Origin of the sequence: Streptomyces sp. NPDC088915, assembly GCF_044749825.1 — a bacterium.
GTDB lineage: Bacteria > Actinomycetota > Actinomycetes > Streptomycetales > Streptomycetaceae > Streptomyces.
In genome coordinates, this window is the sequence record NZ_JBIVIR010000004.1 from 1 (window position 1) to 57,017 (window position 57,017).

Consider the following 57,017-nt stretch of genomic DNA (forward strand, 5'->3'; position numbering starts at 1 on the left):
AACCACTGCTGCGGACCGTGATGCGCGGAGGGCTCCGCACGGACCCGCCCGACACCCCGGCAGCCGCCCGCGAACACTTCGAGCAGGACCTCGCCGCCCTGCCGGAGGAGGCCCGACGCATCGAGCGGCCGGTGCCTCCCGCCCCCACCGCCTCGACCCGGCTGACGGTCCTGACGAGCCTGGTCCGGCACAGGATCGGGGCGGGGACGGCGTAGGGGTGAGAGACGGCCCGCCCGCCACGCCCCGGTGGCCCTTGTCCCCCACGGCTGAGGAACCCCACGGCTGGAGGCTCCCGGTCCGGACGCGCGTCGGCCCCGGTCCGGAAGGCGCACGCCCTCCGGGCCGGGGCCGACGGGACACGACGCGGGGATCTAGGGCAGGAGCTCGTCCATGGAGGCGCGCCCCTTCTCCGCCATCCGGCGTTCCGCCCAGGCGAGGTTCTTCGGGGTCACGTCACGGCCGGAGGCGAGGACCAGGTCCTCCGCCGTGAACTCCCCCTCCGATCCGGCGTGCAGCAGCCGGTCGGGCGTCGGGGAGTCCCCCGGGGACGTCTTGTCGGGCTCAGCGTTCATGCCGCCTCCTACGTGTTCGTCCGGCACTGGCCATTCTGGTGGCCGGGCGGCGAGAACGCATCCGGGACCGGAGGGGACCCGGTCCCGGCCCGTGTCGGTGCGGTGTCGGTCCCCTGTCGACGGCTCCCGGGAGCGTGGGTCCCCCCGCCCCGACGACCACGAGGAGCCACCGATGCCCCCGTCCCTGCCCCTGCGGCGCCCGCACGTCACCGCCGTCCGCCGGATCACGCCCCGCACTGTCCGGGTGACGCTGGGCGGCCCGTCGCTCGACGGGTTCGTCCTCGCCGGACCCGACCAGCAGGTGAAGCTGTTCTTCCCCCGGCCGGGGCAGGCGGAGCCGCTCCTGCCGGTCCCGGGGCCCGACGGGGACGCGATGCGCTGGTACGCGGCGTACGCGGCGCTCCCCGAGGCGGAGCGCCCGTGGATGCGGAGCTACACCCTCCGGGCGCACGACCCGGCCGCCGGGACCGTCGACGTCGACTTCTTCCTCCACGGAGGCGAAGGGGGTGAAGGGGGAGAAGGGGACGAGGGGCCCGCGACGCGCTGGGCGCGGACGGCGCGGCCCGGGGACGTGCTCGGCATGTTCGGCCCGTCGGAGGAGTTCGCGGTCCCCGTCGATCCGGGCGCCGGCGACTGGACCCTCCTCTACGCCGACGCCTGCGCGTTCCCCGCCCTGGCCACGGTCGTCGCCGCGCTCCCGCCGGGGCGGCGGGCCGTCGCCTACGTCCAGGTCCCGGACGCGGCCGAGGAGCAGCCCCTGCCGACGCCCGGCGACCTCACCGTGCGCTTCCTGCGCGACGGCGACTCCCCGGTCGACGCCGTACGCGCCGGCGACCTGCCGGAGGGGCGCCCGTACGCCTGGCTGGCGGGCGAGGCCTCGGCGGTGCGCGGGCTGCGGCGGCACCTCGTGGAGGAGCGGGGCGCCGACCGGCGCTCGGTGCACTTCACCGGGTACTGGCGCCGCCGCCTCACCCAGGACGACGCCCCCACCCCGGAGGACCTCGCGGAGGCGAGGGAGCGCCTCGCGGACGGCTGACCGGGACGCCTCCGGCGGCACGGAGCGACGATCAGGCGTCCGGAACCGTCCAGGGCTGTCGTACGAGGTCGGCGCCGGCCCGGAGGGACAGGGCGGCCCCCTCCTCGTAGTGGCGGGCGTACGCCTCCGGGGCGAGGGCCGCGCGCAGGACCTCCTCCGCGCGGGCGCGGATCAGGGCCTCCGTCCCGGGGGTGAAGGGCCGGAAGCTTCCGGTGCCGGCCCCGGCATGGGCGTCGTACGCGCCGAGGAACCGCGCCCCGGCCTCGGCGTCGCCCGGCCCGCCCCGCCCGCCCCGGGCCCACGCCGCGGTGCCGAACTGGGCGACGACGAGGTACGGGGCGACCAGGTGGGCCAGGGTCTCCACGTCCACGACGGCGCGGGCGAGGCGTTCGACGGCCCGGTCGTACGCGCCGTCCACACAGTCGAGCCACGCCCACGTCCCGCCGGCCAGGCCCCGGAAGAGCGCCGGGGTGACCTCTCCGAACTCGCCCTCCAAGAGGGTGAGCTGGGTGCGGGCGAGGCCGGTGCGTCCGGTGCGGGCGTAGTGCTGGACGAGCAGCATCCGGGCGGCCCCGGCGGCTTCGGCGCCCCCCTTCCCCGCCGCGTCGGCGGCCTCGATCAGAAGCCGTTCGGCCTCCGGGTCGCCCTCCGGCCGGAGCCGGAGCCGTACGGCGGCCAGGCGCGCGGTGAAGACCGGCACCTGGGAGCGCGCGCCGACGCGGGTGGCGGCGGCCGTGGCCCGTTCGAAGTCGGCGGCGGCCTCGGCGAGCCTGCCCTCCAGCTCGTAGGCCTCGCCCCGGGCGGCGAGGGACTCCGCGGTCCCCCAGGAGTCCCCGGCGGCCTCGAAGAGGGCGAGCGCCCCGTCGGCGTCGGCGCCGCGCCCGGCGAGCTTGGCGCGCATGAGGAGGGCGAAGCCCAGGTCCCAGCCGGGGGCCCGGTCGCGGCAGGCGTCGACGATCTCCGTGAGGGTCTCGTCGAGGGTGGTGAGTTCCCCGGTCATCAGGCGGGCGAAGTACCACATGGTGCCCGGCTGCCGGCAGGTCTGCGGCAGGCCGGGGCGGTACGCGGAGACGAGGGCGGAGAGGCGGGCGCGGGTCTCGGGGCGTTCGAGGGCGGTGGCGCCCGCGCCGCCCTCGGTGGCGAGCGCGTACAGCCGGCCGCCGCGCCGGGCCTCCCACAGGCGTGCGCCGGTCCACGGCGGCGGCACGTCCGCGCACCGCCCGTCGAGCGGCTCCGCGCGCCGGACGGGCTTCCGGAACGGGTCGGGTCCGAGGCGCCCGGCCTCGACGGCCCAGGTGCGGGCGTCGACCTGGTGGTTGCGAAGCTGCCAGAACCAGCCGAGGCAGTGGACGAGGCAGAGCACCTCCTGCTCGTCGCCGAGCGCCACGGCGGTCCGCAGGGCGCCGCGCAGGTTGTCGTGCTCCCGCTCGAAGCGGGCGATGGCGGCGACCTGCCCCGGCCCGCGCAGCTCCGGATCCGTACGCCGGGCCAGTTCGCGGTAGTACGTCAGGTGCCGCCGCTCCACCTCCGCCCGCTCCCCCGCCTCCGCCAGCCGCTCCCGCGCGTACTCCGCCACCGTCTCCAGGAGCCGGTACCGCATCCCCGCCCCACCCGGCGACGCCACCACCAACGACTTGTCCACCAACGCCCCGAGCACGTCCAGCACGTCCCCGGCCTCCCCGCCACCGCCGCACACCACCTCCGCCGCCGCCAGATCACACCCGCCCGTGAACACGGCCAGCCGCCGCAGCACCACCCGCTCCGGAGCCTCCAGCAGATCCCACGACCAGTCCACCACCGCCCGCAACGTCTGCTGACGCGGCAGCACCGTCCGAGCCCCCGCCGTCAACAACCGGAAACGATCGTCAAGCCGCTCCGCGATCTGCCGCACCGACAACATCCGCAACCGCGCCGCCGCCAGCTCGATCGCCAACGGCAACCCGTCCAGACGACGACACACCTCCTCCGCCGCCTCCCGATCGTCCCCCACCACGAACCCCGGCCGCGCCGCCGCCCCCCGCTCCCCCAGCAACCGCAACGCCATCCCCACCGGCAACGGACCCAACGGCCGCACCACCTCCCCCGGCACCCCCAACGGCTCCCGACTCGTCGCCAGGATCCGCAGCCCCGGACAGCGGGCCAGGAGGGTCTCGGCCAGCTCGGCGGCGGCGCCGACCACGTGCTCGCAGTTGTCCAGGAGCAGCAGCATCCGGCGCCCCGCGCAGTGCTCGACGAGGTCGGCGAAACGGTCCTTCGGTGCGGTGTCCGGGACGGTCGGGCGCTGCCAGAGCTGTGTCTCGCGGGCCCCGAGCGCGCTGAGGACGGCGGCGCCGACCGTCGACCCGTCCCGTACGGAGGCGAGTTCGGCGAGGTGGACGGGCCCGTCGTACGTCTCGGCGGCCTCCAGGGCGAGCCGTGTCTTGCCGACGCCGCCGGGGCCGGTGAGGGTGAGGAGCCGTCGGTCGCCCCAGGAGGCGACGAGGTCCCCGAGTTCGGCGTCGCGGCCGACGAAGGAGTTCAGGCGGGCGGGCAGGACGCCCGTCCGGCGCCCGGTGGTGGCGGGCCGGTCGTCCGCCAGGAGTTCGGCGTGCAGGGCGCGCAGTTCGGGCCCGGGGTCCGTGCCGAGCCGGTCCGCGAGGGCCGTGCGCACCTCCTCGTACGCCGTCAGGGCCTCGGCGGGCCGTCCGGCCGCCCGCAGGGCGCGGATCCGCAGGGCCTGGAGGGGTTCGTCGAGGGGCTGTCCGGCGGCGAGGGCGGCGAGCGGCGCGAGGACCTCCTCGGCCCGTCCCAGGGCCAGGTCGGCGGCGAACCGGTCGCGGCGCGCCCGCGCGTGCCGCTGCTCGACCCGTACGACCAGGGGGTCCGTGTCCCGTCCCGGGAGGTCGGCGAGGGCGGGGCCGTACCAGAGCCCGAGGGCCTCGTCGAGCAGGGCGGCGGCCCGCCCGGCGTCCCCGGCGGCCAGGGCGGCGGCCCCGTCGGCGGCGAGCCGTTCGAAGCGGTACAGGTCGACGTCGTCGCGGGCGGCGGCGAGGCGGTAGCCGCCGGGCTCCGAGGCGACGGCCTCCCGGCCCAGGGCCCGGCGCAGCCGGCCGACGAGGGCCTGGAGCGCGGCCGCTCGGTCCCGGTCGTCGGCCGGGTCCGCGTCGGCCCAGACCTGCTCGATCAGCGCGCCCGGGTCCACCGCGCGTCCGCCGGCCGCCGCGAGGGCGGCGAGCAGGGCCCGGAGCCTGCCGCCGCTCAGGACGGCCTCCGTCCCGTCGCCGGCACGCAGGGCCCGGCACGGACCGAGGACGCGGTAGGACGGCTGCACCGGCCCATTCTGCCCCGTCGGTCCCCCGGGCCGCTCCCGTCCCCCGCGGGGTCCGCCCGCCCCCGGTCCGTCCGCGTTCCTCCGCGGCGAACTCGCGCCACGCCGTGTCACCGCCATGGCGTCGCCGGGGTGCGGGTTCGACAATGGGGGGGATGACCGATGACGACCCGCGTACGCGCAGTGGCGAGATCGGGCCCGCCGAGTGGCTCGCCATGAACCGGACCGGCAGCTTCGACTGGGATCTCGACACGGGCAGCATCGATGCCGACGAGTCCGGGCTGCTGGTCTTCGGTGTGACCCCGGACGCCTTCGACGGGCGCCCCGAGTCGCTCGTCGCACGCCTCGCCCCCGAGGAGCGGGTCAAGCTCCGGGGCGTCGTGCGCGAGGCGGTCAAGAGCGGCGCGGCCTCGTACACCGCGCACTTCCCCATCCCCCAGGACGACGGCCCACCCCACTGGACGCACGTGCAGGCGCGGATCCTGCGCTCGCCGGACGGGCGGGCCCGGCGGATCGTCGGCGTCGTGCGGGACACGACCGCCGAGGTGATGCACTTCGCCTTCGTCCGGGACCTGGAGAAGCGGCGCGAGGTCCAGACGAACATCGTCGAGCGGACGACGAACGCGCTGTCGCGCGCGGTGACCGTGGACGACGTGACGGCGGCCCTGACCGGTCCGGGCGGGCTCGCGCGGCTCGGCGCGGACGGCCTCGCGCTGGGGCTCGTGGAGAACGGCTCGCTGAACATCATCGCGCTGAGCGGCGAGTCCCTCGACGTGCTCGACGGCCTGCGCAACCGGCGGCTCGACCGGCGGCTGCCGCTGGCCGAGGCGGTGCTGAGCGGCCGGCCCCGGTTCGTGTCGTCCTTCCCCTCGCTGGGGCGGGACTTCCCCGAACTCGCCCCGTATCTGCCCCGGCTCGACTTCCGGGCCGCCTGCTACCTGCCGCTGGTCGCGCAGGCGCGCTCGCTGGGCGGGATGGCCCTGTTCTACCGGGGCCGCACCTCGTTCAACCCCGACGAGCGGAACCTGGCCCTGGGGCTCGCGGCGATCGTCGCCCAGTCGCTCCAGCGGGCGATGCTCTTCGACGAGGAGCGGGAGCTCGCGACCGGGCTCCAGGCGGCGATGCTGCCGCGCCGGATCCCGGAGATCACCGGCGGGGAGATCGCCGTCCGCTACCACGCGGCGTGGAGCGGACGGCAGGTCGGCGGCGACTGGTACGACGTGATCCCGCTGCCGCGCAGCCGGGTCGGGATCGTCGTGGGCGACGTCCAGGGCCACGACACGCACGCGGCGGCCATCATGGGCCAGTTGCGGATCGCGCTGCGGGCGTACGCGGGTGAGGGGCACGCCCCTTCGACGGTGCTGGCCCGGGCCTCCCGTTTCCTCGCCGAGCTGGACACGAACCGCTTCGCGACCTGCACGTACGCGCAGGTGGACCTGGCGAGCGGCACCCTGCGCGCGGTGCGGGCCGGGCACCTGGATCCGCTGATCCGGCACAACGACGGCCGGGTGGGACAGCCCAAGTTGCGGGGCGGGCTCCCGCTGGGCCTGGCGACCGTGTTCGGGGACGAGGAGTTCCCGGAGACGCGGCTCGACCTGGTGCCCGGGGAGACCCTGGTGCTCTGCACGGACGGGCTCGTCGAGCAGCCCGACTCGGACATCTCGTCCGGCCTCGCCGCGCTCGCCGGGGCGATCGCCAGTGGTCCGCCGCAGGCCGAGGCGCTCGCCGACCACCTCTCCGACCGCCTGTGGGAGCGGTGGGGTTCGGGCGACGACGTGGCCCTCCTGGTGCTGCGGCGCAGCCCGGACCCGGGCACGCCCAAGGCGCCGCGCATCCACCAGTACATCCACCAGGCCGATCCGCAGGGCCTGTCGGACGCGCGGGCGGCGGTGGGGCAGGCGCTGCGCGACTGGGGCATGCGGGAACTGGCCGACGACGCCGAGCTGCTGACGGGCGAGCTGCTCGTCAACGTGCTGCTGCACACGGAGGGGGGCGCGGTGCTGACCCTGGAGGTGCTGCCGGAGCCGGTGCGGCGGGTGCGCCTGTCGGTGCAGGACCGGTCGAGCGCCTGGCCCCGGCGCCGCACCCCGGGCGAGGCGGCCACGTCGGGGCGCGGGCTGCTCCTGCTCGACGCGCTGGCCTCCCGGTGGGGGGTCGAGCCGCGCGGCGAGGGCAAGGCGGTGTGGTGCGAGATCGGCCCGGCGCAGGTGCCGGCGGACGCCGCTCCCGGCGGGTGAGCCCTCCGCGGGAGGAGGGCCCGGGCGGGGTCAGGCGCGCTGCCAGACCGTGGTCGCGTTGCAGAACTCGCGGATGCCGTGGCCGGCGAGCTCGCGGCCGTACCCGGAGCGCTTGACCCCGCCGAAGGGGAGCGCGGGGTGGGAGGCGGTCATGCCGTTGACGAAGACGCCGCCGGCCTCCAGGTCGCGGACGAAGAGGGCGACCTCCTCCTGGGAGCGGGTCCAGACGTTGGAACTGAGGCCGAACGGCGAGTCGTTGGCGACGGCCACGGCCTCCTCGACGTCACCGACCGGGTAGACGGTGGCGACGGGGCCGAAGGCCTCCTCGCGGTGGATCCGCATCTCGGGGGTGATGCCGGTGAGGACGGTGGGCCGGTAGTACCAGCCGTTCCGCAGCTCCTCGGCCTCGGGCCGGTGGCCGCCGCAGAGGGCGGTGGCGCCCCGCTCCACGGCGTCGTCGACGAGCTCCTCCAGGTCGGCGCGGCCCTGCTCGGTGGCGAGGGGGCCGACGTCGGTGGACTCGTCGAGGGGGTCGCCGACGGTGAGGGCGTTCATGGCGGCGGTGAAGCGCTCGGAGAAGTCGTCGTACACGTTCCGGTGGACGATGAACCGCTTGGCGGCGATGCAGGACTGGCCGTTGTTCTGGACGCGGGCGGTGACGGCGGTCTTCACGGCCGCGACGACGTCGGCGGAGGGCATCACGATGTACGGGTCGCTGCCGCCGAGCTCCAGGACGGTCTTCTTGATCTCGTCGCCCGCGACGGAGGCGACGGCCCGGCCGGCCGGTTCGCTGCCGGTGAGCGTGGCGGCCACCACGCGGGGGTCGCGCAGGACGCCCTCGACCTCGCGGGAGCCGATGAGGAGGGTCTGGAAGCAGCCCTCGGGGAATCCGGCGCGGCGGAAGAGGTCGCCCAGGTAGAGGGCGGTCTGCGGCACGTTGGAGGCGTGCTTGAGGAGGCCCGTGTTCCCCGCCATGAGGGCGGGCGCGGCGAAGCGGACCACCTGCCAGAGCGGGAAGTTCCACGGCATGACGGCGAGGACGGGGCCGAGGGGCCGGTAGTGGACGCGGGCCGTGTCCGCGCCGGAGTCCTGGACGTCGCTCTCCGCCGGGTGCTCGTCGGCGAGGAGCTCCTCGCCGTGGCGCGCGTACCAGCGCATGGCCTTGGCGCACTTGGCGGCCTCCGCGCGGGCGGCGGCGATCGGCTTGCCCATCTCGATCGTCATGGTGCGCGCGATGTCCTCGGTGTCCTCGTCGAGGAGGCTCGCGGCGGCGCGCAGGAGGCGGGCGCGTTCGGCGAAGGAGGTGGTGCGGTACCGGCGGAACGTCTCGTGCGCGGCGGCGACGCGGCGCTCGACCTCCTCGGGCCCGTGGGCCTCGTAGGTGCGCAGCGTCTCGCCGGTGGCGGGGTTCACGGTGGCGATGCCCATGGCCTCTGTCTCCTCCTGCGTCGGCCCCCGTCCGACACCAACCTCCCGTGAAGAGCGGCGCGGCGCAACAGGGGCGGGACGGCGGGGTGACCCGGGCGGGCCCCGGGCGGGCGGTCCCGGCCGTTCAGGCGGTCAGCCAGGTCAGGGCGCCGGCGAGGTGGGCCCGGAAGAGCGGGTCGCGGTACGTCTCCGGGGCGTGCCCGAGGGCGGTGAAGAGGACGCGCCCCCGGTCGACCTCCCGGCACCAGACGAGCGGGTGGTCGTCGCCGTGGGCGCCGCCGCGGTACGAGGTCTCGTCGGCCCGGGCCAGGACCCGCACGCCCCGGGGGGCGGAGGTGAAGTTGTACCACTCGTCCGTCCACTCCCAGCGGGCCGGGAGCGGGGCGGTCGCCGGGTGGTCCCCGGCGCCCACGAGGACGGTGCCGGGCTGGACCTCGGGGTGGCCGTCGAAGCGGGTGCCGAGCAGGTCCCCGTAGAAGGGCCAGTCGGGCTCGGCGTTGGCCGCCGCGTGCACGGCGAGGAGGGAGCCGCCGCCCCGCAGGTAGGCCTCGAAGGCGGTGCGCCCCTCGGGCGTCAGGACGTTCCCGGTCGTGGAGAGCAGGACGACGACGGCGCACCGGGCGAGCCGCTCGGGCGTGAAGGCGTCCGGGTCCTCGGTGGTCTCGGCCGTCCGCCCCAGCTCCCCCGCCAACTCCGCGAGCGCGGCGGCACCGTCGGGGACGGACTCGTGGCGGTACCCGGCGGTGCGGGTGTAGATCAGGACGTCTGCGGTGGGCACGCGGTGTACTCCGGAGGAGGAGGGCGGAAGGAGGGAAAGCGCTTTCCCCGTGTGTTCCGAACGTAGCCACCGGGGAGCGCGGTTCGCAAGGCACGGTCCGATCCGTTGCCGTATCGGATACGCGTCTGTATCTTTTGGCGCGCCGTCCCCGCCCGTCCCCTGTCACCCGTTTCCCGGAGGGCCCGCCATGAGCACCGTGCCGCCCGCGCTCGCCGCCGCCGTCGGACCGCTGCCCGACGGGGCCGTCCTGCCGCTGCCGCCCGCCTTCGAGAGCGTCGAGGAGGAGCGGCGGTACCGCAAGGAGCAACTGGCCGCCGGGTTCCGGATCTTCGGGCGGTTCGGCTTCTCCGAGGGGGTCGCCGGGCACATCACCGTCCGCGACCCCGGCGACCCGAACGCCTTCTGGGTCAACCCGTTCGGGATGAGCTTCACCCAGATCAAGGCCTCCGACCTGATCCTGGTCGACCACGAGGGGGTCGTCCTCGAAGGACGCCGGCCCGTGAACCGGGCCGCCTTCGTCATCCACTCGCGGGTCCACGCCGCCCGGCCCGACGCGGTCGCCGCCGCGCACTCCCACTCCCTGTACGGCAAGGCCTTCTCCAGCCTGGGCGTCCCGCTCGACCCGATCACCCAGGACGCCTGCGCGTTCTTCGAGGACCACGGGATCTACGACGACTACCGGGGCGTGGTGAACGAGACCGAGGAGGGCGAGCATGTCGCCAAGGCCCTCGGCGCGTACAAGGCGGTGATCCTCAAGAACCACGGTCTCCTCACGGTCGGGCACTCCGTCGCCGAGGCCGTCTGGTGGTTCGTCACCATGGAGCGCTCCTGCCAGGCCCAGCTCCTCGCGATGGCCGCGGGCACCCCTCAGTCCATCGACCGGGAGACCGCGCTGCTCACGCGCGGGCAGATCGGCGGGCACCTGGCCGGCTGGTTCCAGGCGCGCCCGCTGTGGGATCAGATCACCGCGTCCGACCCGGACCTCTTCGACTGACCCCCGGATTCCGGCACTTCGCGCGTCGAGGCCTCCAGAAGCGCGGGGAGGAACTGGCGCTCCAGACTGCCCGGCGGCAGCGCGTCCGGCTCCACGTAGCTCTGCGCCAGGCCGCCCTCGCGCAGGGCGATGAGCAGGCGCGCGAACCGGTCGGCGTCCACGGTCAGTTCGCGTCCGGCCCGCCGCAGGACGAGCGTGAGGCCGCGGGCCATCTCCGTCCGCAGCCGCTCGTCGTGGCGCGCGAGCACCCAGGCGGCCTGCGGGTCCCGGATGGCGTGCAGGGTGAACTCGGTGGTCACCAGGTACCAGTCCCGCTCGTCCGGCTCCACCCGGGAGGCCAGCTCCGCGAGCCGGGCCAGGGTGTACTCCTCGGCCGTCAGCGCGTCGATCGACGCGGCGAGCCGCCGCACCGTCCGGTCGCTGTGCTCGTCGAAGAGGGCGAGGAAGAGCTCCTCCTTGCTCGCGAAGTTCGAGTAGTACGCGCCCCGCGTGTAGCCGGCGCGCTCGCAGATCTGCTCGATCGTCGTCGCGTGGAAGCCGTGCTCGGCGAAGGTCTCCAGGGCGGCCCTCAGGAGCGCCGCGCGGGTGCGGGGCCGCCGCTTGGTGACGCCTTTCGGCACGGGGGTCCTCCAGTTCGTCCGGGCCGCTTCCCGCGGCGGACGCCCACCCTACCGGCGCCTCCCGGCCGGGCGGGGATCAGCTCCGGCGGATAAAATTCGAGACATGGGAGAGCGGCCGGCCGCGTCTGCGGCGTCCGACCTGGTCCTCGAGATCGACGGGGACGCGACGCTCATGGATCCGAGCCGCGTCTACCGCATCGGACGGGACCCCGCCAGCGACATCGTCCTCTCGGACGCCCGGGCGTCCTGGCACCACGCGGTGCTCAGCGCCTCGGCCGGCCGGTGGACCCTGACCGACGAGGACAGTACGAACGGCACCTTCACGGACGGCCGGAAGCTGGCCCGTTCGCGGGAGGTCGGCGCCGGGACCGTCGTGCGGTTCGGACACCCGGAGGACGGCCCGCGCGCCGTCCTCTCGACCGGCGCCCGCGCCCGCCCGGCACAGCCGCCGCCTCCGCCGGTACGGGAACCCGAGCCCGAGCACGTACGGGGACGGGAACCGGGTCCCGAAGCCGTACGGGAGCATGAGCCGGGTCCCGAAGCCGTACGGGAGCATGAGCCGGGTCCCGAAGCCGTACGGGAGCGGGGGGCCGCCCCGGGGCCGGAACCGGAGCGCGGACCGGAAGGCCGCGTCGTACCGGAAGACCGCGTGCGGGAGGAACCCGCACGGGAGCCCGAGCCCGCACCCCGGCCCGTACGGGAGCCCACGCCCGAGCCGGAAGCCGCCCCCGGACCCGTACGGGAACCGAGGACCGCGCCCGAGCGGGCGCCCGCACCGGCGCCCGGTCCCGAGCCGGCGCCCGCACCCGGTCCCGTACGGGAGCAGGAGCCCTTCCCCGGGCCCGCGCCGGGGCGGGAGGTCGGTCCTCCCCGGCCCCCCTCCGTCTCGCACCCCGCCGCCACCGGCACCTTCCGGCAGCCGACGTCCGTCCGGCCGCTGCCCACCCACGGCATCCGCATCGGCCGTGCCCCCGACAACGACGTCGTCGTCCCCGACCTCGTCGTCTCCCGGCACCACGCCGAACTGCGCGCCCACCCCGACGGCACCTACTGGATCCACGACCTGGACAGCCACAACGGCACCTTCCTCAACGGCCGGCCCGTCACCGACGCCCGGGTGACCCCGGAGGACATCGTCGGCATCGGCCGGTGCGCGTTCTGCCTGATCGGCGGGCAGCTCGTCGAGTTCACCGACACCGGCGAGGTCTCCCTCGACGTGCGGTCGCTCGCCGTCACCGTCGACCACGGGCACAAGACCCTCCTCGACGAGGTGTCGTTCCCGGTGGGCGAGAAGTGCCTGCTCGCGGTCGTCGGACCGTCCGGCGCCGGGAAGTCCACGCTCCTGAACGCCCTCACCGGCCAGCGCCCCGCCGACCGGGGCACGGTGCTCTACGACGGCCGCGACCTGTACCGGGACTACGCCGAGCTGCGCCAGCGCATCGGGCTCGTCCCGCAGGACGACATCCTGCACCTCCAGCTCACCGTCCGCCGGGCCCTCGGGTACGCCGCCGAGCTGCGGTTCCCCGAGGACACCGAGCGCGCGGAACGGCAGGCCCGGGTGGACGAGGTGATCCGGGAGCTCGGCCTCGTGGAGCGCGCGGACCAGCCGATCCACAGCCTCTCCGGCGGCCAGCGCAAGCGGGTGAGCGTGGCCCTGGAGCTGCTCACCAAGCCCTCCCTCCTCTTCCTCGACGAGCCCACCTCCGGCCTCGACCCCGGCATGGACCGGTCCGTGATGCACATGCTGCGCGGACTCGCCGACGACGGGCGCACGGTCGTCGTGGTGACGCACAGCGTGCTCAGCCTGGACGTCTGCGACCGGCTGCTCGTCCTCGCGCCCGGCGGCCGGGTCGCCTACTACGGCCCGCCCTCCGAGGCCCTCGAATTCTTCGGCTTCACGGAGTGGCCGGAGGCCTTCGAGGCGTTCGAGAGGGAACGGGACCGCGACTGGGCCGGCGGCTACCGCGCGTCCCGCTTCCAGCGCCGGTACATCACCGACGCCACGGCGGGCCCGGACCTGCCCCTGGGCGGGAGCGCCCCCGCGGACGAGGTGCCGGCGCCGCCGCCGAAGGCGCAGAGCTGGGGCTCCCAGCTCCGGACCCTGGTGCGCCGCTACGCGGCGGCGCTCTCCGCCGACCGCACCTTCATCGTCATCATGGTGGCGCTGCCGTTCGTGATGGGGGCGATGGCCCGCGCCCTGTCGGAGGGCCGCCTCAACCCCGAGTCGTCGCTGAACGTCCTGCTCATCCTCTGCGTGGGCGGGGTCCTCACGGGCGCGGCGAACGCCGTGCGCGAACTCGTCAAGGAACGCACGATCTACCGGCGCGAGAGAGCCGTCGGCCTGTCCCGCTCGGCGTACCTCGCCTCCAAGGTGGTGGTCCTCGGCCTCATCACGGTCGTGCAGGCGGTCGTCCTGACCCTGGTGGCCCTGATCGGCGTGCCGCTGAACGTGCCCGGCGGCAAGGGGGTCCTGATGCCCCCGCTGGTGGAGATCACCCTCGCCGTCGCGCTGCTCTCCTTCACGGCGATGATGCTCGGCCTGTTCGTCTCCGCCCTCGTCCGCAAGGAGGAGGTGACGATGCCGCTGCTGGTCCTGCTCGCCATCGTGCAGGTGGTCTTCTGCGGGGCCCTCCTGACCGTGCGGGGCACGCCCGTCCTGGAGCAGCTGGCGTGGCTCGTCCCCTCGCGGTGGGCGTTCGCGGCGATGGGCGCGACGATCGACATCGGGAAGGTGGCGCCGAGCGACAAGACCACCGATCCGCTGATGCGGCACACGGCGGAGGCCTGGCTGTTCGACATGGGCATGATGGTGGTGCTCTGTCTGGTCCTCGGCCTGGTCGTGGCCCGGCTGCTGCGCCGCCACGAGCCGGTCGTCATGCGGAGGTAGGTCCGTGAGCGTCCCCGTGTCCGAGTACGTGCCGGACTTCCGGCCCACGCACGTCGTGCCGCGCGACGGCCTGCCCGCCTGGGAGGCGCCCGACCCGGGGTTCCCCACGGCGCCCCTGGACGCCTTCCTGCCGGTGAGGCTGGAGGAGCGGAGCGGGGACTGGGGGCGGATCCAGTGCTCCAACGGCTGGACGGCGTGGGTCGACGCGCGGCTGCTCGTCAGCGTCCCCGACGACCCGCCGGCGGCGGGCCGGCCCCTCACCAGGACCGCCGACCCCCGCCCGCTGATCGCCCGCGCCGAGGACGCCCTCGGCCGCTACCGGCGGGCCGCCGAGGAGCTGGGCGCGGGCCGCCTCGACGGCGAGGCCTTCCGGCTGCGGACCCGCGGCCTGCGGGTGGGCATGGTGGTCGACGGCGAGTCGGTGTGGCTGTACGACGCGGAGCACGAGCGCTGGGTGTACTGCGACGGCGCGGGGCTCAGTACGTACGCGGCCGGGTCCGCGCCCTCGGTGACCGCTTCACCGCCCGTCGTCGGGGGGACTCCGAGCGGGAAGCCCGCGGAGAGGCCGGCGGACGACGGGCACGAGCCCACCCGGGTGGTGCCCGCCGGGCACGATCCGACGCGGGTGGCGTCTCCGGTCGACCGGGCGGCGCCCGAACCGGCCGGGCCTTCCGGACCGCCTCCGCCGACACAGGTCGTGGAGCAGCCGCCGGTGGGGACGGCGCAGCGCCCGCCGACACAGGTGGTGGAACGGCCCCCGACCCAGGTGGCGGAACAGCCGCCGGGGGCGGTGGCCCCGCCGCCTCCGACGCAGGTCGTGGAACAACCGCCCGAAGCGATGGAGCCGCCACCCCCTCCACAGGTCGTGGAGCAACCACCCGAAGCCGTGGACCCGCCACCCCCGACGCAGGTCGTGCGGCGGCCTCCGACGGGTGAGGGCTGATGGCCGGCGGGGCGCACGCCGACCCGGACCTTCCGGCGGGCCGGCCCTCGGGTCTCGTCGGCAAGGAGGTCGCCGGCTACCGACTGGAGGGCGAGATCGGGCGCGGCGGCATGGCGGTGGTGTACCGGGCGCGGGACCTGCGGCTCGACCGCACGGTGGCGCTGAAGCTGCTGGCCCCCGAGCTGGCCCGCAACGACACCTTCCGCAAGCGCTTCGCGCACGAGTCGCGGGTCGCCGCCTCGATCGACCACCCGCACATCGTGCCGGTCTTCGAGGCGGGCGAGACGGAGGGCGTGCTCTACATCGCCATGCGGTACGTCGCGGGGCAGGACCTGGTGGCCCTGCTGCACCGCGAGGGGCCGCTGCCGCCGGCGAAGGCGGGCCGGATCGCCGTGCAGGTGGCCTCGGCCCTGGACGCGGCGCACGCGCACGACCTGGTGCACCGGGACGTGAAGCCCGGCAACATCCTGGTGGCCGAGGGGACCGACCGCGACCATCCGGAGCACGTGTACCTGACCGACTTCGGCCTGACGAAGAAGTCGCTGTCCCTGACGGGCTTCACGACGGTGGGCGAGTTCGTGGGCACCCTCGACTACGTGGCGCCCGAGCAGATCTCGGGGAAGCCGGTCGACGGCCGGTGCGACGTGTACGGCCTGGCGTGCGTGGTCTTCGAGACCCTGGTGGGCGCGCCGCCGTTCCGCCGGGACACCGACTGGGCGGTGCTGTGGGCGCAGCAGTACGATCCGCCGCCGTCCGTCTCCGAGGCGCGCCCGGAGCTTCCGGGGGCGGCGGACGCGGTCTTCGCGAAGGCGCTGGCGAAGACGCCGGAGGAGCGGTACGGGACCTGCCTGGAGTTCGTCACCCAGCTGCGCGCGGCCCTGGCGTCGGGCGCCCCGGGAGAGGCGGGCCCGGCGGTGGCCGGGGCATCACAGCCGCTCGGCCCGCCGCCCGCCCCGCCCGCGTGGGCGCGGCCGGTGTTCCGGGAGCTGTAGGCCGACGGGGGGGGTTACGGGGCGGCCGGCGGCCCCGGCGGGCCGGCGCCGTCCTCGCGGTGGACCGGCGGCTCCACCTCGCCCTTCCGGTGGACCCGGGAGGCCAGGAGGCCGCCGAGGAGGCCGAGGACCAGGCCCCAGAGGAGCGCGAGGCCGACGATCGCCCAGACGTGCGGGCGCAGCAGCACCCGCCCGCCGAGCGAGTCGAGTTCGCCGATGCCGAGGACCGAGAGGCCGAAGCGGGCCTCGACGAGGGTGACCGGGGCGGCGACCAGCATGGCGAGCGCGAAGGCGACGCCCAGGCGCAGGGAGTGCTGCCAGGGGCGGGTCCGGGCCGGGGAGCGCACGGCGGCGGCGAAGGCGGCGGCGAGGACCAGGACGGCGGCGACGGGAAGCAGCCACCAGGCCCGTCCGTCCTGCGCGGCGAGCGAGGACAGGTCGATGGTCGAGAGCTTCGAGGCGTCACCGCTCCCGTCGCGCAGGACGGCGTCGAGGACCTGCGGCACGGGCAGCCCGAAGGGGCCTTCCGCCCTGCCCTCCCAGGAGCCGCCGATGCCCACGCCGAGGGCGACCCAGGTGATGTTGGGCAGGCCGAGGAGGAGGACCGCGAAGGTGTCGGCGGGGTGGCCCTTGGTCGCCGCGACGACGAGGCCGACGACCAGGCCCACGAGCACGTACGCGAGGAGCAGGAGGAGCATCGCGTGGGCGGCGGGCCGGACGGACTCCTGGTAGCGGACGAGCCGGGACGGCAGGGGGGCCCTGCGGGAGACGAGGAGGGCGACGAGGAGCACGCCGAGGATCCACAGGAGGCCGTGGAGGAGCGTGGGGCCGAGGGCGGTGCGGAAGCCGACGGTCGGGTTCACGGAGTCGAGGAGGTCGCCGAAGAGGTCCATGAGCGGGTCCTCGGTCTCCTGACCGCCGAGGGTGATCCGGAAGTCGTGGCGGGCGAGGGCGGAGATCCCCGCGAGGGCGATCAGCCAGAGGACGACGACGGCCGCGGCGCGGAGCAGGAGTTCGCGGGCGCCGGTCACCGCGTGGTGGCGCAGGGGGCGCAGGAAGCAGTGACCGGTGACCAGTGCGCCCACCAGGGTGACGGTGAGGGGCATGGCGGTCAGTTGGGCCTGGGTCCCGGCGAGGGCTCCGGCGTCGCCGGAGAGTTCGACCTGACCGCCCGAGGCCATCACGACGACGGCGGCGAGGACGGCGGTGAAGCCGCCGGGCAGGTCGGCGGCGCCCGCGGCCCGGAGGCCGAGGGCGGCGACGACGCCCATCGAGAGGTACCCGGCGACCACGGCCGCCAGGGCCTGGAGGGCGATCCGGCCGAAGGACCCGGTCGGGGTCGCGGCGGGCCGCGTGGAGGTGGGGGGCCTGCTGCTCACGGTGACCACGCTAGTACCGGGTACGGGCACGCGCTTGCGGACGGAGCGCCCGTACCTCCGGGCGGGGCGGGGGCCACGGGATCGGGGCCACGGGACCGGGCCGGGGCCGGGTCGCGGGATCGGGTGCCTCCGCTTGCGGGCGGGCACCGGTCGGCGCACACAATGGGCCCGGAACGGAAGAAAGGGAAAAACGTGACTTCCCACCCGCCGTCCGGCCCTCCGTCCGGTCCGCCGTCGGTTCCCCCGACAGGTCCCCCCTCGGGGCCCCTCTCGGGCCCGAGCACCCGCCCGAACGCCGCCGGCCCCCCGCCGCCGCCCGGACCGCCCTCCGGCGGTTCCGGGGGCTCCGGCGGTTCGGGCGGGTCCGGCGGTTCGGACGGCGGGGGCTCGTCCCGCTATCCCGGTGACGGCGGCAAGGGCGGCGGCCCGTGGTGGCGTTCCGTCCCGAAGGTCGCCTCGCTCACCGCCGTGCTCGTGGCGGCCGTCGCCCTGATCGTCGTGCTCACCAGTCGCTCCGGCGACGGCGATGGCGGCGGCACGACGAACGCCGGCGGCGGGGAGGTCTTCCTGCAGAGCGCCTCCGCGGCCGGCCCGGACCCGTTCACCCGGTCTACGGCCCGTTCCACCGGCTCCGCCCCGCCGCCCTCGCTGCCGCCCCGCACCGGTTCCGCGGAAGCCGCCACGCCCCGGGTGTCGGGCGCCGCACCCGGCCTCTACGGCGGGACGAAGTCGGTGGCGAGCTGCGACGTGGAGCAGCAGGTGCGCTACCTCTCCGGCGAGCCCGCGAAGAACGCGGCCTTCGCCTCGGTCCTGCGCGTCTCGGCGAACGAGGTGCCCGGCTACCTGCGCTCCCTCACCCCGCTCCAGCTCCGGGCCGACACCCGGGTGACGAACCACGGCTTCAAGGACGGCTCCGCCACCGCGTACCAGGCGGTCCTCCAGTCCGGCACGGCGGTCCTGGTCGACGACCGGGGCGTGCCCCGGGTGCGTTGCGCCTGCGGCAACCCGCTGACCGAACCGGTGCCGCAGAAGAACCCCCGGACGACGGGCACCCCCTGGCAGGGCTACGACGCGAACCAGGTGGTCGCCGTCGCGCCCGCCCCGACGGTCGTGAACGTCTTCGTGGTGTACGACCCCGAGGACGGCGACTGGTTCGCGCGGAAGCACGGCGACACCGGCGACCGGGACGAGCCGACCTCGCCGCCGACCTCGACCTCCCCGGCACCGTGTCCGCCGGGCGCGTCGCCCTGCCCCTCCGACAACACCTCCTCCGGCCCGTCGACGTCCTCGCCGGACACGCCGTCCGACTCGTCCGCGCCTCCGGACTCGTCCCCGCCGCCGGACTCGTCGCCCCGACCCGACTCGCCCCAGCCGGAATCACCGCAGCCGGACTCGCCGCAGCCGGGTTCCTCGGCACCGCCCGAGCCGCCGGCCCCGCCCGAATCCTCGGCCCCGAACTCGGGCCCGGCGCCGGACGGCCCGGCCGACACGCCGGGCGACACCCCGGCGGACCCGAACACGAGCGGCTCGGTGGGCGACCCGGCGTCACCTCCCGCCCCGGCCCCGGCCGCCCCGGCCTGAGCCGGGCGGCCGCCCGCCCCACCTCCCAGGCCGGCCCCTCGGGGCACCGTCTTATTCGGATGCCCGTCCGGAACGACGCGTGTACGGTCCACCGGGTGGAACCGCTGACCGACAAACAGATCCGCTCGTCCTTCGTGAACTGCACCAAGGGCGAGGCGGCCCGGCTCAAGCTGCCGCTCGACTTCGCCGAGCTCCCCTGGGGCGACCTGGACTTCCTCGGCTGGGTCGACCCGGGCGCGCCGCTGCGCGCGCACCTGGTCGTCCCGCACGAGGACGGGCCGCTCGGGGTGTCCCTGCGGGTCCCGGCCGCCGGCCGGACCAGCGCCGTGAAGTCGAGCATGTGCCAGATCTGCCTGACCGGGCACGCCTCCTCGGGCGTGACGCTCCTCGTGGCGCCGCTCGCCGGGAGCCGCGGCCGCGAGGGGAACACGGTCGGGATCTACCTCTGCGCCGACCTCGCCTGCTCCCTCTACGTCCGGGGCAAGCGGCAGCCGAAGCTGCGCGGCCGGCGCCAGGAGGAGTCCCTCACCCTCGACGAGCAGATCGCCCGTACGACGGCCAACCTCGACGCCTTCGTCCGGCGGGTCACGGCGGGCTGAGGGCCCGCCGCGGCCGGGCGGCCGGGACGGCTAGGCGCGCAGCCCGGCGACCGGCTCGGCGGAAGCCCCGGCGACCGGCTCGGCGGACGGCTCAGCGGAACGCCTGCTCGCCGGTGAGCGCCTTGCCGATGACCAGGGAGTGGACCTCGCTCGTGCCCTCGTAGGTGAGCACCGACTCCAGGTTGTTGGCGTGGCGCAGGACCGGGTACTCCAGGGTGATGCCGTTGGCGCCCAGGATCGTGCGGCACTCGCGGGCGATCGCGATCGCCTCGCGCACGTTGTTCAGCTTGCCGACGCTGACCTGTTCGGGGGTGAGCGCGCCCGCGTCCTTCAGGCGGCCCAGGTGGAGGGCGAGGAGCATGCCCTTGCCGAGTTCGACGGACATGTCCGCGAGCTTCTGCTGCGTCAGCTGGTACGAGGCGAGGGAGCGGGCGAAGACGGTGCGGTCCCGGGCGTAGGAGATCGCCGTCTCCAGGCAGTCGCGGGCGGCGCCGAGCGCACCGAAGACGATGCCGAAGCGGGCCTCGTTGAGGCAGCCGAGCGGGCCGGAGAGGCCGCGGGCCTCCGGCAGCACCGCGTCGGCCGGCAGCCGTACGTCCTCCAGGACCAGTTCGCTGGTGACGCTCGCCCGGAGCGACAGCTTCATCCTGATCTCGGGGGCGCTGAAGCCGGGGGTGTCGGCCGGGACGAGGAAGCCGCGGACGCCGTCCTCGGTGCGGGCCCAGACGACGGCCACGTCGGCGACGGAGCCGTTGGTGATCCACATCTTGGTGCCGTTGAGCACCCAGTCGGAGCCGTCCCGCTTGGCGTTGGTCCGCATGGCGCCGGGGTCCGAACCGGCGTCCGGCTCGGTGAGGCCGAAGCAGCCGATGTACTCGCCCGCCGCCATCTTCGGCAGCCACCGCTGCTTCTGCTCCTCCGAGCCGTACTTCCAGATCGCGTACATGGCGAGGGATCCCTGCACCGAGACGAGGGAGCGCAGCCCCGAGTCGACGGCCTCCAGCTCCAGACAGGCCAGGCCGTACGCGACGGAGTTGGTGCCCGCGCAGCCGTACCCCTCCAGGTGCATGCCGAGCACGCCGGTGCCGCCGAGGGTGCGGGCGAGCTCGCGGGCGGGGATCTCGCCCTTCTCGAACCAGCCGGCGACGTGCGGCCGCAGCTCGCGGTCGGCGACGGCGCGCACGGTGCGCCGGATCTCACGCTCCTCGTCGGTCAGGAGCCCGTCGAGGGCGAGCAGGTCGAAGGGGTGGACGGGGGTGGACGACGACTTCACGGACGGCCTCCTGGCGGTGGGCGACTGGCGACGACTCGGCGTGCCGAAGCGTAGCCGGACATCGGATATTGGATCCAGTATTGAAAATCCGTCGTCCGGGCCCTACGGTCCGGTGGACTGGATCCAATATCCGAATCCAATGCATTGGATCCCATGCATTGGATCCGATGCATTGGATCCGATGTTCGGCCGCCGATCCCGAGGAGAGCGGAATGCGCGCAGACCGACCGGGCCCGTCCGACACCGCGCCCGACACCGCGCCCGGCGCCCTGTCCGGGATCGTCGTCGCGGACTTCGGCCGGGTCCTCGCCGGGCCGTACATGACGATGCTCCTCGCCGACCTGGGCGCGGACGTGATCAAGATCGAGCGGCCGGGGTCCGGCGACGACACGCGCGCGTGGGGGCCGCCGTTCGCGGGCGGGGAGGCCACGTACTTCCTCGGGGTGAACCGGAACAAGCGCTCCGTGTCGCTCGATCTGACGGATCCCGGGGACCTGGCGGCGGCGCGCGCGATCGTGGACCGGGCGGACGTCCTGGTGGAGAACTTCCGTCCCGGCACGATGGAGCGGCTGGGCCTCGGCCACGAGGAGGTGCGGGCGACGAACCCGGGGCTCGTCTACTGCTCGGTGACCGGTTTCGGGACCGCGGAGGGCGCCCGGCTCCCGGGGTACGACCTGCTCGTCCAGGCCATGGGCGGTCTGATGAGCGTGACGGGCGAGCCGGACGGTCCGGGGACGAAGACGGGGGTCGCCCTGGTCGACGTCGTCACCGGTCTGCACGCGGGCATGGGCGTGCTCGCCGCGCTCCGGCACCGGGAGCGCACCGGCGAGGGCCAGCGCGTGGAGGTCTCGCTGCTCGGCTCCCTGCTCTCCGCGCTCACCAACCAGGCCGCCGCGCACCTGGGGGCGGGGGTCGTGCCGCGCGCGATGGGCAACCGGCACCCGAGCATCACCCCGTACGAGGTGTTCGAGGCGGAGGACCGGCCGCTGGTCCTGGCGGTGGGCAACGACCGGCAGTTCCGGACGCTGTGCGAGCGGCTCGGCCTGCCGGAGCTGGCCGGGGACGTCCGCTTCGCGACCAACGCGGCCCGGGTGGCCCACCGGGAGGAGCTGGCGGAGGCCCTCGCCGGGCCGCTCGGCGGCCGTACCGCCGACGGCTGGTTCGAGGAGCTGACGGCGGCCGGCGTGCCCTGCGGCCCCATCAACGACCTGGCGGCCGCCTTCGACCTGGCCGACCGGCTGGGGCTCGATCCGCGCGTCCCCGAGTCCGCGGCCGGTCCCGGCCAGGTCGCCAACCCGATCCGGCTCGGCGCCACCCCGCCCTCCTACCGGGCCGCTCCCCCGCGCCTCGGCGAGCACACGGACGCCGTGCTCGGCGCGGAGGGACGGACCGCGGGCACGCCCTGACCCGGGGGAAGATCCGGAAGATCCGTAGGAAGATGGTCACCGCCGGAGGAGCGATCCGCCGGCGGGACGCTCCCCCGGAGCGGCGGCACGAGGAACGGAAGGTCACAGGGGATGAGCAGCGCGGTGCAGAAGCGGCGGCCGCAGACCGCCCAGCAGTTCGTCCTGGAGGAACTGCGGCGCGCCATCACCACCGGGGAGCTCAGGCCGGGCGACCAGATCCGCCAGGACGCCCTCGCGGCGCGGTTCGAGGTGAGCCGGGTGCCGCTGCGCGAGGCCCTCAAGGCCCTGGAGGCCGAGGGCCTGGTGGTCCATCACATACACAGGGGCTACTTCGTCGCGGAGCTCTCGCTCGGCGACCTGGAGGAGATCTACCGGATCCGGGAGCTCCTGGAGACGGAGGCGGTCCGCCTGGCCGTGGGGCGGATGCCGGAGGGCACGGTCGGCGCGCTCGAAGGGATCCAGCGCGAGGTGGAGCGGGCCGCCGCCGACGGGGACGTGCCCGCGATGGCGGCGGCGAACCGGCTCTTCCACTTCACCCTGATCGAGGCGTCCGGGATGCCGCGCCTGGTGCGCCTCGTCGCGACCCTGTGGGACGCCACCGACGCGTACCGCTCGCTGTACTACGCGGACGCCCCGCACCGGAAGCTGGCCGTGCGCGAGCACCGGGCCGTGATCTCCGCGCTCCGGCACGGCGACGAGGAGGCGGCCGTCCGCTGGCTCGACGAGCACCGGGCGCACGCGGTGGCGGCCCTGTGCGAGGTCCTGGGACGGGACGCGGACTGAGCCGCCGGTGAAAAGCAGGTGTCGCCGGCGGCGGCGCGCCCTACGCTCGTCCGCATGGAACACGGGGGCTTGGTCAACGTCGTCGACGTCGAGGCGACCTGCTGGGAGGGCGAGCGCCCGCCCGGCGCGCCGAGCGAGATCATCGAGATCGGGCTGACCGTGGTCGACCTGGACGCGCGGGAGCGGGTCTCCCGGCACGGGATCCTGGTGCGTCCGGTCCGCTCGCGGGTCAGCGCGTTCTGCACCGAACTGACCGGCCTCACCCAGGCGGAGGTCGACACCGGTCTGGACTTCGCCGCCGCCTGCCGACTGCTCGCCACCGCGTACGGGGCGGGGAGGCGGCCCTGGGCGAGCTGGGGCGAGTACGACCGCAAGCAGTTCACCCACCAGTGCCGGGCGACCGGCACGCAGTACCCCTTCGGGCGGCGCCACACCAACGCGAAGGCGGTCTTCACCGAGGCGTACGGGCTCACCCGGCGTCCCGGCATGGCGCAGGCCCTGGAGGTCGCGGGGCTGCCCCTGGAGGGGCGTCACCACCGGGGCGAGGACGACGCGTGGAACATCGCCGCCCTGGTGCTGCGGATCGCCGACCGGGGCGCCTGGCCGGAGGACCGGGGTCCCGACCACTGAGACCCGGTGGTCCGCATGGCGGACGAGACTTGTCGGCGGAGCGTCCGCGCGGCGAGGATGCGCCCATGGATCCCGCCCTCGTCTCCCGCCGCCACGTGGATCTCCTGCGTGTCGCGGGGATGTTGTGTCGGGTCGACTCCCGTTGTCGCGCGGCCTGTCGCTGAGCCCTTCCCGGCTCCCCCGCTCCCTCCGCGCCGCCGGTGGACCTCCGCCGCCGACCGGTTCCGCCGCGTTCGACACCCCGGCCCCGGACTCCCGTCCCCCCGGCCGCCTTTCCCGCGCCCGACGGGCGTCCCGTACGCCCGCCCCCGCCCCGCACTTCCTCCGAGGTACACCCGCATGCCCTCTTCCGTCGCCCCCGTACTGCACTGGTTCCTGCCCACCGGCGGTGACGGCCGCGACCCCGGCGGGGTCACCGCCGTCCAGGGCCGCACCGCCGCCGCGACCCGCCGGGGCGCCGGCCTCGGCTATCTGGCGCAGGTGGCCCGCGCGGCCGAACAGGCCGGCTTCGCGAAGCTGTTGACGCCCGTGGGGCTCGGCTGCGTGGACCCGTGGGTGCTGACCTCGGCGGTCGCGGCGGTGACGGAGCGGATCGGCTTCCTGGTGGCGTTCCGGGCCGGTCTCGCCCAGCCGACGCTGATCGCCCAGCAGGCCGACACCTTCCGGCGCCTCTTCGGCGACCGGATCGCGCTGAACGTGGTCACCGGCGGCGACCCGGTCGAGCAGCGGGCGTACGGCGACCACCTGCCGAAGGACGAGCGGTACGTCAGGACCGGCGAGCTCATGGAGGTGGTGCGGGCGCTGCTCGACGGCGGCGCCGTCGACCTGGCGGGTCGTCACGTCCGGGTGGAGAACGCCCGGTTGCACGATCCCTCCGTGGAGTCGCCCGTGCCCCTCTACTTCGGCGGCGCGTCGCCGGAGGCCGAGGAGGTCGCCGCCCGCCACGCCGAGGTGCAGCTGTTGTGGGGCGAGCCCCCGGCCGCCGTCGCCGAGCGCGTCGCCCGGGTGCGGGAGAAGGCGGCGCGGGCCGGGCGCACCCTGCGCTTCGGGATCCGCCTCCACGTCATCACCCGCGACACCGCCGACGAGGCCTGGCGGGAGGCCGACCGGATCCTGGCCGGGTTCGATCCGGAGGCGGTCCGCGCCTCGCAGGAGCGGTTCGCCCGGATGGACTCGACCGGGCAGGCCCGGATGACCGCGCTGCACGGCGGCTCCGCCGAGAGCCTGACCGTCTCCCCCAACCTGTGGGCGGGCATCGGGCTCGTCCGCGAGGGCGCGGGCACGGCCCTGGTCGGCTCGCACGACGAGGTGGCGCGGCGGCTCTTCGAGTACGGGCGGGCCGGCGTCGACGAGTTCGTCCTGTCCGGCTACCCGCACCTCGAAGAGGCCTACCGGGTCGGCGAGGAGGTCGCGCCGCGGCTGCGGGCGCTCACGGAGGCGGCGACGCGAACTCCGACAGCGGCCTGAGGTCCGGCGGAGGCGGCGGCCCGAGGGCCGGTGGAAGGCACTCCCCGGGCCGGTCGCGGCGCCGGGGGCTGCGGTTACCCTGGCGCCGGACGCGAGGAGGAACCATGGCGCGGATGTCTTCGGCCGAACGACGCAGGCAGCTGGTCGAGGCGGCGATCAGGGCGATGACCAGGGACGGGGTCGCCAGGACCACCACCCGGTCGATCTGCGCCGAGGCGGGGGTGTCGCTGAGCGTCTTCCACTACTGCTTCGCGTCCAAGCAGGCGCTCCTCGAAGCCGCGATCGAGACGATCACCGACACCTACGTGGCGCGCGTGATGTCGGCGGTGGAGCCGGGCGCCACCCTGCGCGAGACCGTCCGGGGCGCGCTCCGCACGTACTGGGACCACGTCACCGCCCATCCCGGCGAGCACATGCTGACGTACGACCTGACCCAGTACGCGCTGCGCGAGCCGGGGTTCGAGCACCTGGCGCGGGCCCAGTACGAGCGGTACGTGGCGTCGGCGGCCGACCTGGTCGAGCGGGTGACCGTGGTGCGGGGGATCGCACCGAAGGCGCCGGTGGAGGTGGTCGCGCGGTACCTGGCGGCGGCGATCGACGGCCTCACCCTCCAGTTCCTCGTCCTCGGCGACAAGCACACGGCGGACGGTCATCTCGACCTGATGGCCGATCAACTCGTGTCCCTGATCGAGGGTTGAGGGGTACGCGGCCGTTCCCGCCCGCGAGTAGGTCATCCGTCCCGGACTCTTGACTCGGTCCTCCGGCACCGCGATCCTCGGCACGCCCGGTACTCCCCCACCGACCGGAGGCTCGCTGCCCATGACCCGAACCTTCTCGCGCGGGAGGGGCGGCGGATCCGCCCTCCTGGCGCTCGTCCTCGCCCTGGCCGCCGTCCTCTTCGGCTCCGCCCCGGTCCCCGCCGCCGCGGGCGGCCCGTGGTGGGAGCCCGTGTCCCGTCCCGCCGCCGACTCGCAGATCAACGTCACGGGCGCGCCGTTCACCGGCACGGACGCCCGGGGGAAGGTGCGCGGGTTCGTCGACGCGCACAACCACCTGATGTCGAACGAGGGCTTCGGCGGGCGGCTCATCTGCGGCCGGACGTTCTCCGAGGCCGGGGCGGCCGACGCGCTCGAGGACTGCCCCGAGCACTACCCCGACGGCTCCGGCGCGCTGTTCGAGAACATCACGGGCGGCGCCGACGGCCACCACGACCCGGTCGGCTGGCCCACGTTCAAGGACTGGCCGGCCCACGACTCGCTCACCCACCAGCAGAACTACTACGCCTGGGTCGAGCGCGCCTGGCGCGGCGGACAGCGCGTCCTCGTCAACGACCTGGTGACCAACGGCCTGATCTGCTCGATCCTGCCCCGCGACCGGGGCTGCGACGAGATGGACTCGATCCGGCTCCAGGCCCGCAGGACGTACGAACTCCAGGACTACGTCGACCGGATGTACGGCGGGCCCGGCAAGGGCTGGTTCCGGATCGTCACCGACGCCGCGCAGGCCCGCTCGGTGGTCGAGCAGGGCAGGCTCGCGGTCGTCCTGGGCGTGGAGACCTCGGAGCCGTTCGGCTGCAAGCAGATCCTCGATGTCGCCCAGTGCGACAAGGCGGACATCGACCGCGGTCTCGACGAGCTGTACGGCCTCGGGGTGCGCAGCATGTTCCTGTGCCACAAGTTCGACAACGCGCTGTGCGGCGTCCGCTTCGACGAGGGGGCCATCGGCACGGCGGTCAACATCGGCCAGTTCCTGTCGACCGGCACCTTCTGGGCCACGGAGAAGTGCGCGGGCCCGCAGCACGACAACCCGATCGGTCTGGCGGCGGCCCCGGTGATGGCGTCGAAGCTGCCGCCGGGCGTGAGCGTCCCCTCGTACGCCTCCGACGCCCGGTGCAACACCCGCGGCCTGACCCGGCTCGGCGAGTACGCCCTGCGGGGCATGATCGACCGCGGGATGATGCTGGAGCTCGACCACATGAGCGTCAAGGCCGCGGGCCGGGCGCTGGACGTCCTGGAGTCCGAGGAGTACCCGGGCGTGCTCTCCAGCCACAGCTGGATGGACCTCGACTGGACCGAACGGCTCTACCGCCTGGGCGGTTTCGTCGCCCAGTACATGCACGGCGCGGAGGGCTTCGTCGGCGAGGCGGGGCAGAAGGCCGCGCTCCGGGCGAAGTACGGGGTCGGTCTCGGCTACGGCACCGACATGAACGGCGTCGGCGGCTGGCCGGGCCCGGTCGGCACCGGCGCGCCGAACGCCGTGACGTACCCCTTCCGCAGCTTCGACGGCGGTGCGGTGCTCGACCGCCAGGTCACCGGGCAGCGCGTCTGGGACCTCAACACCGACGGCGCCGCGCACAACGGCATGGTCCCCGACTGGATCGAACAGATCCGGCTGACGAGCGGCGGTGGGAGCGTCGTGAACGAACTGGCGGGCGGCGCCGAGTCGTACCTGACGACGTGGCGGGCGACCGAGGTGCACGAGCCGGGGGTGAACCTGGCGGCGGGCGCGCCCGCGTCGGCCAGCTCCTCGGAGTGGAACCCGTTCACGAGCTACGCGCCGGGCCGGGCCGTCGACGGCGACACGGGCACCCGCTGGGCCAGCGACTGGTCGGACGGCCAGTGGCTGCGGGTGGACCTCGGGTCGGTCCGCCCGGTCGGGCGGGTCGTCCTCGACTGGGAGCGCGCGTACGCGAGCGGGTACCGGATCGAGCTGTCGGAGAACGGCACGGACTGGCGGACGGTCTGGTCCACGACCGCCGGGGACGGCGGGTACGACACGGCGGAGTTCCCGTCGCAGGCGGCCCGTTACGTACGGGTGCACGGCGAGCGGCGGGCGACGAAGTGGGGGTACTCGCTCCACGAGGTGGCGGTCCACCGGTCCTGAGGACCCCGAGGACCCCGTACGGGTGGGGCCGGCCGGACCGGAAGGCGGTCCGGCCGGCCCTCCGCCTTCCACCCCCTCGTTCCGAGAGGTCCCCCGGTGCGGGATCATGGAATCCGGAACGCAGAAGGGACGGAACGGACGATGAGGCACCGCAGTGTCGCGGACCTGATGACGCCCACCGCGGTCGCGGTGCAGCGCGGGACGCCGTTCAAGGAGATCGCGCGGCTCCTCGACGAGTACGGCATCACCGCGGTCCCGGTGGTGGACGACGAGAACCGGCCGGTGGGCGTCGTCTCCGAGGCGGACCTGCTGCGGCGGCACACGGCGAAGGACGGGCCGAGCACGGCGGAGGCCATGATGACGAGCCCGGTCGTCACGGCCCGGCCGTCGTGGACGGCGGTCGAGGCGGCCCGGCGGATGGAGCGGCACCGGGTGAAGCGGCTGCCGGTCGTGGACGCGGAGGGGCGGCTGATCGGGGTGCTGAGCCGGAGCGACCTGCTCCAGTTGTTCCTGCGCCGGGACCGTTCCATCCAGGAGGAGATCCGCGAGGACGTGGTCGTCCGGATCCTGCGCCTCTCCCCCTCCGCCGTGCACATCGACGTCGACGAGGGCCGGGTGACGCTGAGCGGCACGCTGGAGCGGCCGGGGACCGGCCCGATCCTGGTCCGTCTGTGCGAGACGGTGGACGGGGTGGTGGAGGTCGTGGACAGGCTGGCGTACGAGGAGGGGGGCGGGGCCTGAGGGCTCCCGCCCCCCAGCAGTGGGCGTCGTCCGTCAGGAGACCGCCTCCGGCCAGCCGTACCCGGGGCCGGTGTGCCGCGGCACGGTCCCGGCGCCCGCCGCCTCCATCTCGCGGTCGGCCTCCCGCATCAGCTTGCCGGCCAGGTCCTTCATCGCCCGGCTCGCGGCGAGCTCGTCGCCGATCGCCGGCACGTCCGTGTCCGTCGGGTTGCAGCGGGCGGAGCCGTGGCCCGTGAGCGTGGAGGTCCCGGTGCTCAGCCGGGCCTCGGCCCGGGTCGTACCGCCGTCCTCGACCAGCTCCAGACCGACCTTCCACTCCAGAGTGCGGGTCATGTCTGCCTCCTCGCACCGTCGGGCCGCGCGGAGCTGCCACCCGGCCCTTTCCGTTGTTCCCAGGATCCCACCGGCGGGGGTGGGGGCGCGCGGGGACGGTTCCCGTCCCCCGGCTTCTGTTCCCCGCCCGCCACCGGTCCCGGCACCCCGCCCGGTCCGCCCCGCCCGGCCCGGCCCGGCCCGGCCCGGCCGGTATAACCGGAGCATGATCTATCACGTCGTCCCGCTCGCCGAATGGTCCGCCCGCCCGGAGCGGCCCTACGCGCCCGCGTCCCTGGCCGAGGAGGGTTTCGTCCACTGCGCGCCCGACGAGGCGACCGCGCTCGCCGTCGTCAACGCCTTCTACCGCGCCTCCCCCAGGCCCCTCCTGGCGCTCGTCCTCGACGAGAGCCGGCTGTCGGCCCGGACGGAGTGGGAGGCGGCCGTCCCCGCCCCGCCGCCGGGGGTCCCCGACGGGACCCTCTTCCCGCACGTGTTCGGGCCGCTCGACCGCGCGGCCGTCGAACGGGTCCTGGAGATCACCTGGGACGGGGACGGCCGGGCCACGGGAACGACACCGTGGGAGTGACGTCCTGATCTCCCGGGGCGCCCCCGCTTTCCCACGACCACCGCTCCGGTGTGATGACGTGTAAAGCGCGGGCGCCCTGCGTGTTCCCCCGGCCGCGCGCTCGATGTGCGCGAGCATACGGACGCCGACACAAGCTCCCCCGCTCCGTGGGTCCGGTCGGGCGATTCCGGCCGGCGGGCGCCACGGCGCGTGACGGGCGCGGGTCGCAGTGCTCGACGCAAGAACACCGACACAGGAAGAAGGACGGACGTGTCCGGCAGCGAAAGCGAGAACCCGGCAATCCCCGCCCCCACCCCGGCGCCGACCCGGCCCCGGACCAACCGGGACTGGTGGCCCAACCAACTGGACCTCCAGGTCCTCCACCAGCACTCGCCCCTGTCCGACCCGATGGGCGGGGACTTCGACTACGCGGCGGAGTTCGCGACCCTGGACCTCGACGCCCTGAAGCGGGACGTCTTCGAGGTGATGACGGCCTCGCAGGACTGGTGGCCCGCCGATTACGGCCACTACGGGCCGCTCTTCATCCGGATGAGCTGGCACGCCGCCGGGACGTACCGCACCGCCGACGGCCGGGGCGGCGGCGGCTCCGGTGCCCAGCGCTTCGCGCCCCTCAACAGTTGGCCGGACAACGCGAGCCTCGACAAGGCACGCAGGCTGCTCTGGCCGGTCAAGCAGAAGTACGGCCGGAAGATCTCCTGGGCCGACCTCCTCGTCTTTGCAGGCAACTGCGCCATGGAGTCCATGGGGTTCGAGACGTTCGGCTTCGCCTTCGGGCGGAAGGACGTATGGGAGCCGGAGGAGATCTTCTGGGGTCCCGAGGACACCTGGCTCGGGGACGAGCGCTACAGCGGTGACCGGGAGCTCACCGGCCCGTTCGGCTCCGTGCAGATGGGCCTGATCTACGTCAATCCCGAGGGCCCCAACGGAAATCCCGACCCGCTGGCCGCCGCCCGGGACATCCGGGAGACGTTCGGCCGCATGGCGATGAACGACGAGGAGACGGCGGCGCTCATCGTCGGCGGCCACACGTTCGGCAAGTGCCACGGCGCGGTCGACCCCTCGTACATCGGCCCGGAGCCCGAGGCCGCCCCCTTCGAGCAGCAGGCCCTCGGCTGGCGGAACACGTACGGCACCGGCGTGGGCGGCGACGCGCTCACCAGCGGTCTGGAGGGCGCCTGGACCTCCCGGCCGACGAAGTGGGACAACGGCTACCTGGACAACCTGTACGGGTACGAGTGGGAGCTGACGACGAGCCCGGCCGGCGCGAAGCAGTGGACGCCCACGGACCCGTCGGCGAAGGACACCGTGCCCGACGCCCACGACCCGTCGAAGAAGCACGCCCCGATGATGCTGACGACGGACCTCGCGCTGAAGGTCGACCCGGTCTACGGGCCGATCACGAAGCGCTTCCACGAGAACCCGGACCAGCTCGCGGAGGCCTTCGCCAAGGCCTGGTACAAGCTGCTGCACCGCGACATGGGGCCCCTCTCGCGCTACCTGGGGCCCTGGATCCCCGAGCCGCAGCTCTGGCAGGACCCCGTGCCCGCGGTCGACCACGAGCTGGTCTCGGACGAGGACGTCGCCTCGCTCAAGCGCAAGATCCTCGACTCGGGCCTGTCCCTCCCCCGGCTCGTCACCACCGCGTGGGCGTCGGCGGCGAGCTTCCGCGGCACCGACAAGCGCGGCGGGGCCAACGGGGCGCGGATCCGGCTCGCGCCGCAGAAGGACTGGGAGGTCAACGCGCTGCCCGAGGTGACCGGGACCGTGGAGGCCCTGGAGGAGATCCGGCGGGAGTTCGACGACGCGCAGGGCGGGGGGAAGCGGATCTCGCTCGCCGACCTGATCGTCCTGGGCGGCTGCGCGGCCGTCGAGCAGGCCGCGCGGAACGCCGGACACGACGTCACGGTCCCGTTCGCGCCGGGGCGCACGGACGCCTCGCAGGAGCAGACGGACGTGGAGGCGTTCGCCGTGCTCGAACCCGAGGCGGACGGGTTCCGCAACTACCTCCAGGCGGGCGAGAAGCTGTCGCCGGAGACCCTCCTCCTGGACCGTGCCAACATGCTGACGCTGACCGCGCCCGAGATGACGGCGCTCGTCGGCGGCATGCGGGTCCTGGACACCGGCTTCGCGGGGGCCCCGCACGGCCGCTTCACCCATCGGCCCGAGGCGCTGACCACCGACTTCTTCGTCAACCTGCTCGACATGGGCACGGAGTGGAAGACGTCGGCCACGGAGGAGAACGTCTTCGAGGGCCGCGACCGCGCCACGGGCGAGCTCACGTGGACGGCCACCCCCGTCGACCTCGTCTTCGGCGCGCACTCCCAGCTCCGCGCCCTCGCGGAGGTCTACGCCGCCCGGGACGCGGGCGAGAAGTTCGTGCGCGACTTCGTGGCGGCCTGGGACAAGGTGATGAACCTCGACCGGTTCGACCTCGCCTGAGCCCACCGGCCCGTTCCGGCCCCGGGCCGCCGGAACGGGCCCGGGCCGTGGGGGCCCGTCGTGTCTGCCGGGGCGATTGCCGGGTATCCGGGTCCCGTACGGACGACGTGGGCGGCCCTCGAAGGAGTGAAGAACGTGACGGTCAAGGCGATGGGGTGGGCGCACTCGTTCCCCGTGTCCGGCGGGGTGCAGACCGGTCGGCAGTGGACGCGGCGGCACCTCGCCGCCCTGCCGTGGACCGCGCGGGAGCCGGAGACGGTGGACTCCGTCGTCCTGGCCGTCTCCGAGCTGCTCACCAACGCCCACCTCCACGCGCACAGCGACGCGCAGCTCGTGCTCACCTGGGACGGCGACTGCCTCCACATCAGCGTCCACGACGAGGACCCGACGCTGCCCCGTCCCCGCGAGGCGGACGAGGGCGCGCTCTCGGGGCGGGGCGTGAACATCGTGCGGGCGCTCGCCGACGAGTGGAGCATGCGCTGCCAGCGGCACGGCAAGACGGTCACGGCCTGCTTCCGCCCGACCCTCCCCCCGGACGACGAGGACGCCTCGCCCGCCGACGGCGCCGACCGGTAGGGCGGCCGGGCGGGTCGCGCCCCCGCGGGCCGCCCGCCCGACCGCCCTACCGGCGAGGGCTCACCGGTCAGGGCTTGTTGGCGAGGGCCCCGAGGTACTGGTTCATCTGCTTCAGCCGCGCGTCCACCCGGCTCTCCCGCTCGGACATGGTCCTCAGCTCGTCACGGATCTCCAGCAGGGCCAGGACCACCGCCCTCGCGGCGGGATCGGACACGTCCTCCAGGGCCGCCCGGGTCTCGTCTGCCGCCGGGACGGGTCGGGATGCCTGTGCCATGGCTGCGCCTCCTGTCCGGCCGACCGTCGGCCGTTCTCGTACGTGTGCCCCGAAATACCCCGTCCGCTCCTGTCCGGTCGCGGTCAGAAGGCGTACCGCACCCGGAGCCACGGGGCGCGCGCGTCGATCAGGCGGCGCAGGGTCTCGACGGCGGACGCCTTGGTCCCCGTGCGGTAGCGCACGTTCCGGGCACCGTTCTCGGAGCGTTTGGGCTGCTGGAGGTCCGGGCGCCACAGGACCTCCTCGGCGCGGGGGTGCCAGCCGAGGTTGACCTCGTGCAGGTCCTGGTTGTGCGTGAGCATGATGACCTCCGCCGCGGCCTGGGCCTTCACGCTCCCGGGGAGCACGTCGTCCATGGCGCGGAGCAACTCGTCCCACCCCTGCTCCCAGCCCGGGCGGATCACCACCGGGGAGAGGTTGAAGTGCACCTCGTACCCGGCCTCCAGGAAGTCGGCCGCCGCCGCGAGGCGGTCGGGGACCGGGCTCGTCCGGATGTCGAGGAGCCTGGAGTCGTCCGGCGGCATCACGGAGAAGCGGATCCGCGTACGGCCCCGCGGGTCGAGCCGCAGCAGGTCGGGGTTGACGAACTTGGTGGCGAAGGACGCCTTGGCGGTGGGCCACCGACGGAAGGCCCGGACCAGATCGGCGGTGTTGTCGCTGATCAGGTCGTCGACCGAGCAGTCGCCGTTCTCCCCGACGTCGTACACCCAGGCGAGGTCGTCGCACTGGTTGGGTTCCCGTTTGGGCCCGGTGGCGGCGATGTGCCGGCCCAGGGCGGCGAGGACGCGGTCCACGTTGGTGAAGACGGTGACGGGGTTGGCGAAGCCCTTGCGGCGGGGGACGTAGCAGTACGCGCAGGCCATGGCGCAGCCGTTGGAGAGGCCGGGGGCGATCCAGTCGGCGGAGCGGCCGTTGGGCCGGATGCCGAAGGACTTCCGCTCCCCGAGGACCAGGGTGTCGCGCTTGGTCCTCACCCAGCGCTCCACGTTTCCCGCGTTGCCGTGCAGGTGCGGGACGCGCCAGTGGGATTCCGTCTCGACGAGCCGGGCGTCCGGGTACCGGGCGATGATCTGCCGCCCCCGCCAGGAGGCCGCGGCGGCGGGCTCGGCGTGGATCTCCGCCACGTCGAGCAGCCTCCGCGCCCCGGCCCCGTCGCGGAACGCGCGGCCGTCCGCGTCGTCCGCCGGGGTGCCCATGAGCTCGCCCACGTCGAACAGGCCCTCGGCCCCGTCCCCCGGTCCTCCGGAACGCCCTCGCATGTTCACCCAGTGTACGGACCGGGGGCCCGCGAGGAGGCGCGCGGCGGGGTCAGGAGGGGTCGGGCCCGCCGCCCCGGTCCGACGACGGCCAGACGTAGGGGAGGTCGTCGGGGACTCCCGGGAAGAGGTCGCGGTAGAGCTCCGGGGCCTTGCGGAGCAGCGCGGACCGGTGGCTGCGGTGGAACGCGGGGTCGCCGAGCCAGGGCGGCAGCTCCCCGGCCGCCGCGAGCTCGGCCTGGCCCCTCACCCCTTCCCCGGGGTCCAGGGCGAGGTAGTCGCGCGTCAGCGTGGCGGCGCAGGTGTCGGAGCGGCCCCCGGCCGTCCAGACCCCGCAGACCTCCAGGCCGTAGCGCACCAGGGCCTCCTCGTAACCGGCCCACATCCGCACCGCGGGGTGCCTGCGCCAGCCGTATCCGGGCACGGTGAGCCCCCGGAGGACCTGGAGGGCCTCGACGCGCTGCTTGCCCAGCCGCCGCGGGTCGAGCACGGCGGCCGAGTCGGCGAACCCGGCGTACGGGAGGAAGGTCTGCACGGGACGGCCCTATCCGTTCCCCGGTCCGCCCCCGAACCCGATCCGGTTCCCGTCCCGGTACTCGTACGTCACCTTGCGCACGCCGTTCGCGTAGGTCTCCCGGGCGGCGGGCTTCAGTCCGCGCCCGGTGATTCCGGCGACCCGGGCGTCGAGGTCGTCGTCGAAGAGCGTGTGCAGGGCGTTGCCGGCCCGTCCGGGCAGCTGCTCGATGCACACGCAGCGGCGCTCCCCGAGCTCCCGGACGGACTCCGTGTCGTTCGGGAGGAACGCCGGCGGGGTGCCGAACAGGCGCTCGTACCAGCTCAGCGCTGCCGTGCAGTCCCCCATGGGGACGCCTGCGGAGAGATCGACGGCCATGACGCCAGGATAGGACCGGTGGCGCGCTCCGGCCGCCGGACCCGTACGCCCGGCGGACCGGAGGGGGCCTCCCTAGCGCGTCTCCTCGGGGGTCGCGGTGTGGTCCCGGTGGCCGTGCGTGCGGCGCCGCTCCTTCATCTCGGCCTCGTACAGGTGGGCGCGGCCCTCGGCGAGGGCGGTGACGGCGTCGCGTTCGACCTGCTTGAACGGCTCGTAGTACGTCCGGTCGTAGGACTCGACCACCTGGAACGTCCAGTGGCCCGGGATGACGTTGCGGCCGAGGACCTCCCGCTCGACGAGATCGGCCCACTCCTCGTGGCCGGCCCGCCGCAGCAGTGACACCGCCCTGTCCAGCTCCAGGTCGGCGGTGCCGGTGAGCTGGTGGAAGGAGTACAGGTGGCCGCGGGCCCGCTCGGTGGTCTCCAGGGCCTTGGAGAGCGAGCCCAGCGCCTCCACCGTGATGTCGCTGACGCTCTCGGGCCGTACGCGGCGCCGCTCCTGGCGGTCTTCCTCGTGGTTCATGCCGGACTCTGTGCCCCCGGTCCGGCGGGAGTACACCCGGCCGGACCCGTCGATGGTCCGGCCGGGGCAACGCGGCGGGCCGGGGGCAGCGGTCAGCGGTGGCCGCCGGGCTCCGGGCCCTCCCGGGCGGCGAGGCCGCCGGGCCCCAGCAGGCCGGTGGGACGCAGGGCGCCCCGTTCCTCCAGACGGGGGAGGGTCCTCGCCGAGGACCACGCGACGAGCAGCGGGAGGAGGGGGCGGACGGGCTGCACGAGGCGCAGCCACGGGGGCGCGTAGACGGTGGCGGAACGGCGGCGGACCGCCTCGGCCAGCCACGACGCCACCTTCTCCACGGGGTACACCTTGCGCGCGGGGCGCGGCATGTGGGCGCGGAGCTCCCGCAGGACGTCGTGGGCGTCCACGTCCCGCACCATGTCGGTGTCCGTCCAGTGCAGGTACGCGATGCCGACGCCGACGCCCTGGTGGGCGCACTCCGCGCGCAGCGACTGGGCGAACGACTCGGCGCCGGCCTTCGACGCACAGTAGGCGCTCATCATGGGGGCCGATCCGAAGGCCGCGGTCGAGGCGACCTGGAGGAAGTAGCCCCGCGAGGCCAGCAGGGCGGGCAGGAACACCCTGGCCGTGGTGGCGCTGCCCAGGAGGTTGACCGCGACGACGCGGTTCCACGTCCTGGGGTCGGAGGCGGTGAACGGGCCGCCCTCGGCGACGCCGGCGTTGGCGATCACGACGGAGGGCTCCCCCATGTCGTGCGTCACCCGGCGGGCCGTCCGCTCCATCAGGTCGTCGTCCGTGACGTCGACCTCGTAGCAGCGGCTCCCCGGGGGCAGTTCCCGCGCCACCCTCTCCAGCGTCTCGCTCTCCCGGCCGAGCAGGGCGATCCGCATGCCCCGGCCGGCCAGTTCCCTGGCAAGGCCGGCCCCCAGGCCGCGTGCCGCGCCCGTCACGACCGCCGTCCGCCCCCGCAGGGGGTTGTCGTGGGACATGCTCCTCCAAGCGGTGCGCCGAGTTCTCCGGTCCTCTTCCCCCGCCGGTCACGGGGACGCCTCCATGGCACCACCGGTCCCGGCGGGCCGCCGTTCCGACTGCGCCGATTGCCCCACCCCCGTCACGCGGACCGGAACGTGGCGAATGTCTCGGCACGGGTGTGGAAACGGAGAACGGGGGCAGGTGTCGCTCGGGGTCCAGGCCTGTCGCGCCGGAGCCGTAGGGGGGACGGGAGCCGCGTGAACGGCATGGGGGGCCAGTGACGTATGGTCAGCACGGATTTCGGACGGCAGGAAAGGTGAGGGGAAGGCCCATGGACAACGAGGACTCGAAGCGGTTGCTGGAACTACTGACCACGCGGCAGTCGGAACTGGTGGCGCAGTGGGAGCAGACCGTCGGAGCTTCGTTGCGGGGGCGCGTGAGCACCGCGGAGCTCGGCCGGGAACTGGGCGAGCTCTACGACGCGATCACCGAGGCCGTGACGCAGGGCGGTCTGTCCGGCCGCGGCGACCGGTTCGCCGTCGTGCGCAGCCTCCTCGTCGAGCTGTCGCGCACCCGGGCCCGGCAGGGCTTCACCCCGACCGAGACCGCCGTGAGCATCTTCGCGCTCAAGGAGGTGCTCGAGCCCTTCCTCGGCGGATCCGTCGAGGACATCCGTGCCTACCTGCAGTTCTCCCGCCTCCTCGACGACCTCGGCCTCTTCACGGTGGAGGAGTACGCCCGGACCCGCGAGGAGATCATCTCCGCGCAGTCCCAGCAGCTCCTCGAGCTGTCCACCCCCGTGGTGAAGCTGTGGGACGGGGTGGTGGGCGTGCCGCTCGTCGGCACGCTCGACTCCGCGCGCACCCAGGTGGTCATGGAGAAGCTGCTCCAAGCCCTCGTGGAGTCCAACTCCGCGCACGCGATCATCGACATCACCGGTGTTCCGGCCGTCGACACCCAGGTCGCTCAGCACCTCTTCAAGACCGTCGTCGCGGCGCGGATGATGGGCGCGGAGTGCACCATCTCCGGCATCCGGCCCCAGATCGCGCAGACCATCGTCGCCCTGGGCATCGAGTTCGGCGACATCCCCACGAAGGCGACGCTGGCCGACGCCCTGCGCCACGCCCTGGTGGAGATCGACAAGGCCGCCGCGGCCCGTCCGGCGGGTCTGCTGTGAGCGACCGCGTACCCGTCCTGAAGATCGGCGACATCCTCCTGGTCTCGATCCAGGTGGACCTCGAGGACCAGATGGTGCTCGACCTCCAGGACGACCTCTCCCAGCAGATCGTCGCGACCGGCGCCCGCGGCGTGGTCATCGACATCTCTGCCCTGGAGATCGTCGACTCGTTCGTCGGCCGCATGCTGGCCACCACGGCCGCCATCTCCCGCGTCCTCGGCGCGGAGACGGTCGTCGTCGGCATGCGCCCGGCCGTCGCCATGACGCTGGTGGAGCTCGGCCTGTCGCTGGGCGGCGTCCGCACGGCGCTCAACCTGGAACTCGGGCTGGGCTATCTGCGGCGGTCGCAGCACACCCCTCCGGCGCGCCCGTGAAGGAGTACCCGGCCGACGAGGCCTCCCGCGAGGAAGTGGAGATCCGGTCCAGCGGCGACGTCGTCAAGGCCCGCCAGGCGGTGCGCGTCCTCGCCCAGCAGGCAGGTCTGTCGCTGGTCAACCAGACCAAGCTGGTCACGGCCGCCAGTGAGCTGGGCCGCAACACCCTCATCTACGGAGGGGGCGGCACGGCGGACGCCGTCATCGTCCGCGACATGGGGCGCGTCGGCGTCCGGGTGTGCTTCTCGGACACCGGTCCGGGCATTCCGGACATCGAGCAGGCCCTGACCGACGGCTGGACGTCGGGCAGCGGGATGGGCCTGGGCCTCAGCGGCGCGCGGCGCCTGGTCGACGAGTTCGAGCTGGACTCGGCGCCCGGCGCCGGAACGACGGTGACGGTGCTGAAGTGGGCGCGGTGAACCCGGTGCCCGGTTACGAGATCGAGGCCGAGGACGTCGTGTGGCTGCGCCTCGACGTCGCCGTGGCCGCCGCCTCCCGGCGGGAGGCGGCGCGGCTGGCCCGGCGCATCGGCATGGATCCGGTCCGCGTGGCGGAGATCGAGCTCGCCGTGACCGAGGCGGCAACCAATCTGCAGAAGTACGCCCAGGACGGTGCCCTGGCCCTGCGGGTGACCACCCTCCGGGGCCGGGCCGCCATCGAACTCCTCTCCCTGGACAGCGGCCCCGGCATGGCCGACGTGGGCAGCGCGCTCACGGACGGCGTGTCCGGCAGCGGCACCCTGGGCGTGGGCATGGGGGCGATCGCGCGGTTCGCCGACGTCTTCGACGTCCACTCCCTGCCCGGCCGGGGTACGGCCCTGCTCGCGCGGTTCTGGTCGGGGGAGGGCCCCGGCCCGCTCCCCGGGTCCGACGAGCCCGAGGTCGCCGGTCTGACCCGCCCGATCAGCGGCGAGGAGGTCTGCGGGGACACCTGGGCCGCGCGCACCGAGCACGGCCCCGACGGGGCGCGGGCGGTCACGGTGATGATGTGCGACGGACTGGGGCACGGCCCGCTGGCGGCGCTCGCCGGCGAGCGCGCCCGGGCCGCCTTCCGGACGGGCCCCCACGGGAGCCCCCAGGACGTCGTCCGGACCCTCCACACGGAGCTGCGGGGAAGCCGGGGCGCGGCGGTCACGGTCGCCCGGGCCGACTTCTCCCGGGGGACCGTCGAGCACTGCGGGGTCGGCAACATCAGCGCCTTCGTCGTCAGCGGCGAGAAGCGGAGCACCCTCCTGTCCCTCCCCGGGATCGTGGGCCACCAGATGCCCGCGCTGCGGACCTTCCGGACCGCCCTGGATCCCGACGCGGTCCTGGTCCTGCACTCGGACGGCCTGAGCGACCGCTGGTCGCCGACCGGTCTCCCGGGCCTGTTCGCCCGGCAGCCGGCCGTCGTCGCGGCCCAGCTCCTCGGGCAGGCCGGGGTGCGCCGCGACGACGCCGGCATCGTCATCGCCCGGGCGGCCCGTCGATGAGTCGGACGCACTCCGACAGCCTCTGCGTCCTTCCGCTGGCCGTCGAACGGGACGGGTTTGAACTGCGGAGGCGTGGACAGTTGGTGTGCCGGGCCCTGGGTCTGGAGGGGCACGAACTGGTGCGAGTGGTGACGGTACTGAGCGAGGTGGGACGTGATCTCCTGGGAGCCCCGGGGCTCCGCGTGGACCTGCACGTGGCGAGCCCCCTCCGGGAAGCCGATCTCTTCCGTGCCCGTTTCACCTGGAGCGGGCCCCGTGTCCCCGGTCGTGACGCGCTCGACGCCGCCGAGCGGCTCCTGGACCACTGCCGGTACGCCGCGTCGTCCGGAGAGCACGCGTTGACGGTCGGCCAGCGGCTGCCCGCCTCCCCGGGGCGCTCCGGGGAGAGGGCGGAGCGGGCCCGTACGGCGCTCCGCGACTCGGGAGACCTCAGCATGGGCGAGGAACTGCGCGTCCAGAACCGCCAGCTCCTCCAGGCCCTCGAGGAGTCGAGGGCCCAGCAGGAGGAGCTGCAGCGGCTGAACGCCGAGCTGGAGGAGACCAACAAAGGGGTGGTGGCCCTCTACAGCGAGCTGTCCGCGGAGCTGGAGGAGACGAACACGGGCGTGGTGGCCCTCTACGCCGAGCTGGAGGACAAGTCCCGTCAGCTGCGTCTGGCGAGCGAGGCCAAGACCCGCTTCTGGGCCAACGTGAGCCACGAGCTGCGGGCCCCGGTCAACTCGGTCATCGCCCTGGCCCGTCTCCTGCTCGCACCCGACGCCGATCCGCTGACCGAGGAGCAGCGGCAGCAGATGTCCCTGATCGCCGGTTCCGGCAGTACGCTCCTGGCCCTGGTCGAGGAGCTCCTGGACGTGGCCAAGGCCGAATCGGGGCGCCTCGAACCGCATCTGGTCCCCACCGACCTGCGGACCCTGCTGCACCAGTTGCGCGGGACGCTGCGGGGCATGGCCCGCGACGGGGTGCGGCTCGACATCCCCGACGTGGAGGACGTGCCGGAACTCGTCACCGACGAGGTCATGCTCACGCGCGTCCTGCGCAACGTGCTGTCGAACGGCCTGAAGTTCACCACGGCCGGAGAGGTCCGCCTCACGGTCGCGGTCGAGGACCGGGCCGGACGGCCCTGGTTCGTCTTCACCACCACCGACACGGGCATCGGGATCCCCCAGGACCAGCAGGACCGGGTCTTCGAGGAGTTCTACCAGGTCCTGGGCACCCACCAGCGGGGGCAGCCGGGCACCGGTCTGGGCCTGCCCTACGCCCGCAGGCTGACCAGTCTGCTGGGCGGCGTCCTCACGCTGACCAGCGAACCGGGTGCCGGGACCGCGGTGCGGGTCGAGATCCCGGCCCGTCACGACCTCACCGCCCCGGACGCGTCGCAGCCCGGGGCCGACGGCGTCCGGACGGAGTCGCTGGTGGTCGTGGACGACGACTCGACGTTCGTCGAGCTGCTCCGGCCGGTCCTGAGCCGGGTCGCGCGGAAGGTGACGGAGGTGTCGGTCAGCTCGCGGGCCGTCGACGTCATCCGCGCGGAGCGGCCCGACGCGGTCCTGATCGACCTGGCGATGCCGGCCCCCGACGGGTACGTTCTCCTCCAGGCCCTGGCCCGTGACCCGGAGACCGCGCACGTCCCGGTCGTGGTCCTGACCTCGTCCGACCCCAGTGACGTGGACCGCTCCCGGCTCACCCACGCGCGGGCCGTCCTGGGGAAGACGCACCTGACGCCCGAACGCATCGCCCTGGCCCTGGCCATCGATCCGGCCGGGCCCGACCACACCCCTCCGGCGGAGACCGGTGAGCAGCACACGTCCGGAGAAGCCACGCCGTGATCGCAGGCCCGTTCCCTTCCGACCACTCGCCCGCGCGCGTCCTGGTCGTGGACGACAACCCGACCAACCGCTACGTCCTGAGGACCACGCTGTCCCGCGCGGGCCACACCGTCGTGGAGGCGGAGGACGGCACCGGGGCGCTCGCGCTGCTCAAGGACGCCGAGACCCTGCCGGAGGTGGCCGTCGTCGACGTGCGGCTGCCCGACATGACCGGTTTCGAGGTCTGCGAGCGCATCAAGGCCGACCCCGCGACGGCGGCCCTTCCCGTCCTGCACGTCTCGGCGTCCGCCATCACCGTCGACGACCGCACCCAGGGGCTCAACCGCGGGGCGGACGCCTACCTCACGGAGCCCATCGCCCCGGACGAGCTCCTCGCCACCGTGACGGCCACCCTGCGCTACGCGCGGGCGCGCCGCCGGGCCGAGCGCCTCGCGGACCGTCTGCTGCACCTGAACGAGGCGACCCTGCTGCTCTACAGCGCGGACAGCGCCGCCGGGGTCGCCCGGGCGGCCGCCCGGGGCGCGGCCATCGTCCTGGGGGCGCCCGCCGTGGCGGCGATCATCTCCCCGCACGGGGAGCCGGCCTCGGCGGCCGGCACCGGGACCGGCGCGGGCGGGCAGGCCTCCCCCGACAGCGTCGTCGACGTGCGGCTCGACGCCCGCGACCTGCCTCCGTACCACGAGTTCGGCGACCGCACCGGGACGCGGCTGGTCACGGTCCACACCCACGAGTGGCCCGGTTTCCCCCAGGAGCTCGCGTCCCGCGGCAGGCTCGCCGTGGCCGTGGCGCGCGCCAAGCCCGGTCGGCAGCCGGTGTGCCTCGCGGTCCCCGCGGAGGCGGTCTCGACGCCCGACGACGAGCAGCTCCTGGCGCAGCTGGCCCAGGCGTGCGCCCTCGCCCTGGAGGCCCTGCGGAGCTACACCGAGGAGCACGACCTGGCGCTGACCCTCCAGCGGAGCTTCCTGCCCGAGACGCTGCCCGACTCGCACCTCGCCGACCTCGCGGTGCGCTACCTGCCCGCCAGCGACCACGCGGAGATCGGCGGCGACTTCTACGAGGCCCTTCCGACCCGGGGAGGCCTCCTGCTGGCCGTCGGCGACGTCGCGGGGCATTCCCTCGACGCCGCCATGCTGATGGGGCAGGTCCGGCACGCCCTGCGCGCCTACGCCATCGAGGGGCATCCGCCCCACGACATCCTCGGGCGCCTCGACCACCTGCTGACGGCCGTCCGGGCGCGGCTCACCCTGACCCTGTGCATCGTCTTCATCGACGAGGCCACCGGCCTCCTGCACATCGCCAACGCCGGCCACCTGCCGCCGCTGCTGCGCACTCCCGACGGGAACGTGCGTTCCGTGGACGAGCACGGACCGCTCCTGGGCATAGGCCTCCCCCATCCGGCGAGCACCGCGGTGGAGGCCCCGCCCGGCTCGATCCTCGTCATGACCACCGACGGGCTGATCGAACGCCGCCACGAGCACCTGGGGCTCTCCCTCGAACGCCTGGAGTCCGTCCTCGGCCGTCTCCCGGCGGACGTGGAAGAGATATGCGACGGCCTCCTGGAGGCGTTCCCTCCCAACGGGGAGGACGACATCGCCCTGATGGCGGTGCGCGTGACCGGTGCGCCACGTTCCCTCACTTTGTGAGGCTTGTATGTGCATATGCGGCACGGGTTGCGAGGGCGGGGGCCGGTACGAGACGGTTGCCCCAGGACAACTGTCGTCCCTGTAGGAAGGTGGTGAGGCGCGCGTCCGCGTGCCTCCTTCTGTGTCTGCTCCCCGCGGTTTCTCCGCCCGTCCGTCCGGTGCCGGCCTCCAGGTCGGCGCCTCGTGGATCGAGGCCCCCCATCCCGTACTGGTCGTGGACCGGCACGGCGGTCTCGTACGGATCAACGAGGCCGCCCGGCTCCTCCTGCCCGACGCCGCGAGCGGCGACTGGCTGCACGAACGGGTGCCGCCCTGGCTCTCGGACGCCCACCGGCGCATCTGTGACGGCCTGTCGGCGCCGGGGTCCGGGCCGCTGACCGGGCGCATCCGCGACCGCCTCCTGGAGGCGCACCCCACCACGGGCGACGACGGCGACGTGGTCTGGTGGCTGGTCGACGAGACCGACCGCCGCTTCGCCGAGACGGCCCTGGTCGACGTACGGGCGCGGTCCGAGATCCTCGCCGAGGTCTCCGGCTCGCTCCTGTCCACACTGAACGTGGGGCGCTGCATGGAGATGGCCGCCTCGATGGCCGCGGAGCACCTCGCCGAGGCCGCCGTCCTCGTGGCGCCGCCCCAGGGCCGGCGCCACCCGCTGACCTTCGCCCGCCGGGGCGGCCCCGTCACGCAGACCGTCCGGCAGGTCGACGTCTCCGCCGTACCGGGTCTCGCCGAGGCCCTGCAGGGCTTCCCGCCCGTGCCGGCCCGCTGGATCGACCCCGCCGACCTCCCCGACTGGGTGGTCCCCGAGGGTTTCACCTCGCCGGTCGGTTCCGTCATCGTCACGCCCCTCCCCGGCCACGGGGTGCCCGCCGGGGCCCTCATCCTGCTGCGCTCCAGCACCGAACGGGCCTTCAGCGAGAACGAGGAGATCTTCGCGCGCCTGTTCGCCGCGCGGGCCGGGGCCGCCCTGTCCGCGGCCCGCCTCTACACCGAGCAGGCCGCCATCACCACCACGCTGATGCGCGAACTGCTGCCTCCGGCGCTGCACCACGTCCACGGGGTGGAGTACGCCGGCGGCTACCGCGCCTCGAAGGACCACGAACGGGTCGGCGGGGACTTCTACGACGTCCACCCCGGCGCCGACCCCTCCCGGGAGACCCTCGTCGTCCTGGGCGACGTCGCGGGCAAGGGCCTGGACGCGGCGGTCCTGACCGGCAAGATCCGCAACACCCTGCACGCCCTCCTCCCCCTGGCCGAGGACCACCAGCGGGTCCTGAACCTGCTCAACGGCGCGCTGCTCTCCTCGCACCACACCCGTTTCGCCACCCTCGTCCTCGTCTCCGTGCACCACCGCGACGGCCGGGCGGTGCTGCGCCTGACCAGCGCCGGACACCTGCCGCCGCTCCTCGCCCGCGCCGACGGCACGGTGGAGGAGATCGACACCCGCGGCACCCTGGTCGGCGCGCTGCCGACCGTCGAGGCCCGCACGGTGGAGACCGTGCTCGCCCCCGGGGAGACGTGCCTGCTCTACACCGACGGCATCGTCGAAGCGCGGGGCGGTCCCCTCGGGGACGAGTTCCTGGGCACGGAACGCCTGAAGAGGGCCCTGGCGGAGTGTGCGGGCATGCAGGCGGAGGCGGTCGTGGAGCGGATACAGATGCTGGCCGCCCAATGGCTCCACGAAGGCCGCCACGACGACATGGCCGTCGTGGCGATCACCGCCCCCAGGGCCTCGTCGCTCACCACGGGCGACGGGTACGGCCGGTACGGCGGGAGGAACACGTGAGACAGGCCACCGCGACGGACACGGTGGTGGAACGGCTGTGGAGGGCAGCGGTGGAGGGTGACGAACCCGCCGCCGCCTCGGTCGTCCACGGGGCACTCGACACGGGCGTGCCGGAGGAGACCCTGCTCCTCGACGTGCTCGCGCCGGTCCAGGCGAAGGTCGGCGTCGAATGGGCCGCCGACCGCATCACCGTGGCACAGGAACACGCCGTCACCGCCATCAACGAGCGCATCGTCGCCTCCCTGGCGCACCGCCGCGCGCGCGGCGGTGCCGTGCCCTCCCGCGGCCGCGTCACGGTCAGCTGCGTCGACGGCGAGTGGCACGCCTTCCCCGCCCGTCTCGTCGCGGAGGTCCTCTCCCTGCACGGCTGGCAGGTCGACTACCTCGGGGCGCAGACCCCGACCCCGCACCTGGTCGCCCATCTGCACCAGAGCAACCCCGGCGCCGTCCTGCTGTCCGGGTCGATCCCGACCCACCTGCCGACCGCCCACGCCGCCATCACCGCCTGCCAGGCCGTGGGCGTCCCGGTTCTGACGGGCGGCCGCGCCTTCGGCCCCGACGGCCGGTACGCGCGCACGCTGCGCGCCGACCGGTGGGCGCCCGACGCGCGCGGCGCGCTCGCGGTCCTGGAGGAGGGCCTGCCCAGGCCGGACGCGTCGGCCGGCCGGCAGGCGGTGGACGACCTGCCGCACCTGGCCGACCAGGAGTACACGATGGTCGCCCGCTCCCGGCACCGGCTGGTCAAGCAGACCCTGGCCGACCTGGAGGACCGGTTCCCCCCGATGCGCGCCTACGGCGACCTCCAGCGCGAGCGCACGGCGGAGGACATCGCGCACATCGTCAACTTCCTCGCCACCGCCCTCTACGTGGACGACCCCGAGCTGTTCACCACGTTCCTCACCTGGACCGCCGACGTCCTCGGGGCCCGCAACGTCCCCAGCCGTTCCCTCGTGGCCGCCCTGGACGTCCTGGCCGGGCAGCTGCGTGACTTCCCCCGCGCGACGCACGCGATCGAGCGGGGCGCGGCGGCCCTGGCCGAGCACGCCGCCCGTTCCGTCCCCGGCCCCCGCTCATGAACGACTTCACCTCCACGGAATTCGCCCTCGACCTCGTCCGCGAGTCCGATTCGCTGTACGTGCGCGTGGGCGGGGACTTCGACTACGACACCTGCGACGAGCTGGTCGAGGCGGTCACCGGGAGCCTGACGGGCGACGGGCCACCGCCCCGGGGCATACGCCTCGACTTCGGCGGTCTGACGTACATCGACTCCTCGGGCCTGTCCGCCCTGCTGCTCGTCCACCGCCGGGCCAGTGCGCTCGGCGCCACCCTGTTCCTGGACAACCGTCCGGACTTCCTGGAGCGCATGCTCCAGATCACCAACGTCCTGGACCACCTGACCGGTCCGCCGCCCGGCTGACCGGCGCGGACGGCGTCCCTCCTCTTCCGCGGGCCGCGGGCCTCAGCTCGCCGGGGAGGGGCCGGTGCTGACGATCCGGAAGTGGTCGAGGGTCCCGCTGATGTCCAGGAGCCGCCGCACCGCGGAGTGGAGGGGCCCGATCAGGACCAGTTCGCGCCCGTCCGCGAGGTGGCGGCGCCGGGCGTCGAGCAGGGCGTTGAGGAGCATGCTGTCGGCGAACGTCACCCGGGAGAGGTCCACCGCCGTCATCGGGGAGGCCGCCTCGCCGGCCGCCGCCCAGGCGGCCTCGACGTCTTCCGCGTCGTCATGATCCATCTCACCGCGCATCGTGATCAGGAAGACCTGCTCGTGCCGGGTGAGGTGCACTTTTCCCTCGGGGACCGCATACATGGCGTCATCCTCACATCGGCGGACGCCGCCGCGCCAGCCGCCCCCGGTCCGGCGGCACGGCCCGCACCCCCCGGAGCGGTTCTGCTCCGGGGGGTGCGGGGCGGTGCGGAGGGGGCGAGGTCAGAACTGGAGCGACCAGGCGTTGACGTAACCGGTGTCGTTGACCCAGTTGTCGGTGACGCGGAGCTTCCAGGTGCCGTTGGCGGCCTTGCCGGAGGCGTCGACCGTGAACGTGCCCTGGACGTTGTCGGCGCCGTCGGAGGAGTTGTAGTTCTTCAGGAGGAACACGCCGCCGTCGGGGGCGACCAGTTCGACCTTCAGGTCGCCGCGGAAGGTGTGGCGGATGTCGACGGTGACGGCCAGGTTCGCGGGGGCATTGCCGGTGACGCCGGAGACGGTGACCGGCGACTCCACGGTGGCGTTGTCGCGGATCTGGACGTCGTCGGTGTTCTCGAACTTGCTGCCGGTGGGCGGCGGGGTGGTGCTGCCGGTGCCCGTGTGGAGGAGCTTGTTCGGGGAGCCGGTGCGGGGGTCGGTGACCTTGCCGGAGGTGGCGTCGGCGACCAGCTTGTCGCGGACCTGGGCCGGGGTCCAGGTCGGGTTGGCGGCCAGGAGCAGGGCGGCCGCGCCGGCGACGTGCGGGGACGCCATGGAGGTGCCGCTGTCCGGACGGGAGGCGGTGTCGCCGGAGTTGGACGTGGAGACGATGCTGTCTCCGGGGGCGAAGATGTCCAGGCAGGAGCCGTAGTTGGAGCCCTGGCCGTTGGACCAGCCGGTGGCGCGGGCATCGGTGCTGTTGGTGGCGCCGACGGTGATGGCGGACGGGGTGGAGGACGGGGAGTAGGAACACGAGTCGGCGTTGTTGTTGCCGGCCGCCACGACCCAGGTGACGCCGGAGGCGATGGAGGCCGCCACCGCGTCGTTGACGGACTGGGTCTTGCCGCCGCCGATGCTCATGTTGGCCACGGCCGGCTTCGCCGCGTTCTTGGTGACCCAGTCGATGCCCGCGAGGACCGGGGCCCAGGTGTCGCCCGAGGTGCCCTGGCAGTTGAGCACCCGGACGCTGACGATCTTGACGCCCTTGGCGACGCCGTAGGAGCCGCCGCCGACGGTGCCGGCGACGTGGGTGCCGTGGCCCTGGCAGTCGGAGGCGTTGGAGTCGTTGTCGATGAAGTCGTAGCCGCTGACCGCGCGGCCGCCGAAGTCGCGGTGGCTCAGGCGGATGCCGGTGTCCACGATGTACGCGTTCACGTTGGAGGCGGTGGTGGAGTACGTGTAGTTCTTGTCGACCGGCAGGTCGCGCTGGTCGACGCGGTCCAGGCCCCAGGAGGGCGGGTTGGGCTGGGTGTCGACGGCGTACGCCACCGCGTCGGCCTCCACCCGGGCCACCGACGGGTCGGCGGCCAGCTCCTTCGCCTCGCTCTCCGTCAGCTTCACTGCGAAGCCGCGCAGGGCGGCGGTGTAGGTGTAGCGCAGGCTGCCCGCGTGGCGCTTGGTCAGGGCCTTCGCGGAGGCGGGCACGTCGGCGCGGGCGACCGAGTCCTTGAAGGTGACGATGTAGGAGCCTTCGACCGCGCCGGGGCGGTCCGCGCCGACGATGCGGCCCTCGCCGCCGCCCGGCGGTACGGGGGCGGCCGTGGCCCCGGCGGTCGAGGCGGCCCCGGCGAGCAGGGCGGCACTGGCGCCGACGGCGAGCAGGCGCCGGAGGGCGCGAGCGTCGAACTCCATGGTTTCTCCCTTGAGAGGTGTCCGGGCCCGGCTCGGGCCCGGAGGGGGGACACCCGTCGCCCCGGTGGGCTCCGGACACGCTCCGTCGGTGGTGGGAGGCGCGTGTCCGGAGGTCGGCCGCCGGTCCGCCGGGACACGATCCTGTCGGGATCATGACAAGCACCCGGGCGGGGCGGCCGTGCGGGCGCCTTCGGGTGTCGGCGCCCACGGCGGTGGGGTGTGGGGCGGTGCGTCGCACGGAGTCGACCCCGTGCGACACGGGTCCGGCCACGCCGGACGACCGCGTGGGGTGCGGCCGTCCCCGTACCTCCGCCGGCTGGGGACCGCGGGGTACGGAACGGCGTCGCCGGACCGCCCAGAGCTTCGGCCGGGCGGGGGGAGTCCAGCAATCCGTAGCGCTACCCAAAGAGCGGGAGCGGGCGGGCGGGCGGGGCCGCCCGCATTCCGTAGGTGGTGAACCCCTATTGCGACGTCGGCCGTCCGGAGGGTAGACCACCTGCCCAACGGGCGGCCCCGGTCGTACGGGAGGTCTTCCGGGCGAGTGGTCGGCGAGAGGCGGAGCCGTGGAGAGACGTTCCTTCGGTACGGGGTCCTGCGGCACGGGGTCTTCCCGTACGGGATCTCCCGGTGCGGGACACGGCGGGGAGACGGCCGACGGGGGCGGGTTCGTCGGGCGGGCCGAGGAGGCGCGGCGGCTGCGGCGGGCGCTGCGGGAGGGACCGGGCCTCACCGTCGTACGGGGAGGGGCGGGCACGGGGACGTCCCGGCTGGTGGACGAGGTGCTCGGCGGGGCGGAGTTCGCGGAGTGGACGCAGCTGCGCGGGACGTGCCCCGACGCGGTGGACGCGGTGCCGCTCGGGCCGGTCGCCGACGCGCTGGCCGGACTGCCGCACCGGCCCGGCCTCCCCGGCCGGGCGCTGCCGGCGGTGACCGGGGCCGTCGGCCTCCTCGTACCGGAACTGGCCGACCGGCTGCCGCCCCCGCCCGCCGCGGCGGACGACCCGGAGGTGCGGCGCGGGCTGCTGCCGCGCGCGATCGGGGCGCTCCTCGCGGCGGTCGGGGACGCCGTGCTGGTCGTGGAGGACGTCCACCTCGCGGACTCCGCGACCCTCGCGCTCCTCGACCACCTGACGGGTGCGCCACCTGCCGGTCTGCGGCTCGTCGTCACCGAGGACGCGGCGGCCGGGCTGCCGGTCCTCGGCGTCCGCGTCCCGGACGGGGTGCGGGTCGAGGAGATCGACGTCCGGCCCTGGACGCCCGGGGAGACGGGCGAGTACGTACGGCGGTGGCTCGACGCGCACCGCCCGGGGCGGGCGGACGAGCGGGAGGAACTCACCGCCCTCGTGCACGAACTGACCGGCGGTCTGCCCGGCGCCGCCGGGGAACTGCTGCGGGGCGCCGGGGAACTGCTGCGGGACCACGGGGAGGACGGCCCTTACCGGAGGGGCGGGGCGGACGGGCCTGCGGGGTCGTGGACGGGGCGGGGCGGCCGGGTGGCGGGTGCCGGAGCGGGCGGGGCCGAACAGGCGCCGGGCAGGCGGGCGGACGGGGCCGACGGGGCGGTGGGGTCGGTCGGCCGGACGGTGGGGGCGGTGTGTGCCGCCGTGCGGGAGGTCGGGGTGCCTGCCCGGGTGCGGCGGGAGCTGGCCCGGCGGTGTGCGCCGCTCGACGGGGACGCGCGGCGGATCGTCGAGGCGGCGGCCGTCCTCGGCCTCGCGGTACCCGTCGGCATACTCGCCGAGGTGGCGGACCTCGCGCCCGAGCGGGCCGGGGCGGCCGTGGACGCGTGCGTACGCCGGTCCGTGCTGCGGGCCGACGGGCCGTGCCCCGCCTTCCGGCACCCGCTGGACCGCCGGGCCGCGCTGGCACGCCTCTCCGGACCGCTGCTCGCCCGGCTGAGCCTGCGCGCCGCCCGGGCCCTGCGCCGCGGCGGCGAAGGACCGCCGCCGCTGGCCGACCTCGCCCGGCTGTACCGGGCGGCCGGACGGGTGCGCGAGGGCCTGCGCTGTCTCGTCACGGCCGCCGACCGGGCGGCCGCCGCCGGCGACTACGCCACCGCCACCAGCCTCTACACCCGGGCCGTCGCCGAGGACCCGCGCGCCGGCGGCCGGATCCGTACCGCCGCGAAGCTGGCCCGCACCGCGCAACTGGCCCGCGCCGGCGAGCCGGTGGTGGCCGCGGTGCGCCGGGTCCTCGACGAGGACGACCCGCCGCCCCGGCTGCGCGGCGAGATCCGGCTGCACCTGAGCGTCGTCCTGCGCAACCAGAGCGGAGGGGCGCTCGACAGCCTCAACGAGGTCGCCCGCGCCGTCCCCGACCTGGAGGCGTCCGACCCGCAGACCGCCGCCCGCGCCATGGCCGTCGCCGCCATCCCCTCCATCAAGGGCTGGCACGTCGACCGCCACCGGGAGTGGCTGGAGCGCGGCGAGGCGCTCGCCGACCGGGTCGTCGACCCGGTCGCCCGGGCCGCCGTCGCCGCCAACCGCGCCACCGCCCTGATGCTGCTCGGCGATCCGCGCGCCTGGACCGCGGCCGAGGCGCTGCGCGGCCCGGCCGGGTCCGCGATGGAGAGCGCGCACCACGCCCGGGGCTGGACCAACCTGGCGCACGCCTCCAGCGCCCTCGGGTACGGCGCGCGGGCCCGGGAGTTCCTCGACCGGGCCGCCGACGGGCTCGCCGAGTCCAGCAGCCCCTATCTGGAGGGGCTGATCCAGACCGCCCGGCTCGTGCTCGCCTGGCACGAGGGCCGCTGGCAGGGTCTGCACGAGGCCGCCGACCGCACCGCCCGGCTCTACCAGGAGATACCCGACCTGACCTCCGAGGCCATGCTGGTCCGCGGGCTGACCGCGCTGCACGTGCTCGGCGACGTCCCCCGGGCCCGCCACGACCTGGCGGAGGCAGCCCGTACCACCCGTTACGACACCGGTCTCATCCTCACCGCCTCCGCCGCCGCGGCGGCCCGCGTCCATCTGGAGGCGGGACGGCCCGGGCGGGCGTGCGAGGCCGTGGAGGAGGTGCTGCACCGGCTCGAACGGACCGGCGGCTGGGTGTGGGCCGGGGAGGTGCTGCCCGTCGCCGTGGAGGCCCTGCACGGCAGCGGACAGACCGCGCGGGCCCACCGGATCGTCGCCGACTTCGCCGCCGGGACCGCCGACGGCGACGCGCCCGCCGCCCGCGCCGCCCTGACCGTGTGCCGGGCGCTGCTCGCCGAGGCCGGGGACCGGCCGGACGAGGCCGTCGGGCTGCTGGCCGACGCGGAGGCGCGGTGGCGGCTGCTCGGCCGCCCCTTCGACGCGGCCCGGGCGGCGGAGGCCCGCGGGCGCTGCCTCCTCGGTCTGCGGGGGGAGGCGGCGGCCGACGAGGTCCGGGAGGTGGTCGAGGTCTACCGGCGCCTCGACGCCCGCTGGGACGTGGCCCGCTGCCGGCGGCTGCTGCGCCGCCACGACATCGTCACCACCCACCGCCGCGGCCGTCTCGGCTACGGCGACCAGCTGTCCCCGCGCGAGCAGGAGGTGGCCCGGCTGGTCGTCCAGGGCCGTGCCAACCGGGACATCGCCGAGAGCCTGGTCCTCTCCACCCGGACCGTGGAGCACCACGTGGCGCGCATCATGCGGAAGCTGAACGCCGCGTCCAGGACCGACATCGCCCTGGTGGGATGGGGGGACGGCGGGACGGAGCCGCGCCGGAGCTAGGACCTGTCCTTCGGGCCATGCCGACGCAGGGGTGGCAGGCTCCGGCGGCGGGGCCCCGGCGGGCGCTCCCGCGGCCAGGGACTTCACCGGCGCCCGGACGATCCAGGTGCGGCCGTTCGTCGGGGGCGGCGTCGGACGGCAGGGGCGACAGGTCGATGTGCGTCATGAGCGCGTCGGTGACCCTGTCGGCGGCGGCGTCCTGGACGGCCGGGTCCGGGGCGAGCGGGGCGACCGCCTCGACGCAGCGGTCGGTGTCGCCCACCACGTCCGCCGCCCGGGCGGCGACGATCCCTCGTCCGGCACCGACGCCTCCTCGTTCGTGACGGCCGCTTCTGTTCCGGCCGGCTCCCGTCCGCACGGCGGGGTCAGCCGCCGACGTGGATGCCGGGGCGGCGGTCGGGATCGGGTTCGTGTCGGCGGATGATCTCGCGGGTGACGGGGGCGGTGTCGCCGCGCCCCAGGAGGAAGTAGCGGAACATGTGCTTCAGCGGGCTTCCCTCGGCCCAGGCGAAGTAGCAGTGGGGCTTGACTCCGGTGGTGTCGCGCAGGGCGAGGAGGATCGCGGCGATGGCGTTGGGGGCCGCCGGGGCCTGGGCGCGCAGGATCCGGTGCCCGTCCACCTCGACGCCGTGGACGGTGAGGACCTCGCTGAAGTCGGAGGGGTCGACCACGTCGATCTCCAGGAACAGGACGTCGGCGCGGCCCGGGACCGGGTTGGTGCCGCGCTGTTCGCGTTCCTTGTCGCGGTACTCGGCGCCGTCGCCGGCCCGGCGGCGGTTGGCGATGATGTTGATGGCGTCGTCGTGGGCCAGGGTGTCGGTGAGGAACCGGCGGGCGGCGTCGTCGAAGACGAGGCGGTCGGCGCGCAGCTCGGTGGTGCGCGAGACGCGGGAGATCAGCGAGACGGCGACGATGCCGGCGATGAAGAAGCCGGAGATGGTGATGCCGTCGGGCTTGTCGACGATGTTGTAGACCAGCGCGTACAGCAGGACCAGGGTGAGGAGCGCGAAACCGGCGGCGACCGCCCGGCGGCCGGAGCGGGCCACGGAGACGGTGACGGCGAAGGCGCCGGAGACCATCATGGCCAGGATGCCGGTGGCGTACGCGCCGGCCTGGGCGTCGACGTCGGCGTCGAAGGCGATGGTGATGAGGACGCACAGGGCGGTGTAGACGAGCACCACGGGACGTACCGCGCGCCCCCATTCGGGTGCCATGCCGTAGCCGGGGAGGTAGCGGGGGACGATGTTGATCAGTCCGGCCATGGCCGAGGCACCGGCGAACCACAGGATGAGGATGGTGCTGATGTCGTAGACGGTGCCGAACGCCTCCCCCACGTGCTCGTGCGCGAGCCAGGCCAGGGCACGGCCGTTCGCCGCGCCGCCGGGCTCGAACTCCTCGTGGGGGATGAGGACGGTGGTGACGAAGCTGGAGGCCAGCAGGTAGACGCTCATGACGAGCGCGGCGGTGGTCAGCAGCAGACGGGTGTTGCGGATGCGGGCGCGCAGCCGCTCCTCGTCGTCGGCGCCGGCGGCGGAGACCAGGGGCATCATGCTGACCCCGGTCTCGAAGCCGGACAGGCCCAGGACCAGCAGGGGGAAGGCCAGCAGCGCCGGACCCATCAGGTCGCCGAAGCCGGTTCCGCCCCCGACGAGCGCGTCCGTCCAGGCCGAGAGGGCGCCGGGCGTGGTGAACACGTGCGCCAGGCCGACCGCGATGACGACCGCGTTCAGCACCAGGAAGACGGCGACCAGGGGGATGGCGACGCTGACGGCCTCGCTGAAGCCGAGCAGGAACACTCCGCCGAGGACCAGCAGCAGCGCCACGGTGAGGGCGACCTCGTGGCCGTGCAGGGCCTCGGGGAAGAAGGGATTCTCCACGACGTGGACGGAGGCGTCCGCGGTCGACAGGGTGATCGTGATGATCCACGAGGTGGCCACGAAGCCGAGCAGGACCAGGACGAACAGCTTGCCCCGCCAGAACGGCAGCAGGTCCTCCAGCATCGCCACGGACCCGGCGCCGTGCGGACTCTCCTTGGCCACCCGCCGGTACATCGGCAGCATGCCCAGCAGCGTCAGCGCCACGATCAGCAGGGTCGCCAGGGGCGAGACCGCCCCCGCGGCGAGGGCGGCGATGGCCGGTACGTAGGCGAGGCTGGAGAAGTAGTCGACCCCGGTCAGGCACATCACCTTCCACCAGGCGTGCGGCTCGCCGTGTCCCTCCCCCGCCGCCGGTCCCACGGGCTGCACCTGGTGGCGCAGCATCCACCGCGCCAGGCGCCCGGTCGGCTCCGGTCGCAGCGCGGGGCTGTCCACCACCTCGGGCACGGTCGGCCCGCTCACGTCCTTCATGACTCCCATCGACTTTCCTCGCTCCTGCCCGCGGGCCCGGTCGCCGCCGCACGCGCGGCGACGCGATCACCGAGTATGCGGCCCGCCGGCACCGCCCCGGACCCTCGTGAAACGCGCCGACCGCGTCCCTCCGGCTACCCCGGGGAGCGGTCGGCAGTCCTGTCGGGAAGATCGACGGGGCCTCGGCGGAAGACCCGCGCCACGCCGTGGAACGGCACGTGGCGACCGGCCCCGCGGGGCCCGCCCGGACGGCCGTGTCGACGACGGTCCGCGGCCCGTGGCGAGGACCCCCGTGGGGACGCCACCCCGCCCCGTCCGCCCAATGTGCCGCTCTACCAGCGGTGTTGGGTCGGCGCGGAGTGACGCGTTCCCGAGCTGGCCGGTCGCGACCGCGGTGGTGAACAGCCTCTCTCCGGCCCCGGCAGCGCCGCGGAACCGGAGGCGTTCCTCGGCGCGATCGGGCACGTGCCGACCCCTGCGGGTGCGTGCGCGAGGCGCCGCACGCCACGTCCGGAACCCCGGGAACCAGCCGTGCCGAAGGGCTCTCGCGACTCCGTCTCCACGCCCCGCGCCGGAAGAATCCCTGTCGTTTTCTTAACGCCGGACCCGCTCCTCGGCGCCGGGTCCGGCGGCCGTCCGGGCCCCGTCGCGGGGCGGGCCCGCGCCGCGGCCCGTCGCGCGCAGCGACAGCCGCGCGTAGGCGGGGATCAGTACCCCTCGCGCCGGGCGGCGGTCCGTGATCACCAGGTCCGGGAAGTTCCGCAGGACCCCGGTCACCGCGCGTATCTCCGCCATGGCCAGCGGCATCCCCAGGCAGAAGTGCGGGCCCGCCCCGAACCACAGCCGGCGCAGGCCGGCGGTCTCGGCGGGATCCCGGTCCGGCGAGAACGGGCCGTACGCGCCGGTGCACAGCAGCGTGGCGATCACCACCCGCTCCCCCGCCTCCACCCGGACGCCCCCGACGCGCCCCGGCCGGGCCGCGCTGCGCAGCATCACCGGAGTCGGCGACGTCACCCTCAGCGCCTCCTCCACCAGGGCGTCGGTGATCCCGTCCGGCCCCCGGCCCGTGTCGTGGGCCAGGGCGACCAGCCGGGGGACGAAGGAGACCAGCGTCTCGGTGCCGGTCAGCAGGAACAGCCCGACCGCGCCGCGCGCCTCGGCCTCGTCAAGGCCCAGTGCGCGCAGGCGTCCCGGCACGGTGGACTCGTCACCGGCCCGGTAGGCGGCCACCGCCGCCTCGCTCAGCCGGGTCAGCGCCGTCCTGGCGCGTTCCGCCTGGCGTCCGGTCAGCGTCGTCCGCCACAGACGTACGGACGACACCACCGCGGCGGCCTCGGCGAAGTCGCTCCCGCCCGCCGGGAGCCCGACCAGTTCGCGGATCACTTCGGCGGCCCCGTCCCGGACCACCCGGACCAGATCCACCTCCTCGCCCGCCGACAGCCGTCGTTCCAGGTCTTCGAGCGGGGCGCGCAGCACCCGTTCGCAGACGGCCGTCACGCGTCCCGGCGTGAAGAGCCCGCCGAGCCTCCTGCGCAGCGCCGCGTGTTCGGCGCCCTCCAGGGTGATCAGCGTCCGCGAGCCGAGCACCGGACTCCACAGCCCGGCCGCCGCGCCGGGCCCCGTCTTCGTGTAGCCCTCGGTGTCCGTCAGCACCTCCCGGGCGAGGCCGGCGTCGCTGACCAGCACCCCCACCCGCGGCACCCGCACGACCGGGCCACGGGCGGCGATCAGCCGCACCAGCCGGTACACCGCGGGGTGCGCGGCCGTCTGCACCCGCCGCTCCCAACGCTCCCACTCCTGCATCCCGGCAAGGTAACGCCCCCCGTGGCCGGAAACGAGCCCCCGAGTGCGGATCGCGCTCCGTCCGCCGCTGTCCACCGAGGGGAGCTGGGCACGACGGGACGTTCCCGTCCCGGGGGCGCCCGCAGAACCGCGTACCCGCCCAGGCGCGCCGGACGACGGCCGCTCCTACCGGCGGCGCGGAGATCCCGGGCCGCGACGAGTGGCCCAGCCGCCGGCCGGCGTCAGCCGCGCTCCGTCGGCCCGGACGACGACGAGCCCGCCGTCCGCGAAGGCGATGCGATCACCGGCGGCCAGGAAGAGCGGGCTCGCCGACTCGAAGGCGTGACCGTCGTCGGTCTCCAGGTCCTTCACCAGGACCGACCGCGAGATCGGCGTGACTCCGTCGGCTGTCAGGCGCGTGCCGAGAGAGTCCCACACGGCCGGGGGGATGTCAGCCGTCGTGGAGGGCCGTGCGCAGGGCGTCGACGGCGAGCCTGCGGGCGACGTGGGCGGCGCGGGTGTCGCGCAGGCTGTCCAGGAGGAGGAAGTCGTGGACCATGCCCGCCACGCGGACGGAGGTCACGTCCACACCCGCCTCGCGCAGCTTGTTGGCGTACTGCTCGCCCTCGTCGCGCAGGACGTCGGCCTCGTCGGTGACGACCAGGGTGGTGGGCAGGCCCTTGAGCCGGTCCAGGGAGGCCCGGAGCGGGGAGGCGTACACCTCGGTGCGCTGTTCCGGCTCGGAGTAGTGGTCCCAGAACCACTTCATGCCGTCGCGGGTGAGGTAGTAGCCCTCGGCGAACTGGAGGTAGGAGGGGGTGTCGAAGTCGGCATTGGTCACCGGGTAGAGCAGGACCTGGGCCTTGAGGTCGATCCCGCCGCGTTCCTTGTTCATCAGCGCGAACACCGCCGACATGCAGCCGCCGACGGACTCGCCGGTGACGGCGATCCGTGAGGTGTCCAGGCCGTGCTCGGCGCCGTGTTCCAGGACCCACTGCCCCACGGCGTAGTTCTGCTCGAC

Annotated in this window: 48 protein-coding genes and 1 pseudogene (1 of these 49 running past the window's edge); 29 read left to right on the forward strand and 20 right to left on the reverse strand. The window is 74.6% G+C overall.

Translation table 11 applies throughout. The features are described 5' to 3' along the window. Positions 1 to 215, forward strand: a pseudogene (locus tag ACIP5O_RS08645) (nicotinate phosphoribosyltransferase); the annotation flags it as partial. A 156-nt stretch (positions 216 to 371) separates the two neighbouring features. On the opposite strand, the gene ACIP5O_RS08650 reads toward ACIP5O_RS08645, so the two are convergent. Next, positions 372 to 572 (reverse strand): hypothetical protein, encoded by a 201-nt coding sequence (locus ACIP5O_RS08650; protein ID WP_125666842.1) that lies wholly within the window; start codon positions 570 to 572, stop codon positions 372 to 374. A gap of 172 nt (positions 573 to 744) precedes the next feature. Between ACIP5O_RS08650 and ACIP5O_RS08655 the strand changes: the two genes are divergently transcribed. Then, the gene (locus ACIP5O_RS08655; protein ID WP_401290209.1) at positions 745 to 1,608 is read left to right on the forward strand and encodes a siderophore-interacting protein; all 864 of its coding nucleotides are present in this window, start codon (positions 745 to 747) and stop codon (positions 1,606 to 1,608) included. 31 nt (positions 1,609 to 1,639) lie between these two features. On the opposite strand, the gene ACIP5O_RS08660 is transcribed toward ACIP5O_RS08655, so the two are convergent. Next, on the reverse strand, positions 1,640 to 4,918 hold the full coding sequence (locus ACIP5O_RS08660; protein ID WP_401290211.1) for an ATP-binding protein: 3,279 nt from the start codon (positions 4,916 to 4,918) through the stop codon (positions 1,640 to 1,642). A 152-nt stretch (positions 4,919 to 5,070) separates the two neighbouring features. On the opposite strand from ACIP5O_RS08660, the gene ACIP5O_RS08665 reads away from it, so the two are divergent. Further along, entirely contained in the window at positions 5,071 to 7,152 is a 2,082-nt protein-coding gene (locus tag ACIP5O_RS08665) for a SpoIIE family protein phosphatase (protein WP_401290214.1), read from the forward strand. Positions 7,153 to 7,182: 30 nt separating this feature from the next. Here the strand turns inward: ACIP5O_RS08665 and ACIP5O_RS08670 are convergent, their stop codons facing one another. After that, positions 7,183 to 8,580: an NADP-dependent succinic semialdehyde dehydrogenase gene (locus tag ACIP5O_RS08670; RefSeq protein WP_401290217.1), complete on the reverse strand. Its 1,398-nt coding sequence runs from the start codon at positions 8,578 to 8,580 to the stop codon at positions 7,183 to 7,185. 124 nt (positions 8,581 to 8,704) lie between these two features. Continuing rightward, positions 8,705 to 9,358: a ThuA domain-containing protein gene (locus ACIP5O_RS08675; protein ID WP_401290220.1), complete on the reverse strand. Its 654-nt coding sequence runs from the start codon at positions 9,356 to 9,358 to the stop codon at positions 8,705 to 8,707. 187 nt (positions 9,359 to 9,545) lie between these two features. Here ACIP5O_RS08675 and ACIP5O_RS08680 point away from each other — a divergent pair, with 187 nt between their 5' ends. After that, on the forward strand, positions 9,546 to 10,352 hold the full coding sequence (locus ACIP5O_RS08680; protein WP_401290223.1) for a class II aldolase/adducin family protein: 807 nt from the start codon (positions 9,546 to 9,548) through the stop codon (positions 10,350 to 10,352). On the opposite strand, the gene ACIP5O_RS08685 is transcribed toward ACIP5O_RS08680, so the two are convergent. Then, a complete protein-coding gene (locus tag ACIP5O_RS08685) occupies positions 10,316 to 10,972 on the reverse strand; it encodes a TetR/AcrR family transcriptional regulator (protein WP_401290226.1) in 657 nt (218 codons plus the stop codon). The genes ACIP5O_RS08680 and ACIP5O_RS08685 overlap by 37 nt on opposite strands. A 103-nt stretch (positions 10,973 to 11,075) precedes the next feature. Here ACIP5O_RS08685 and ACIP5O_RS08690 point away from each other — a divergent pair, with 103 nt between their 5' ends. From ACIP5O_RS08690 to ACIP5O_RS08700, 3 genes are read left to right on the forward strand one after another with little or no spacing between them, the layout of a single operon-like run. After that, positions 11,076 to 13,859, forward strand: coding sequence for an FHA domain-containing protein (locus tag ACIP5O_RS08690; protein ID WP_401290227.1), 2,784 nt, complete (start codon positions 11,076 to 11,078; stop codon positions 13,857 to 13,859). A gap of 4 nt (positions 13,860 to 13,863) precedes the next feature. Beyond that, entirely contained in the window at positions 13,864 to 14,802 is a 939-nt protein-coding gene (locus ACIP5O_RS08695) for a hypothetical protein (RefSeq protein WP_401290230.1), read from the forward strand. Then, positions 14,802 to 15,794 (forward strand): serine/threonine-protein kinase, encoded by a 993-nt coding sequence (locus tag ACIP5O_RS08700; RefSeq protein WP_401290233.1) that lies wholly within the window; start codon positions 14,802 to 14,804, stop codon positions 15,792 to 15,794. Before ACIP5O_RS08695 ends, ACIP5O_RS08700 begins: the two co-directional genes overlap by 1 nt. A 14-nt stretch (positions 15,795 to 15,808) precedes the next feature. Here the strand turns inward: ACIP5O_RS08700 and ACIP5O_RS08705 are convergent, their stop codons facing one another. Beyond that, entirely contained in the window at positions 15,809 to 17,182 is a 1,374-nt protein-coding gene (locus ACIP5O_RS08705) for a streptophobe family protein (protein WP_401290236.1), read from the reverse strand. Positions 17,183 to 17,335: 153 nt separating this feature from the next. On the opposite strand from ACIP5O_RS08705, the gene ACIP5O_RS08710 reads away from it, so the two are divergent. Together ACIP5O_RS08710 and ACIP5O_RS08715 are read left to right on the forward strand one after the other, a co-directional pair. Further along, positions 17,336 to 18,754, forward strand: coding sequence for a DUF6777 domain-containing protein (locus tag ACIP5O_RS08710; RefSeq protein ID WP_401290239.1), 1,419 nt, complete (start codon positions 17,336 to 17,338; stop codon positions 18,752 to 18,754). A 95-nt stretch (positions 18,755 to 18,849) separates the two neighbouring features. Next, positions 18,850 to 19,353, forward strand: a complete 504-nt coding sequence (locus ACIP5O_RS08715; RefSeq protein WP_356541836.1) for an FBP domain-containing protein — start codon at positions 18,850 to 18,852, stop codon at positions 19,351 to 19,353. Between the two features lie 91 nt (positions 19,354 to 19,444). On the opposite strand, the gene ACIP5O_RS08720 is transcribed toward ACIP5O_RS08715, so the two are convergent. Continuing rightward, positions 19,445 to 20,626, reverse strand: a complete 1,182-nt coding sequence (locus ACIP5O_RS08720) for an acyl-CoA dehydrogenase family protein (protein WP_401290243.1) — start codon at positions 20,624 to 20,626, stop codon at positions 19,445 to 19,447. A gap of 212 nt (positions 20,627 to 20,838) precedes the next feature. Here ACIP5O_RS08720 and ACIP5O_RS08725 point away from each other — a divergent pair, with 212 nt between their 5' ends. The 7 genes from ACIP5O_RS08725 (at position 20,839) to ACIP5O_RS08755 (ending at position 28,536) form a co-directional block, all read left to right on the forward strand. Then, positions 20,839 to 22,032 carry a CaiB/BaiF CoA transferase family protein gene (locus ACIP5O_RS08725; protein WP_401290246.1) on the forward strand — a complete coding sequence of 398 codons (1,194 nt, stop codon included), beginning with the start codon at positions 20,839 to 20,841 and terminating at the stop codon, positions 22,030 to 22,032. 111 nt (positions 22,033 to 22,143) lie between these two features. Continuing rightward, complete coding sequence (locus tag ACIP5O_RS08730; RefSeq protein ID WP_401290247.1) at positions 22,144 to 22,815, forward strand: GntR family transcriptional regulator; 672 nt, start codon at positions 22,144 to 22,146, stop codon at positions 22,813 to 22,815. 54 nt (positions 22,816 to 22,869) lie between these two features. Next, complete coding sequence (locus tag ACIP5O_RS08735) at positions 22,870 to 23,445, forward strand: exonuclease domain-containing protein (RefSeq protein WP_401290250.1); 576 nt, start codon at positions 22,870 to 22,872, stop codon at positions 23,443 to 23,445. Positions 23,446 to 23,784: 339 nt separating this feature from the next. Next, positions 23,785 to 24,912, forward strand: a complete 1,128-nt coding sequence (locus ACIP5O_RS08740; protein WP_401290252.1) for an LLM class flavin-dependent oxidoreductase — start codon at positions 23,785 to 23,787, stop codon at positions 24,910 to 24,912. Positions 24,913 to 25,016: 104 nt separating this feature from the next. After that, positions 25,017 to 25,610, forward strand: coding sequence for a TetR/AcrR family transcriptional regulator (locus ACIP5O_RS08745; RefSeq protein WP_401290255.1), 594 nt, complete (start codon positions 25,017 to 25,019; stop codon positions 25,608 to 25,610). A gap of 121 nt (positions 25,611 to 25,731) precedes the next feature. Next, complete coding sequence (locus ACIP5O_RS08750) at positions 25,732 to 27,795, forward strand: discoidin domain-containing protein (protein ID WP_401290258.1); 2,064 nt, start codon at positions 25,732 to 25,734, stop codon at positions 27,793 to 27,795. Positions 27,796 to 27,936: 141 nt separating this feature from the next. After that, positions 27,937 to 28,536, forward strand: coding sequence for a CBS domain-containing protein (locus ACIP5O_RS08755; protein ID WP_401290259.1), 600 nt, complete (start codon positions 27,937 to 27,939; stop codon positions 28,534 to 28,536). A gap of 33 nt (positions 28,537 to 28,569) precedes the next feature. Here ACIP5O_RS08755 and ACIP5O_RS08760 read toward each other — a convergent pair whose 3' ends face one another. Further along, complete coding sequence (locus tag ACIP5O_RS08760; RefSeq protein WP_401290260.1) at positions 28,570 to 28,869, reverse strand: DUF1876 domain-containing protein; 300 nt, start codon at positions 28,867 to 28,869, stop codon at positions 28,570 to 28,572. Positions 28,870 to 29,074: 205 nt separating this feature from the next. On the opposite strand from ACIP5O_RS08760, the gene ACIP5O_RS08765 reads away from it, so the two are divergent. From ACIP5O_RS08765 to ACIP5O_RS08775, 3 genes are all read left to right on the forward strand, one after another. Continuing rightward, entirely contained in the window at positions 29,075 to 29,437 is a 363-nt protein-coding gene (locus ACIP5O_RS08765; RefSeq protein ID WP_401290263.1) for a DUF952 domain-containing protein, read from the forward strand. Between the two features lie 249 nt (positions 29,438 to 29,686). Continuing rightward, positions 29,687 to 31,876, forward strand: coding sequence for a catalase/peroxidase HPI (gene katG / locus ACIP5O_RS08770; RefSeq protein WP_401290266.1), 2,190 nt, complete (start codon positions 29,687 to 29,689; stop codon positions 31,874 to 31,876). Between the two features lie 135 nt (positions 31,877 to 32,011). Continuing rightward, complete coding sequence (locus ACIP5O_RS08775; protein WP_401290269.1) at positions 32,012 to 32,452, forward strand: ATP-binding protein; 441 nt, start codon at positions 32,012 to 32,014, stop codon at positions 32,450 to 32,452. A gap of 67 nt (positions 32,453 to 32,519) precedes the next feature. Here ACIP5O_RS08775 and ACIP5O_RS08780 read toward each other — a convergent pair whose 3' ends face one another. The 6 genes from ACIP5O_RS08780 to ACIP5O_RS08805 all read right to left on the reverse strand — a co-directional run bounded on the left by ACIP5O_RS08780 (position 32,520) and on the right by ACIP5O_RS08805 (position 36,379). Beyond that, a complete protein-coding gene (locus tag ACIP5O_RS08780; RefSeq protein ID WP_356541860.1) occupies positions 32,520 to 32,726 on the reverse strand; it encodes a hypothetical protein in 207 nt (68 codons plus the stop codon). An 83-nt stretch (positions 32,727 to 32,809) separates the two neighbouring features. Further along, on the reverse strand, positions 32,810 to 33,985 hold the full coding sequence (locus ACIP5O_RS08785) for a spore photoproduct lyase family protein (protein ID WP_401290272.1): 1,176 nt from the start codon (positions 33,983 to 33,985) through the stop codon (positions 32,810 to 32,812). Between the two features lie 49 nt (positions 33,986 to 34,034). Continuing rightward, a complete protein-coding gene (locus ACIP5O_RS08790; protein WP_401290274.1) occupies positions 34,035 to 34,517 on the reverse strand; it encodes an MSMEG_6728 family protein in 483 nt (160 codons plus the stop codon). A gap of 9 nt (positions 34,518 to 34,526) precedes the next feature. Beyond that, entirely contained in the window at positions 34,527 to 34,874 is a 348-nt protein-coding gene (locus tag ACIP5O_RS08795; RefSeq protein WP_401290276.1) for a VOC family protein, read from the reverse strand. A 72-nt stretch (positions 34,875 to 34,946) separates the two neighbouring features. After that, entirely contained in the window at positions 34,947 to 35,396 is a 450-nt protein-coding gene (locus tag ACIP5O_RS08800; RefSeq protein WP_401290279.1) for a hypothetical protein, read from the reverse strand. Between the two features lie 92 nt (positions 35,397 to 35,488). Continuing rightward, on the reverse strand, positions 35,489 to 36,379 hold the full coding sequence (locus ACIP5O_RS08805; RefSeq protein WP_401290281.1) for an SDR family oxidoreductase: 891 nt from the start codon (positions 36,377 to 36,379) through the stop codon (positions 35,489 to 35,491). 314 nt (positions 36,380 to 36,693) lie between these two features. Here ACIP5O_RS08805 and ACIP5O_RS08810 point away from each other — a divergent pair, with 314 nt between their 5' ends. The 9 genes from ACIP5O_RS08810 to ACIP5O_RS08850 all read left to right on the forward strand — a co-directional run bounded on the left by ACIP5O_RS08810 (position 36,694) and on the right by ACIP5O_RS08850 (position 46,056). Further along, a complete protein-coding gene (locus tag ACIP5O_RS08810) occupies positions 36,694 to 37,539 on the forward strand; it encodes an STAS domain-containing protein (protein ID WP_356541868.1) in 846 nt (281 codons plus the stop codon). Next, positions 37,536 to 37,913, forward strand: a complete 378-nt coding sequence (locus ACIP5O_RS08815; protein ID WP_401290285.1) for an STAS domain-containing protein — start codon at positions 37,536 to 37,538, stop codon at positions 37,911 to 37,913. The genes ACIP5O_RS08810 and ACIP5O_RS08815 overlap by 4 nt, the downstream gene beginning before the upstream one ends. Further along, on the forward strand, positions 37,910 to 38,332 hold the full coding sequence (locus tag ACIP5O_RS08820; protein WP_356541871.1) for an anti-sigma regulatory factor: 423 nt from the start codon (positions 37,910 to 37,912) through the stop codon (positions 38,330 to 38,332). Before ACIP5O_RS08815 ends, ACIP5O_RS08820 begins: the two co-directional genes overlap by 4 nt. Continuing rightward, on the forward strand, positions 38,320 to 39,384 hold the full coding sequence (locus ACIP5O_RS08825; RefSeq protein WP_401290288.1) for an ATP-binding protein: 1,065 nt from the start codon (positions 38,320 to 38,322) through the stop codon (positions 39,382 to 39,384). Before ACIP5O_RS08820 ends, ACIP5O_RS08825 begins: the two co-directional genes overlap by 13 nt. Then, complete coding sequence (locus tag ACIP5O_RS08830; RefSeq protein WP_401290291.1) at positions 39,381 to 41,210, forward strand: ATP-binding protein; 1,830 nt, start codon at positions 39,381 to 39,383, stop codon at positions 41,208 to 41,210. Before ACIP5O_RS08825 ends, ACIP5O_RS08830 begins: the two co-directional genes overlap by 4 nt. Then, complete coding sequence (locus ACIP5O_RS08835; RefSeq protein WP_401290294.1) at positions 41,207 to 42,853, forward strand: SpoIIE family protein phosphatase; 1,647 nt, start codon at positions 41,207 to 41,209, stop codon at positions 42,851 to 42,853. Before ACIP5O_RS08830 ends, ACIP5O_RS08835 begins: the two co-directional genes overlap by 4 nt. 121 nt (positions 42,854 to 42,974) lie before the next feature. Beyond that, a complete protein-coding gene (locus ACIP5O_RS08840; protein WP_401290297.1) occupies positions 42,975 to 44,639 on the forward strand; it encodes a PP2C family protein-serine/threonine phosphatase in 1,665 nt (554 codons plus the stop codon). Beyond that, positions 44,636 to 45,715, forward strand: coding sequence for a B12-binding domain-containing protein (locus ACIP5O_RS08845; protein WP_401290300.1), 1,080 nt, complete (start codon positions 44,636 to 44,638; stop codon positions 45,713 to 45,715). Before ACIP5O_RS08840 ends, ACIP5O_RS08845 begins: the two co-directional genes overlap by 4 nt. Next, entirely contained in the window at positions 45,712 to 46,056 is a 345-nt protein-coding gene (locus tag ACIP5O_RS08850; protein ID WP_401290302.1) for an STAS domain-containing protein, read from the forward strand. Before ACIP5O_RS08845 ends, ACIP5O_RS08850 begins: the two co-directional genes overlap by 4 nt. A gap of 42 nt (positions 46,057 to 46,098) precedes the next feature. Here ACIP5O_RS08850 and ACIP5O_RS08855 read toward each other — a convergent pair whose 3' ends face one another. Then, positions 46,099 to 46,446: an STAS domain-containing protein gene (locus ACIP5O_RS08855; RefSeq protein ID WP_401290305.1), complete on the reverse strand. Its 348-nt coding sequence runs from the start codon at positions 46,444 to 46,446 to the stop codon at positions 46,099 to 46,101. Positions 46,447 to 46,566: 120 nt separating this feature from the next. Further along, positions 46,567 to 48,174, reverse strand: coding sequence for a S8 family peptidase (locus ACIP5O_RS08860; RefSeq protein ID WP_401290307.1), 1,608 nt, complete (start codon positions 48,172 to 48,174; stop codon positions 46,567 to 46,569). A gap of 563 nt (positions 48,175 to 48,737) precedes the next feature. On the opposite strand from ACIP5O_RS08860, the gene ACIP5O_RS08865 reads away from it, so the two are divergent. Further along, the gene (locus tag ACIP5O_RS08865; protein WP_401290310.1) at positions 48,738 to 51,866 is read left to right on the forward strand and encodes a LuxR C-terminal-related transcriptional regulator; all 3,129 of its coding nucleotides are present in this window, start codon (positions 48,738 to 48,740) and stop codon (positions 51,864 to 51,866) included. Between the two features lie 365 nt (positions 51,867 to 52,231). On the opposite strand, the gene ACIP5O_RS08870 is transcribed toward ACIP5O_RS08865, so the two are convergent. The 4 genes from ACIP5O_RS08870 to ACIP5O_RS08885 all read right to left on the reverse strand — a co-directional run. After that, a complete protein-coding gene (locus ACIP5O_RS08870) occupies positions 52,232 to 54,214 on the reverse strand; it encodes an amino acid transporter (protein WP_401290963.1) in 1,983 nt (660 codons plus the stop codon). Positions 54,215 to 54,808: 594 nt separating this feature from the next. Beyond that, positions 54,809 to 56,017, reverse strand: coding sequence for a cytochrome P450 (locus ACIP5O_RS08875; protein ID WP_401290313.1), 1,209 nt, complete (start codon positions 56,015 to 56,017; stop codon positions 54,809 to 54,811). Positions 56,018 to 56,182: 165 nt separating this feature from the next. Beyond that, positions 56,183 to 56,434, reverse strand: a complete 252-nt coding sequence (locus ACIP5O_RS08880) for a hypothetical protein (RefSeq protein WP_401290316.1) — start codon at positions 56,432 to 56,434, stop codon at positions 56,183 to 56,185. A gap of 13 nt (positions 56,435 to 56,447) precedes the next feature. Then, positions 56,448 to 57,017 carry the 3' portion of an alpha/beta hydrolase gene (locus ACIP5O_RS08885; protein WP_401290319.1) on the reverse strand. 402 nt of this gene lie beyond the right edge of the window, so only the last 570 of its 972 coding nucleotides appear in the window; its start codon lies beyond the right edge, outside the window — the gene reads right to left on this strand; the stop codon is at positions 56,448 to 56,450.

What these genes read in the sequence shown, in the direction of transcription:
- ACIP5O_RS08650 (WP_125666842.1), bottom strand. Translation starts at nt 572, where the DNA reads ATGAACGCTGAGCCCGACAAGACGTCCCCGGGGGACTCCCCGACGCCC.
- ACIP5O_RS08655 (WP_401290209.1), top strand. Translation starts at nt 745, where the DNA reads ATGCCCCCGTCCCTGCCCCTGCGGCGCCCGCACGTCACCGCCGTCCGC.
- ACIP5O_RS08665 (WP_401290214.1), top strand. Translation starts at nt 5,071, where the DNA reads ATGACCGATGACGACCCGCGTACGCGCAGTGGCGAGATCGGGCCCGCC.
- ACIP5O_RS08670 (WP_401290217.1), bottom strand. Translation starts at nt 8,580, where the DNA reads ATGGGCATCGCCACCGTGAACCCCGCCACCGGCGAGACGCTGCGCACC.
- ACIP5O_RS08680 (WP_401290223.1), top strand. Translation starts at nt 9,546, where the DNA reads ATGAGCACCGTGCCGCCCGCGCTCGCCGCCGCCGTCGGACCGCTGCCC.
- ACIP5O_RS08690 (WP_401290227.1), top strand. Translation starts at nt 11,076, where the DNA reads ATGGGAGAGCGGCCGGCCGCGTCTGCGGCGTCCGACCTGGTCCTCGAG.
- ACIP5O_RS08700 (WP_401290233.1), top strand. Translation starts at nt 14,802, where the DNA reads ATGGCCGGCGGGGCGCACGCCGACCCGGACCTTCCGGCGGGCCGGCCC.
- ACIP5O_RS08710 (WP_401290239.1), top strand. Translation starts at nt 17,336, where the DNA reads ATGGGCCCGGAACGGAAGAAAGGGAAAAACGTGACTTCCCACCCGCCG.
- ACIP5O_RS08725 (WP_401290246.1), top strand. Translation starts at nt 20,839, where the DNA reads ATGCGCGCAGACCGACCGGGCCCGTCCGACACCGCGCCCGACACCGCG.
- ACIP5O_RS08730 (WP_401290247.1), top strand. Translation starts at nt 22,144, where the DNA reads ATGAGCAGCGCGGTGCAGAAGCGGCGGCCGCAGACCGCCCAGCAGTTC.
- ACIP5O_RS08735 (WP_401290250.1), top strand. Translation starts at nt 22,870, where the DNA reads ATGGAACACGGGGGCTTGGTCAACGTCGTCGACGTCGAGGCGACCTGC.
- ACIP5O_RS08740 (WP_401290252.1), top strand. Translation starts at nt 23,785, where the DNA reads ATGCCCTCTTCCGTCGCCCCCGTACTGCACTGGTTCCTGCCCACCGGC.
- ACIP5O_RS08745 (WP_401290255.1), top strand. Translation starts at nt 25,017, where the DNA reads ATGGCGCGGATGTCTTCGGCCGAACGACGCAGGCAGCTGGTCGAGGCG.
- ACIP5O_RS08750 (WP_401290258.1), top strand. Translation starts at nt 25,732, where the DNA reads ATGACCCGAACCTTCTCGCGCGGGAGGGGCGGCGGATCCGCCCTCCTG.
- ACIP5O_RS08755 (WP_401290259.1), top strand. Translation starts at nt 27,937, where the DNA reads ATGAGGCACCGCAGTGTCGCGGACCTGATGACGCCCACCGCGGTCGCG.
- ACIP5O_RS08760 (WP_401290260.1), bottom strand. Translation starts at nt 28,869, where the DNA reads ATGACCCGCACTCTGGAGTGGAAGGTCGGTCTGGAGCTGGTCGAGGAC.
- ACIP5O_RS08765 (WP_401290263.1), top strand. Translation starts at nt 29,075, where the DNA reads ATGATCTATCACGTCGTCCCGCTCGCCGAATGGTCCGCCCGCCCGGAG.
- ACIP5O_RS08780 (WP_356541860.1), bottom strand. Translation starts at nt 32,726, where the DNA reads ATGGCACAGGCATCCCGACCCGTCCCGGCGGCAGACGAGACCCGGGCG.
- ACIP5O_RS08785 (WP_401290272.1), bottom strand. Translation starts at nt 33,985, where the DNA reads ATGCGAGGGCGTTCCGGAGGACCGGGGGACGGGGCCGAGGGCCTGTTC.
- ACIP5O_RS08795 (WP_401290276.1), bottom strand. Translation starts at nt 34,874, where the DNA reads ATGGCCGTCGATCTCTCCGCAGGCGTCCCCATGGGGGACTGCACGGCA.
- ACIP5O_RS08800 (WP_401290279.1), bottom strand. Translation starts at nt 35,396, where the DNA reads ATGAACCACGAGGAAGACCGCCAGGAGCGGCGCCGCGTACGGCCCGAG.
- ACIP5O_RS08805 (WP_401290281.1), bottom strand. Translation starts at nt 36,379, where the DNA reads ATGTCCCACGACAACCCCCTGCGGGGGCGGACGGCGGTCGTGACGGGC.
- ACIP5O_RS08810 (WP_356541868.1), top strand. Translation starts at nt 36,694, where the DNA reads ATGGACAACGAGGACTCGAAGCGGTTGCTGGAACTACTGACCACGCGG.
- ACIP5O_RS08830 (WP_401290291.1), top strand. Translation starts at nt 39,381, where the DNA reads ATGAGTCGGACGCACTCCGACAGCCTCTGCGTCCTTCCGCTGGCCGTC.
- ACIP5O_RS08850 (WP_401290302.1), top strand. Translation starts at nt 45,712, where the DNA reads ATGAACGACTTCACCTCCACGGAATTCGCCCTCGACCTCGTCCGCGAG.
- ACIP5O_RS08855 (WP_401290305.1), bottom strand. Translation starts at nt 46,446, where the DNA reads ATGTATGCGGTCCCCGAGGGAAAAGTGCACCTCACCCGGCACGAGCAG.
- ACIP5O_RS08860 (WP_401290307.1), bottom strand. Translation starts at nt 48,174, where the DNA reads ATGGAGTTCGACGCTCGCGCCCTCCGGCGCCTGCTCGCCGTCGGCGCC.
- ACIP5O_RS08870 (WP_401290963.1), bottom strand. Translation starts at nt 54,214, where the DNA reads ATGAAGGACGTGAGCGGGCCGACCGTGCCCGAGGTGGTGGACAGCCCC.
- ACIP5O_RS08875 (WP_401290313.1), bottom strand. Translation starts at nt 56,017, where the DNA reads ATGCAGGAGTGGGAGCGTTGGGAGCGGCGGGTGCAGACGGCCGCGCAC.